The sequence below is a fragment of the Achromobacter sp. RW408 genome (assembly GCF_003184165.1).
GTDB classification, from domain to species: Bacteria; Pseudomonadota; Gammaproteobacteria; order Burkholderiales; family Burkholderiaceae_B; genus Achromobacter; species Achromobacter xylosoxidans.
Genome location: NZ_QHHO01000046.1, coordinates 745,488 through 786,291, shown reverse-complemented (window position 1 = coordinate 786,291; position 40,804 = coordinate 745,488). Strand labels below are relative to the sequence as shown.

39 protein-coding genes are annotated in these 40,804 nt (G+C 69.1%); 18 read left to right on the top strand and 21 right to left on the bottom strand.

The features are described from left to right. Positions 1-208 precede the first annotated feature (208 nt). From asd to DK459_RS13730, 6 genes are all read right to left on the bottom strand, one after another. A complete protein-coding gene (gene asd, locus DK459_RS13755; protein WP_047990735.1) occupies positions 209-1,075 on the bottom strand; it encodes an archaetidylserine decarboxylase in 867 nt (288 codons plus the stop codon). 150 nt (positions 1,076-1,225) lie between these two features. Beyond that, complete coding sequence (locus DK459_RS13750; RefSeq protein WP_054447601.1) at positions 1,226-2,860, bottom strand: ATP-binding cassette domain-containing protein; 1,635 nt, start codon at positions 2,858-2,860, stop codon at positions 1,226-1,228. Positions 2,861-3,064: 204 nt separating this feature from the next. Next, the gene (locus DK459_RS13745) at positions 3,065-3,946 is read right to left on the bottom strand and encodes a CoA ester lyase (RefSeq protein WP_006386073.1); all 882 of its coding nucleotides are present in this window, start codon (positions 3,944-3,946) and stop codon (positions 3,065-3,067) included. Positions 3,947-3,958: 12 nt separating this feature from the next. After that, the gene (locus tag DK459_RS13740) at positions 3,959-4,678 is read right to left on the bottom strand and encodes a response regulator transcription factor (protein WP_026383486.1); all 720 of its coding nucleotides are present in this window, start codon (positions 4,676-4,678) and stop codon (positions 3,959-3,961) included. A gap of 377 nt (positions 4,679-5,055) precedes the next feature. Then, the gene (locus tag DK459_RS13735; RefSeq protein ID WP_006386071.1) at positions 5,056-5,562 is read right to left on the bottom strand and encodes a hypothetical protein; all 507 of its coding nucleotides are present in this window, start codon (positions 5,560-5,562) and stop codon (positions 5,056-5,058) included. Between the two features lie 122 nt (positions 5,563-5,684). Continuing rightward, positions 5,685-6,287: a GNAT family N-acetyltransferase gene (locus DK459_RS13730; protein WP_024068785.1), complete on the bottom strand. Its 603-nt coding sequence runs from the start codon at positions 6,285-6,287 to the stop codon at positions 5,685-5,687. Positions 6,288-6,415: 128 nt separating this feature from the next. Here DK459_RS13730 and DK459_RS13725 point away from each other — a divergent pair, with 128 nt between their 5' ends. After that, positions 6,416-7,651 carry an FAD-binding oxidoreductase gene (locus DK459_RS13725; protein WP_110134887.1) on the top strand — a complete coding sequence of 412 codons (1,236 nt, stop codon included), beginning with the start codon at positions 6,416-6,418 and terminating at the stop codon, positions 7,649-7,651. 12 nt (positions 7,652-7,663) lie between these two features. On the opposite strand, the gene DK459_RS13720 is transcribed toward DK459_RS13725, so the two are convergent. Then, positions 7,664-8,785 (bottom strand): 3-deoxy-7-phosphoheptulonate synthase, encoded by a 1,122-nt coding sequence (locus DK459_RS13720; protein WP_006386068.1) that lies wholly within the window; start codon positions 8,783-8,785, stop codon positions 7,664-7,666. A 201-nt stretch (positions 8,786-8,986) separates the two neighbouring features. Here DK459_RS13720 and DK459_RS13715 point away from each other — a divergent pair, with 201 nt between their 5' ends. Next, positions 8,987-10,213 (top strand): EAL domain-containing protein, encoded by a 1,227-nt coding sequence (locus DK459_RS13715; RefSeq protein ID WP_006386067.1) that lies wholly within the window; start codon positions 8,987-8,989, stop codon positions 10,211-10,213. Positions 10,214-10,247: 34 nt separating this feature from the next. Here the strand turns inward: DK459_RS13715 and DK459_RS13710 are convergent, their stop codons facing one another. Both DK459_RS13710 and DK459_RS13705 read right to left on the bottom strand, forming a co-directional pair. Beyond that, positions 10,248-11,894: a mucoidy inhibitor MuiA family protein gene (locus DK459_RS13710; RefSeq protein WP_058207309.1), complete on the bottom strand. Its 1,647-nt coding sequence runs from the start codon at positions 11,892-11,894 to the stop codon at positions 10,248-10,250. A gap of 138 nt (positions 11,895-12,032) precedes the next feature. Next, entirely contained in the window at positions 12,033-12,941 is a 909-nt protein-coding gene (locus DK459_RS13705; RefSeq protein WP_006386065.1) for a LysR family transcriptional regulator, read from the bottom strand. 104 nt (positions 12,942-13,045) lie between these two features. Here DK459_RS13705 and DK459_RS13700 point away from each other — a divergent pair, with 104 nt between their 5' ends. Then, complete coding sequence (locus tag DK459_RS13700; RefSeq protein ID WP_080981605.1) at positions 13,046-14,335, top strand: MFS transporter; 1,290 nt, start codon at positions 13,046-13,048, stop codon at positions 14,333-14,335. Here DK459_RS13700 and DK459_RS13695 read toward each other — a convergent pair. Beyond that, positions 14,271-14,570 carry a flagellar transcriptional regulator FlhD gene (locus tag DK459_RS13695; protein WP_006384637.1) on the bottom strand — a complete coding sequence of 100 codons (300 nt, stop codon included), beginning with the start codon at positions 14,568-14,570 and terminating at the stop codon, positions 14,271-14,273. The genes DK459_RS13700 and DK459_RS13695 overlap by 65 nt on opposite strands. A gap of 301 nt (positions 14,571-14,871) precedes the next feature. On the opposite strand from DK459_RS13695, the gene DK459_RS13690 reads away from it, so the two are divergent. The 3 genes from DK459_RS13690 (at position 14,872) to DK459_RS13680 (ending at position 19,197) form a co-directional block, all read left to right on the top strand. After that, entirely contained in the window at positions 14,872-15,585 is a 714-nt protein-coding gene (locus DK459_RS13690) for a DUF2325 domain-containing protein (RefSeq protein ID WP_052102865.1), read from the top strand. A 104-nt stretch (positions 15,586-15,689) separates the two neighbouring features. Further along, a complete protein-coding gene (locus tag DK459_RS13685) occupies positions 15,690-18,704 on the top strand; it encodes a PAS domain S-box protein (RefSeq protein WP_110134815.1) in 3,015 nt (1,004 codons plus the stop codon). Positions 18,705-18,843: 139 nt separating this feature from the next. Further along, positions 18,844-19,197 carry a hypothetical protein gene (locus DK459_RS13680; RefSeq protein ID WP_006386061.1) on the top strand — a complete coding sequence of 118 codons (354 nt, stop codon included), beginning with the start codon at positions 18,844-18,846 and terminating at the stop codon, positions 19,195-19,197. A 113-nt stretch (positions 19,198-19,310) separates the two neighbouring features. On the opposite strand, the gene DK459_RS13675 is transcribed toward DK459_RS13680, so the two are convergent. Together DK459_RS13675 and DK459_RS13670 are read right to left on the bottom strand one after the other, a co-directional pair. Then, the gene (locus DK459_RS13675) at positions 19,311-20,750 is read right to left on the bottom strand and encodes an RNA polymerase factor sigma-54 (protein ID WP_052102866.1); all 1,440 of its coding nucleotides are present in this window, start codon (positions 20,748-20,750) and stop codon (positions 19,311-19,313) included. 211 nt (positions 20,751-20,961) lie between these two features. Next, positions 20,962-21,900, bottom strand: coding sequence for a sigma-54-dependent Fis family transcriptional regulator (locus DK459_RS13670; protein ID WP_102949931.1), 939 nt, complete (start codon positions 21,898-21,900; stop codon positions 20,962-20,964). A 177-nt stretch (positions 21,901-22,077) separates the two neighbouring features. Here DK459_RS13670 and DK459_RS13665 point away from each other — a divergent pair, with 177 nt between their 5' ends. Next, positions 22,078-23,448: a sigma-54 dependent transcriptional regulator gene (locus DK459_RS13665; protein WP_110134814.1), complete on the top strand. Its 1,371-nt coding sequence runs from the start codon at positions 22,078-22,080 to the stop codon at positions 23,446-23,448. A 34-nt stretch (positions 23,449-23,482) separates the two neighbouring features. Here DK459_RS13665 and DK459_RS13660 read toward each other — a convergent pair whose 3' ends face one another. Next, the gene (locus DK459_RS13660; RefSeq protein ID WP_020927585.1) at positions 23,483-23,881 is read right to left on the bottom strand and encodes a hypothetical protein; all 399 of its coding nucleotides are present in this window, start codon (positions 23,879-23,881) and stop codon (positions 23,483-23,485) included. 156 nt (positions 23,882-24,037) lie between these two features. On the opposite strand from DK459_RS13660, the gene DK459_RS13655 reads away from it, so the two are divergent. Further along, positions 24,038-24,316, top strand: coding sequence for a hypothetical protein (locus DK459_RS13655; protein WP_110134813.1), 279 nt, complete (start codon positions 24,038-24,040; stop codon positions 24,314-24,316). Positions 24,317-24,343: 27 nt separating this feature from the next. Here DK459_RS13655 and DK459_RS13650 read toward each other — a convergent pair whose 3' ends face one another. Beyond that, positions 24,344-24,628, bottom strand: a complete 285-nt coding sequence (locus tag DK459_RS13650; RefSeq protein ID WP_026383478.1) for a DUF378 domain-containing protein — start codon at positions 24,626-24,628, stop codon at positions 24,344-24,346. A 216-nt stretch (positions 24,629-24,844) separates the two neighbouring features. Between DK459_RS13650 and DK459_RS13645 the strand changes: the two genes are divergently transcribed. Then, a complete protein-coding gene (locus tag DK459_RS13645; protein WP_024068795.1) occupies positions 24,845-25,438 on the top strand; it encodes a hypothetical protein in 594 nt (197 codons plus the stop codon). 27 nt (positions 25,439-25,465) lie between these two features. Next, a complete protein-coding gene (locus DK459_RS13640) occupies positions 25,466-26,104 on the top strand; it encodes a DUF4142 domain-containing protein (protein ID WP_110134812.1) in 639 nt (212 codons plus the stop codon). A gap of 31 nt (positions 26,105-26,135) precedes the next feature. Here the strand turns inward: DK459_RS13640 and DK459_RS13635 are convergent, their stop codons facing one another. Continuing rightward, positions 26,136-27,023, bottom strand: coding sequence for an SDR family oxidoreductase (locus DK459_RS13635; RefSeq protein ID WP_110134811.1), 888 nt, complete (start codon positions 27,021-27,023; stop codon positions 26,136-26,138). Between the two features lie 101 nt (positions 27,024-27,124). Beyond that, positions 27,125-27,463, bottom strand: a complete 339-nt coding sequence (locus tag DK459_RS13630) for a YqjD family protein (protein ID WP_020927590.1) — start codon at positions 27,461-27,463, stop codon at positions 27,125-27,127. A 260-nt stretch (positions 27,464-27,723) separates the two neighbouring features. Between DK459_RS13630 and DK459_RS13625 the strand changes: the two genes are divergently transcribed. Next, positions 27,724-28,002 (top strand): hypothetical protein, encoded by a 279-nt coding sequence (locus tag DK459_RS13625; protein WP_024068798.1) that lies wholly within the window; start codon positions 27,724-27,726, stop codon positions 28,000-28,002. A gap of 21 nt (positions 28,003-28,023) precedes the next feature. Here DK459_RS13625 and DK459_RS13620 read toward each other — a convergent pair whose 3' ends face one another. Beyond that, positions 28,024-29,055 (bottom strand): DNA topoisomerase IB, encoded by a 1,032-nt coding sequence (locus tag DK459_RS13620; protein ID WP_026383477.1) that lies wholly within the window; start codon positions 29,053-29,055, stop codon positions 28,024-28,026. A gap of 130 nt (positions 29,056-29,185) precedes the next feature. Between DK459_RS13620 and DK459_RS13615 the strand changes: the two genes are divergently transcribed. From DK459_RS13615 to DK459_RS13610, 3 genes are all read left to right on the top strand, one after another. Further along, positions 29,186-29,740: a type 1 glutamine amidotransferase domain-containing protein gene (locus DK459_RS13615; protein ID WP_110134810.1), complete on the top strand. Its 555-nt coding sequence runs from the start codon at positions 29,186-29,188 to the stop codon at positions 29,738-29,740. Between the two features lie 77 nt (positions 29,741-29,817). Further along, entirely contained in the window at positions 29,818-29,982 is a 165-nt protein-coding gene (locus tag DK459_RS30790) for a hypothetical protein (RefSeq protein WP_165601220.1), read from the top strand. 41 nt (positions 29,983-30,023) lie between these two features. Continuing rightward, complete coding sequence (locus DK459_RS13610) at positions 30,024-30,176, top strand: DUF3309 family protein (protein WP_006386347.1); 153 nt, start codon at positions 30,024-30,026, stop codon at positions 30,174-30,176. Positions 30,177-30,278: 102 nt separating this feature from the next. Here DK459_RS13610 and DK459_RS13605 read toward each other — a convergent pair whose 3' ends face one another. Continuing rightward, positions 30,279-31,457: a PepSY domain-containing protein gene (locus tag DK459_RS13605; protein WP_053499782.1), complete on the bottom strand. Its 1,179-nt coding sequence runs from the start codon at positions 31,455-31,457 to the stop codon at positions 30,279-30,281. 110 nt (positions 31,458-31,567) lie between these two features. Between DK459_RS13605 and DK459_RS13600 the strand changes: the two genes are divergently transcribed. Next, positions 31,568-32,515: a 2-hydroxyacid dehydrogenase gene (locus DK459_RS13600; RefSeq protein ID WP_020927595.1), complete on the top strand. Its 948-nt coding sequence runs from the start codon at positions 31,568-31,570 to the stop codon at positions 32,513-32,515. Positions 32,516-32,540: 25 nt separating this feature from the next. Here DK459_RS13600 and DK459_RS13595 read toward each other — a convergent pair whose 3' ends face one another. Next, a complete protein-coding gene (locus DK459_RS13595; protein ID WP_006386350.1) occupies positions 32,541-33,377 on the bottom strand; it encodes a universal stress protein in 837 nt (278 codons plus the stop codon). 127 nt (positions 33,378-33,504) lie between these two features. Further along, complete coding sequence (locus tag DK459_RS13590; RefSeq protein WP_045953143.1) at positions 33,505-35,616, bottom strand: FUSC family protein; 2,112 nt, start codon at positions 35,614-35,616, stop codon at positions 33,505-33,507. A gap of 355 nt (positions 35,617-35,971) precedes the next feature. Between DK459_RS13590 and DK459_RS13585 the strand changes: the two genes are divergently transcribed. The 3 genes from DK459_RS13585 (at position 35,972) to DK459_RS13575 (ending at position 38,616) form a co-directional block, all read left to right on the top strand. After that, the gene (locus DK459_RS13585; RefSeq protein ID WP_020927598.1) at positions 35,972-36,877 is read left to right on the top strand and encodes an EAL domain-containing protein; all 906 of its coding nucleotides are present in this window, start codon (positions 35,972-35,974) and stop codon (positions 36,875-36,877) included. Positions 36,878-37,053: 176 nt separating this feature from the next. Beyond that, the gene (locus DK459_RS13580) at positions 37,054-37,236 is read left to right on the top strand and encodes a hypothetical protein (protein WP_026384924.1); all 183 of its coding nucleotides are present in this window, start codon (positions 37,054-37,056) and stop codon (positions 37,234-37,236) included. A 282-nt stretch (positions 37,237-37,518) separates the two neighbouring features. Next, a complete protein-coding gene (locus DK459_RS13575) occupies positions 37,519-38,616 on the top strand; it encodes a DUF748 domain-containing protein (RefSeq protein WP_110134809.1) in 1,098 nt (365 codons plus the stop codon). A gap of 1 nt (position 38,617) precedes the next feature. Here DK459_RS13575 and DK459_RS13570 read toward each other — a convergent pair whose 3' ends face one another. Next, complete coding sequence (locus DK459_RS13570) at positions 38,618-40,795, bottom strand: TonB-dependent siderophore receptor (RefSeq protein ID WP_199234287.1); 2,178 nt, start codon at positions 40,793-40,795, stop codon at positions 38,618-38,620. Positions 40,796-40,804 lie beyond the last annotated feature (9 nt).

Here is a 40,804-nt window from a genome sequence, read left to right as displayed (position 1 = left end):
GGCGCGGGTCGCGGACGCGGGGGCGGGCAGGACGCTCGTAGTCATTGGAGGAGGCGAAAAACCTCCAATCTACCCAGCCCGCCTGATCGTATAAAGCGAATAAAACCGCTGTTGCCTGTTCGCTTTTTTTGGACAACACGGCGCCGCTGTGCGAACCGCCGCGTTCATCGGTTTGCGCAGTCGCGCGAACCGCCCCATGCCGTCGGTTTCAGTCCCGCGGCAGCGCCAGCAATTCACCCATGCGCACCGGGCCACGCACCGAGGGCGTGTCGGCCCAGCGGATCCTGTCCGGCCCGAACAGCACGATCGCGGTCGAACCCAGCTTGAAGCGGCCCATCTCGGCGCCCTTGGCCAGATGGATCGGCGCGCGCGCGGCGTCGTCGTAGCGCACCGCCTTGACGCGGCGCTTGTACGGCGTGACCAGCCCGGCCCACACGGTTTCGATCGACGCCACGATCATGGCGCCGACCAGCACCACGGCCATCGGCCCGTGTTCGGTGTCGAACAGGCAGACCACGCGCTCGTTGCGCGCGAACAGGCGCGGCACGTTGCGCGCGGTCAGCGGGTTGACCGAGAACAGCCGGCCCGGCACATGGATCATCTCGCGCAGCGTGCCGGCCACCGGCATGTGGACGCGGTGGTAGTCCTTGGGCGACAGGTAGATGGTGGCGAATTCCCCGCCCTGGAAGGGCGCGGCGCGTTCGGCGTCGCCGCCGAGCAGTTCGGTCAGGCCGTAGCTGTGGCCCTTGGCCTGGAAGATGCGGCCATGTTCGATGGCGCCCATCTGGCTGATGGCGCCATCGGCGGGGCACAGCACGCCGCCGGGCTCGTCATCGAGCGGACGGGCGTCCGGCTTGAGGGCGCGGGTGAAGAAATCGTTGAAGCAATCGAAGGCCAGCGCGTCTTCCTGCTCGGCTTCGCGCATGTCCACGCCGTACTTGCGTACGAAGCGCGAGATCATCCAGTTCTTGATCGCGGGTTCCCGGCAGTCCGAGGCGTAGCCGAAGAGGCGCGACACCAGGTGATGCGGCGCGAGGTATTGGCTGGCGAGGAAGAGTTGGTCTTTGATCGGCATCTAGGGCGCTAAAAAACGCGTCCCGCGGACAGCGGGACGTGGTTGGGGTTGACGCGGATAGGCCTGCGCCCGGCGTGCAAACGACGCGATTGTAACGCGTTCGTCCCGCCAGTGGACCTCCTGTCGGAAGGTGTTTGCGGCGGCGCCCGATCAGGCGGCGGCCTTGGCCGACAGCTTGGTCTTGTAGAGCCAGTCCTTGTAGTCGTCCAGGTCGCCGTCGAACGGGCTGAAGCGGCCGTCGGCGACGATGATGAACTGGTCGGTGGTGGCGCGCAGCAGGTGGCGGTCGTGAGAGACCAGCACCAGCGTGCCTTCGAACTGCGCCAGCGCGGTGGTCAGCGCTTCGCGGGTTTCCAGGTCCAGGTGGTTGGTGGGTTCATCGAGCAGCAGCAGATTGGGGCGCTGCCAGACGATCAGCGCCAGCGCCAGGCGCGCCTTCTCGCCGCCGGAGAAGGGCGCGATCGAGCTGGTGGCCATGGCGCCGTTGAAATTGAAGCTGCCCAGGAAGTTGCGCAGTTCCTGTTCGCGCACCGTGGGCGCGATCTTGGTCATGTGCCACAGCGGCGATTCGTCGTGGCGCAGCATCTCGACCTGGTGCTGGGCGAAGTAGCCGATCGACAGGCCCTTGTTGAACTGCGTCTCGCCGGCCAGCGACTGCAACTCGCCGGCGATGGTCTTGATGAAGGTCGACTTGCCGGCGCCGTTGATGCCCAGCAGGCCCAGGCGCTGGCCCGCCTGCAATGAAAAGTCGATGCCCGACACGATGATGCTGTCGGAGGTGACGCCGCTGTCCTCGTCGGTGTTGCGGTAGCCGGCGCTGACCTTGTCCATCGTCAACAGCGGATTGGGCGCGCGCAGCGGCTCGCGGAACTCGAACGAGAACTCGGCCGCGGCGCGCAGCGGCGCCACTTCTTCCATGCGGGCCAGCGCCTTGATGCGGCTCTGCGCCTGGCGCGCCTTGCTGGCCTGGGCCTTGAAGCGGTCGATGAAGGATTGCAGGTGCGCGCGCTGGCGCATCTGCTTTTCGATCATGCCCTGCGCCAGTTCCAGTTGAGCCGCGCGCTGGCGCTCGAACGACGAGTAGTTGCCCGAGTAGCGCTTGAGCTTGCGTTCGTCGATGTGGACGATGACGTTGACCACGCCGTCCAGGAAGTCGCGGTCGTGCGAGATGACGATGAGCGTGCCCGGATAGCGCTTGAGCCAATCCTCCAGCCAGATGATGGCGTCCAGGTCCAGGTGGTTGGTGGGCTCGTCCAGCAGCAGCAGGTCGGACGGGCACATCAACGCCTGCGCCAGGTTCAGCCGCATGCGCCAGCCGCCAGAGAAGCTGGTGAGCGGCAGCTGCATCTGCGCCTGCGTGAAGCCCAGGCCGGTCAGCAATTGCTCGGCGCGCGAGTGCACCGTGTAGGCATCGGCGTCGGCCAGCGCGGCGTAGATATCGGCCATGCGCAGGCCGTTCTCGGCGCTCTCGGGCTCCGCTTCCAGCACGGCCAGCTCGGCTTCGAGCCTGCGCAGCGTGACGTCGCCGTCGATGGCGTATTCGATGGCGGGACGGTCCAGCGCGGGCGTTTCCTGCGCCACGTAGGCCATGCGCCAGCTGGCGGGATAATCGAGGTCGCCCTGGTCGGCGTGCAGCGTGCCGCGCAGCAGGCCGAACAGGCTCGACTTGCCGGCGCCGTTGGCGCCGATCAGGCCGATCTTGTCGCCGGGGTTGAGCAGCAGGTCGACCTTGTCGAACAAGGGCTTGACGCCGCGCATCAGTGAAACTTGTTGGAAGCGGATCATGAATCGTGTGGCTGGAGGGCGCGCAGGGCGCGCGGCAAGGCTCCCGCCACAAGCTGCGGCGCAAAAAGGGGAACCGTGGAGGAATCGCGCCGGCGGCGTGGCAGGGTGGGCCGCGCCAGGCGCGACAGGCGGATGGGGCAGGGCGCCCATCCGATCGCGGCCGCTATTGTAGCTGGCCGCGCGGACCGTCGCCCCGCGTGGTGTTCAGTCCGGATCCGGTTGGCCGGCGATCGCGGCGGCCAGGGCCAGCAGGCGTTCGGCTTCGCGCGCATGCAGGTTCTCGACCAGGGCGCCGTCGACCACCGCCACGCCCCGGCCCGCCGCCCGCGCCGCGTGCCAGGCTTCCAATCGCCTGCGCGCGCTGGCCAGCTCGGCGTCGGTGGGCGCGAAGGCGGCATTGGCCGCTGCGATCTGCCTGGGGTGGATCAGTGTCTTGCCATCGAACCCCTGGTCGCGCCCCTGCTTGCAGGCGGCGGCCAGGCCGGCGTCGTCGTCCAGGTCCAGGTGCACGCCATCGAGGACCGCCAGGCCATGGGCCCGCGCCGCCAGCACCGCCAGCGAGCGCGCCAGCAGGGTTTCGTGGCGTTCCGGGGTATGACGCGCATGCAGGTCCTTGACCAGGTCGGAGGTGCCGACCACGATCGCGGCGAGGCGGGGATGGCCGCCGGCGATGGCGTCGAGCCGCAGGAATCCCAGCGGCGTTTCCGCCATGGCCCACAGCGGCAAGGTGGCCGGCGCGCCAGCAGCATCCAGGGCGCGCGCCAGCGCATCGAGTTCGGCCGCAGATTGCACCTTGGGCAGCAACACCGCGTCGGCGCCGGCGCGCGCGATGGCGCGCGCATCGTCCAGGCCCCATGGCGTATCGAGGGCGTTGATGCGGACCACGCATTCGCGCCGCCCGTAGCCGCCGGCGCGCAGGGCGGCCACCACCTGTTGCCGCGCAAGCGCCTTGGCGTCCGGCGCGACCGCGTCCTCGAGGTCGAGGATCAGCGCATCGGCGTCGAGGTCGCGGGCCTTGTCCAGGGCGCGCGCATTGGCGCCAGGCATGTAGAGGACGGAACGGCGAGGGCGTGCGGTCAGTGGCATGGCGGCGATTGTTCAGGACTGGAGGTTGCCAACGATCTGCACGGGCATGGTGCAGACGTAGCCGACGCCATAGACCGTGCGGATGCCCATGTCGGCGCCCGCCTGCGCCCGCAGTTTGCGGCGCAGGCGGTGCATGTGGGCATCGAGCCGATGCGTGTCGTAGGCTTCGGCGCTGGCGCCAAGGGCCTCGACCAGCCGGCCGCGCGAAAGCGGCAGCGGCGCGGCCTGGATCAAGGCGCCGATGAGGCGGCTTTCGGTATCGGTGATGTCGACGTGGACGCGCTTGGGCGACACCAGCATGCGGCGCGCCGGGTCGAAGCGCCAGATCTCGGCGGAGGGGGCTTCGGGGTCGGCGGCCGGCACCACCCGCAGGCGTCGCGACAGCGACACCAGCGTCGCGCCCAGTTCGGCCAGGTTGACGGGCTTGGTGAGGTAATGGTCGGCGCCCAGGCTCAATCCCGACACCTTGTCTTCGCTCAGCAGGCGGCCGGTCAGCATGATGATGCCCATTGACGGATAGGTGGTGCGCAAGTGCGACACCCGCGCCAGGCCATCGCCGTCCGGCAGCATGGCGTCCAGCACCAGGATGCCTGGCGTGACGCTCAGCAGCAACTGGTCCAGCTCGGCCAGCGATCCGGCGGTGAGGATGGCTTCGCCCAGGCCGAGGTCGTGGATGAATTCGGCGATGGTGTCGCGCCAGTCCCCGTGATCGTCGACGATGATGATGGTCACGGCGCCGGACAAGCTAGCGGTTGTGCTCGAGGCGCTCCAAGGGCAAACACGCTTTCCGCTCCTTTCATGCTACGGCTTCTTATTGGTGTGGGTGAGTCCGCCGGGCGCGGGCGCCGGACCGGAAGGCACGCCAACCGGTGTGGTCCCCTCGAGGCGCTTCGCGGAGAATATCATTATCGCCGTTGCGGCGGCGCCGCATATTGCGATGCAACGCGCCCGACGCGGCCGGCCCGGCCGAGGAAATGGGGCTGATCAAAAAATGCGCAGCCCCTGCCGCGTGGCGGGAACGGCCAGCAGCCGTGCGCGGGCGACTTTTTTATCCACAGAAACTGTGGATAAAAAACAGCGGCTGGAAGTTGTTCACCGCCATGGCGCCATCACTCGGCGCCCGTTCGCGGGTCCGCCAGGTATTCGACCGGCACGCCCTGCGGCACGCGGCGCACGCGGTCGCGTTCGATGCGGGGCGGAGCGAATCGCGTCTTGCGCGCGGCCGCATTCTGCAGCAGGACCGACAGCACCGCGCCCTTGTCCTGGATCCATTGGGTCTTGCCGCGCAGCAGCTTCATCGCATTTTCCGCGGTTCCCAGTTTGTAGGACATGGAGTTGATCTGCACCGCGTTCTTGCCATCGAAAGCAGACTCGTCCTGCTCAGTAATGGCCGCCGCGTCGAGGTTGTTGCTTTCGTGGTCGACGCGGTAGATGAATTTGATGCCGCTGAACGGGTCGCGCACGACGACGAGCTTGTCCGAACCCGAGACGTCCGACAGCATGCCGATGACCGGCGACTCGACCAACTGGTTGCCCCGTTGCTCTTCGGTGTAGATGAAGATGCTGCGGCGATTGTGCCCGAGCGACGCGGGCGGGGCGAGGGGAGAACGATCCATACCTGACTTGAGAAGGGCGGGGAGGGGCAGAACCCGTCCCGCGGTACTGCGTTAACGGCCTCGAGTCGCGGGAACTTGAGTGCCGGCCATGATGAAACCACAAAGAGCGAGCGCCGCGACGTTCAGGGCGCGCGCCGCAGGCGCGCCAGCAGGCGCGCTTTGGCGGCCGGCCAATCGTCGTCGAGGATGGCGAAATAGACCATGTCGCGGGTGCGTCCGGACTGCGCGATCAGGTGCTTGCGAAACACGCCTTCCTCGACGCCGCCGATGCGCAGGATGGCTTGCCGCGATTGCACATTGGCCGCCTCCGTCTTGAATACGACGCGTATGATACCAATTGTTTCAAAGGCGTGCTGCAATAAAAGATATTTCGCTTCGGTGTTGGCGCCGCTGCGCTGGCTGGCGGGTGTCAGCCAGGTGGCGCCGATCTCCAGGCGCCTGTGCGGTAGCGCGATATCCATGTACCGGGTCGTGCCGATGACCTGGCCGTCGGCGCGGCGGACGATGGCGAACGGCAGGCAGGCGCCCGCCGCCTGGCCCGCCAGGGCGCGTTCGACATAGCGGCGCATGTCCGCGGCCGACGCCACCGGTTCGGGCTGCAGCCGCCACAGTTCCGGATCGAGGCCGACTTGCGCGAGCGGACCCGCGTGGTCCAGCGTCAGGGGTTCCAGACGCACGATCTGGCCATCGAGCGTGACCGGTTGAAGGGAAGCGGGGGCGGGCATGGCGTGGCTCCGTGAGCGCGTCGGGGTCGGGCGCGGACCGTCGTGGCAGGCCTCCCCGGGGCGACGGATGATTCTACGCCCGCGGCCGTGGCTTGCCGAACCCCTCGCGGCGGCGCAGAATGCCGCGCATGAAAACAGACGTGGTAGTCCTGGGCGCGGGTATCGTCGGCGTGAGCGCGGCGCTGCATCTGCAGGCGCGCGGCCGCGCGGTGACCCTGCTGGACCGGCGCGGTCCGGGCGAGGAAACCAGCTACGGCAATGCCGGGCTGATCGAACGCGCCAGCGTCATTCCCTATGCCTTTCCGCGCGACTGGCGCAGCCTGTTGCGCTATGCCGGCAACCGCCGGCCCGACGTCCGCTACCATGCGCGCTTCCTGCCGCGCATCGCGCCCTGGCTGCTGCGCTACTGGTGGCATTCCGCGCCGCCCCGGCTGGCGCGGGCGGCCGCCGCCATGCTGCCGCTGATCGAGCGCAGCGTGGCCGAGCACGACGCGCTCAAGGACGCGGCCGGCATCGGCCGGCTGTTCCGCCGCAATGGCTGGATCGACGGCATGCGGACCCAGGCCAGCCTCGATGGCGCGGTCGCCGAGGCCGCCGCGCTGGCGGCCTACGGATTGGATTACGCGGTGCTGGACCGCCAGGGCCTGGCGGCGCTGGAACCGTCATTGTCGTCGCGCCTGGTGGGCGCGATCCATTGGCGCGATCCGGTCAATGTATCGGACCCGGGAGCGGTGGCGCGCGGCTACGCGGCCTTGTTCCAGCAACGCGGCGGCATACTGGCGCGGGGGGATGCGCGCACGCTGGAGTCGGTGTCCGGCGGTTGGCGGGTGCTTGGGGCGACGGGGCCGCTGGAGGCGCGCGACGTGGTGGTTGCGCTGGGCCCCTGGTCGCCCGATGTATTGCGGCCGCTGGGATATCGCATACCGATGGCGGTCAAGCGCGGCTATCACCAGCATTTCGCGCTGGAGGGCGGCGCCGCGCTGTCGCGGCCGGTGGCCGATATCGACAGTGGTTTCGTGGTATCGCCCATGACGCTGGGCCTGCGCCTGACCACCGGGGCCGAGTTCGCGCCGCGCGACGCGGCGCCGACGCCGGTACAGGTGACGCGTACCCGGGCGCTGGCGGCGCAACTGCTGCCGCTGGGCGCCGCGGTGGAGAAGACGCCCTGGATGGGATGCCGGCCGTGCATGCCGGACATGCGGCCGGTGATCGGCCCGGCGCCGCGCCATCCGGGATTGTGGCTGGCGTTCGGCCATGCGCACCACGGCTTCACGCTGGGGCCGGTGACCGGCAAGCTGCTGGCCTGCCTGGTGACGGGGCAGGCGCCGGACATGGACCCGGCGCCTTACGCCTTGAACCGCTGAGGCGGCGCCGGTTCAGGCGTGGGCGCGGCGCTCGCGCACCGCTTGCGCCAGCAGGTCCAGCACCGGCAGCGTCTGGGCCCAGCCCAGGCAGGCGTCGGTGATCGACACGCCATGGCGCAACGGCTGGCCCGGCTTGAGATCCTGGCGGCCTTCCTCGAGGTGGCTTTCGATCATCACGCCGGTGATGCGGCGATCGCCGCGGCTGAGCTGGGCGGCGATGTCGCGCGCCACGTCGACCTGGCGCAGGTGCGACTTGTTGGAATTGGCGTGCGAGCAATCGATCATGACCTGTTCGCGCTGGCCGGCGGCGCGCAGCACGGCGCAACAGGCGTCGACGCTGGCCGCATCGTAGTTCGGGCCTTGCTTGCCGCCGCGCAGGATCACGTGGGTGTCCACGTTGCCGCGGGTTTCGAAGATGGCGGCCATGCCCATCTTGGTCATGCCCATGAAGGCATGCTTGGCGCTGGCGGCGACGATGGCGTCGGCCGCGATCTGCACGCCGCCGTCGGTGCCGTTCTTGAACCCCAGCGGGCAGCTCAGGCCGGAGCTGAGCTGGCGATGGCTGGGACTTTCGGTGGTGCGCGCGCCGATGGCGCCCCAGGCGATCAGGTCGGCGATGTATTGCGGGCTGAGCAGGTCGAGGAATTCGGTGGCGATCGGCAGGCCCAGGCCGCTGATGTCCAGCAGCAGCTCGCGGGCACGGCGCAGGCCTTCGTTGATGCGGAAGCTGCCATCCAGGCGCGGGTCGTTGATGTAGCCCTTCCAGCCGACGGTGGTGCGCGGCTTTTCGAAGTACACGCGCATGACGACCAGCAGGTCATCGCGATACTGGTCGGCGGCGGCGCGCAGCTGGCGCGCGTATTCCATGGCCTGGGCGTGGTCGTGGATGGAGCAGGGGCCGACCACCAGCACCAGGCGGTCGTCGCGGCCGTGAAGCACGTCGGCGATGCGGGCGCGGCTGTCTTCGACCAGCGTCTGGATCTCGGCCGAAACCGGCAGTTCGTCCTGCAGCAGGGCGGGCGAAATCAACGGCCGCACGGCGCTGATGCGGGTGTCGTCCGTGCGGGTGTTGTCCTGGGTGGCGTCGGCCGTGCCGACCTCGCGGTCGTGCAGGGGATCGTCAATGCGGGTCAAGGGAAGCTCCGTGCCATAGATGCGGAAAAGAGCGTCATTATCGCACCGGCGGGCTTCGTCCGTCCGGGCTATGTCCCCCACGGTCTAGGCCGATCGGCGGCCGCGGGGGCGCAATAGGACCTAGCCCGTCGTCGCCGGCGCTACAGTCGCGGAAGATGCCGTAGCATGGAGGGACATGCCGACATCCCGAGGACGTGCGCGATGCCCAAGACCGACGCCGGTGCCAACCGACGGATCCTTCTGGTGGAAGACCACCCCGTGGAGCGGGCCTATCTGCAGAATATGCTGCTGGCGCTGGGCTATCGCCGGGTCGCGGGCGTGGGCAGCAGCACCGAAGCCGTCAGCGCGCTGGCGCGCCAGGCCTACGACGTGGTGATCAGCGACATCGTCATGGGCGAAGGTGACGGCACGCGCCTGCCGACCGAGTTGCGCCAGCTGGTCGACGGAGGCCGGCTCAAGAGCATGCCGCCCATCATCTGGATCAGCAGCCTGTCGGACGAACTGCTGCAGTCGCACGTGCGGCTGGCGCTGCAGGGCGGCTGCCCGTCGTCGCTGGCGCTGTCCAAGCCGGTCTCGCGCAACGCCATGCAGCATGCCGTCAAAATGGCCCTGCACAGCATCGAACACGGCACGACGGCTTCGCCGCGCCAGACGGCCGTGCGGCGCGATGAAATCGAGGCCGAACTGGGCCATGCGCTGAGTTCGGGCGAGGGCATGAGCGTGGTGCTGCAGCCGCAGGTCGACCTGGACAGCGGTCGCGCCGTCGCGGCCGAAGCGCTGTCGCGCTGGACCCATCCATCGTTGGGCGCCATTCCCGCCGTTGACTTCGTGCCGGCCGCGCACCGGCTGGGGCTGGACCAGACCCTGTTCAACCGCGTTGCCGATTGCGTGGTCGAGGTGCAGGTGGCGATGCACGCGGAGGGAATCGCGGTGCCGATCGCGATCAACGCATCGGCCTCGACGCTGTGCGCGCCCGGCCTGCCGGACGCGTTGGAAACGCGCGTGACGCAGGCCGGCCTGCCGACCCGCCTGGTCAAGGTGGAGCTTACCGAAGACGAGCCGGTCACCGACTGGTTGACGCTGTCGTCGGCGCTGAACCTGCTGCGGGTGCGCGGCTTCGAGCTGGCGATGGACGACTTTGGCGCCGGCATTGCGTCGATGCGGCTGTTTTCGGCCATGCCGTTCACGGAACTGAAGATCGACCGCGATTTCATCGTCCACATGCACCGCGAGCCGGCGTCGCGCGCGGTGGTGGCGGCCGCCATCGAAATGGGGCGCGTCCTGGGGCGCCGGGTGGTGGCCGAAGGGGTCGAGCAGGAGCGCGACATTCAGTTGCTGCGCGAACTCGGTTGCAAGGTGGCGCAGGGCTATGGGATTTCGGTGCCGCTGCCGCCGGACGATTTCATCGCGTTCTGCCGCCGGCGATGAGCGCCCCGGCGGCAGCCGCGAAGACGGTCGGTCCTCAGAGTCCGGCCACGTCGATGTCGCCCGGGTGATCGACCGAGAACTTGAACACCACGTCGCGCGACTTGCCCGGTTCCATTTCCCAGTTCCAGACCAGCACGCCGTCGTCCTCGCGCTTGATGTCGCGTTCGGCGGGCGACAGCAGCTTGACTTCGATCTTCTCGTTGCGCGAGATCGGCAGGCGATCCTTGAAGGTGACCTGTTCCTTGGTGGCCTTGTTGTTCTTGACGGTGATCTTGTACTCGTAGGTCACGCGCTTGCCGTTGCCGGAAAAACCGGTGCTTTCGGTGAAGCGATTGACCAGCTGGCGCTTGATCGAGATGCCGTCGTCGGCGCCCAGCGCCAGTTCGAGTTTCTCGCCCGGCATCACCGTCTTCATGGAAGAGGCGGCGACGAAGGCGTCATCCAGGAAGGTGTTGAGCGTGCCCGCCAGGAACGGGTAGTCGGTGCCGTTGCTGGCCAGGGCGGTCAGGAAGGCCGCCTCACGCAGCGCCGGCGTGGATTGGTATTGCAGCGTGGCGGGCAGCTTGGCGGTGGTGATGGCGACGCGCTGCACGCTGTTGTCCGACGGCAGCGTGGCCGGGGCGCGGATCTGGAACGACGCGCTGGTGGCCTCCGACTGGACCGCGGCGGTCGAGTCCTTGACGTCTTCCAGCGCATACGCCGCCTCGTCGGCCGCCATCTCGGCACTGGCCTTGGGGCTCATGCGCGCGCGAGATTCGTTGCGCATGACCGGCGCGGGGGCCGTCGCCGGCATCGGCCTGACAGGTTGCGGCGGCGCCGCCACGTCGATGATCCACGGATTCAGCTTGGGCGCGCCGCCGCCCAGGGCTGGTTGCGCGGTCGACAGCGTCAGCTTGACGTTGTTCCAGTCCTCGCCGGTGTTCTGCCGGATGACGCCGAAATAACCCAGGTCGACGCTGCGGTCGGCCGGGCGCAGGCGCGCGTCGTAGGCGGGTGTCCAGCGGGCCCCGGCGACTGCGTAGGAGACGTTCAGGTCGAGCTTGCCGGCGCGCGCCAGGTTGACGCGCAGCGTGACGGTCTTGGTGCGGCGGTTGATCTGGCCCTGCAGCTGGCCCAATTCGCCTTGCGCGGCGGACAACTGGCGCTCCAGGTCCTCGCGTTGCTCGGCGACACGACGCAGGCCGGCCAGCACGCGGTTGAGCGTGTCGGCGCTGAGCGACTGGATCGCCTTCAGTTCATCCAGGGTCGGACGCGGACCCTCCTTGGCCGGTTCGGTGGCGCCCCGTTGCATCATCGCCACCAGTTCGCGCTGGTTCTCCAGCACCGCCGCCTCGTCGTCGAGCGCGGCCTGCTGGCCCTCGATCTTGCGGATCTGATCTTCCAGCTGCTTGACGCGGTCGTTGGGCGTATCGGCCTGGAAGGCGTCGCGCACCCGCACGTCCAGCAGGGTGGCCTGGCCGGTGCTCTTGGCGGACACCTGCAGCGAGTTTTCCTGCAGGCTGGCCGGCAGCTTTTCCAGCACCAGCTCGTGCTCGCCGGCCGGCAGGTCGCTGCTGGCGGCGCGGGTGACCACGGCGCGGTCCTGGTAGACCGTGACGGCGCCGATGGAGGAGGCCAGTCCGGCCGCCGCGGCCAGACCGGGAAGCGTGGCAAGGGCCACAGCCAGGAGAGTACGTTGCACGTGTGCACCTATGGGCGGGTTGCGCCGGCCGGGCCCCGCCAGGGGGCCTCTGCGGCGATAGCGCGACAATTTACAGGGCGCCGCGCCGCCGGGGTTTACAGGAGGTGACAAAGGCGACAAGGCGATACCGGGCGGGTTTCACGCTGGCGCCGCGTGTTCCGGGTGGGCCAGCCCCCGCAGCATCTGGACCGCGTTGCGCGCGGCGATGGAGCGGTCGTGGCGGCGGTAGGCCATGTCCAGCAAGGCATGAGGCGCATCGCCCTTGATCGGCCGGTACTCGATGCCTTGCGCGCCCATGTGGCGCATGGCCGCCGGCACGATCGAGATGCCCACGCCCGCCGCCACCAGGCTGACGATGGACGCCATCTGCGGCGCCTCCTGGATCACGCGGGGCGTGAAGCCGGCGCGCAGGCAGGCGCCCTGGATGGCATCGTACAGGCCGGCGCCGATCGGGCGCGGATAGAGCACGAAATCCTGGTCCGCGAGGGCGGCGATGGGCACGCTGCGCTTGCGGCTGAGCGGATGGCCGGGAGGCAGGGCGATCAACATCGGTTCGTCCAGCACGCGCTCGGATTCGAACTCCGGGTCAAGCACGTAGGGCGGCCGCACGAATGCCACGTCCACGGCATTCTCGCGCAGGCCGCGCAGCAGGCTGATGGTGTTGCTTTCCGTGAGGCTGATGCGCACGTCGGGATAGCGGTCGCGGAACGCCCGGATGGCGCGCGGCAGATAGGGATGGAACACGGCCGAGGCCGTGAATCCGACGGTGATGGCGCCATGCTCGCCCCGTCCGAGGCGGCGCGCCGTGTCGATGGCGCGGTCGGCGCTGGCCAGGATGGCGCGCGCGTCTTCCAGGAATTGGGCGCCGGCCTCGGTCAGTTCGACGCCGCGCGGCAGGCGCAGGAACAGCGGCGTGCCGATCTCGCGCTCCAGTTGCTGGATCTGCTGGCTCAGCGGCGGCTGGCCGATACCCAGCCGCGCGGCGGCGCGGGTGAAGTGCAGCTCGTCGGCGACCACGGTGAAATAGCGCAGGTGTCTCAGTTCCATCGTTATTAAATATAGCGAGTGCCGGTTTCATATATTGGACATATGCAGGGGAAAAGTCTACTTTGATCACACGGGTCGTTGCCCGGTGTTTTTCGAGAATCCCGATGTCCACTGCTTCCGCCGCTTCCGCCTCCACCCCTGGCGCCGCGTCCCCCGCGCCGCAGCCCGATTACTTGGCGCGCGGCACGCCGGCCCTGCGGCGCGCCCAATGGGCGCTGTTCGCGGCCGGTTTTTCGACCTTTTCGCTGCTGTATTGCGTGCAGCCGCTGATGCCGCTGTTCACGCAGGCCTTTGGTGTGTCCCCGGCCGAGAGCAGCCTGGTGCTGTCGCTCTGTACCGGCCTGCTAGCCATCGCCATCTTCCTGGTCGGCCTGTTTTCCCAGGCGTTGCCGCGCAAGCGGATCATGGCGCTGTCGCTGCTGGCCTCGGCCATCCTGGGCACGGCGGCGGCGATCGCGCCCGACTGGCACAGCCTGCTGGCGTTGCGCGCCCTGCAAGGCGTGGCGATGGGCGGGGTGCCGGCGGTGGCCATGGCCTACCTGGCCGAGGAAGTCGAACCCGACACGCTGGGTTTCGCGATGGGGCTGTACATCAGCGGCAGCGCCTTCGGCGGGCTCTCCGGCCGCGTCATCACCGGCCTGGTGTCGGATCATTTCGGATGGCGCGCGGCCTTGGGCACGCTGGGGCTGCTGGGCGTGGTGGCGGCCGTGCTGTTCATCTGGCTGCTGCCGGCCTCGCGGCGCTTCACGCCGCGGCGCCCGCGCGGCTGGGCCGGCGTGGCCGGCGACGTGCGCGCCGGCATCGGCGCGCATCTGCGCAACGGCCCGCTATGCGGCCTGTTCGCCATGGGCGGCCTGTTGATGGGCGCGTTCGTCACGGTCTACAACTATGTCGGCTTCCGCCTGCTGGCGCCGCCGTTTTCGCTGAGCCAGACGTTCATCGGCTTCATTTTCGTGGTGTACCTGGTCGGCATTTTCGCTTCCACCTATTTCGGCCGCCTGGCCGATCGCCATGGACGCGGCGCCATGCTGGCGGCCGCGACCGGCCTGGCGCTGGCGGGCCTGCTGCTGACCCTGTCGGATGCCTTGCCGCTGCTGATCGCGGGCATCGTGGTGTTCACCTTCGGATTCTTCGCCGCGCATGCGGTGGCCAGCGGTTGGGTCGGCCAGATGTCGCGCGGCTACAAGGCCTTGGCGGCTTCGCTGTACCTGCTGGTGTATTACGTCGGCTCCAGTGTGCTGGGTTCGCTGGGCGGACATTTCTGGACCGATGGCCGTTGGCCGGGCGTGGCCGCCATGGCGGGCGGCCTGCTGGCGTTGGCATTGGTCATCAGCGCGGCGCTGTACTGGCGCACGGCGCCTCGGCCGCCAGCGTCGCGTCCATGCCCTGACTGAGGGCCGCCAGCAACAGGTGCGGTTCGAGGCTCAACTGGGCGAGCACCACGCTGCATCGGGACAGGCGGGCCAGGTCTTGCGGCCCCAGGGCGGCCAGCCACTGGCAGGCCTGGACCGACATCTGCATGCCCGCCAGCGCCGGCAGGTTGCCGGTGCGCGCCATCCGCTGCAACAGCAGCAGATACATGAGATTGGTTTCGTGGATGTCGCGCAGAAGTTCGGCGGATCTCGGCATCGGGTGCCCCTCACTTCATTGAGTCCGCGGCCAGGCGGCCGCGGCCGGGAACAGACAAGGCGCGAGCGTCCTGGAGGGGCGTCTGATCAAGCCGGCGGGCTTGCGTGCCGCGGGCTTGTGTGCCGGTATGGTCCGTTGATCATATTTAAGCGGTCCGGGGCCGTCAGTAATGGATTTCCCGCAGCAGGGCGGGGGATATCGTTATATCGGTAAACAGACTCATTCTCATTTATAATGCCTCGCATGTCGACGGCGCCGCCCACGCGGATGCCATGTTGCCCGCCATTCCGAGAGGCCTCCGATGACCCTAGCTTTCCAGGCGCCCAATTCGCTGCACCGCGAACACGCGGCCTTGCTCGTCGCCTACGGCCAGGCCCAGGCGCGCTGCAGCCGCCTGCTGAGCGCCCAGGCGCAGCGCATCCAATGCCTGGAAGCCGAGGTCTTCAAGCTGCGCGCGGCGGTGATCCAGCGCGATACGGCGCTGGCCTGGGCGCGGGAAGATCGCGCCGCGCTCGAGGGCGCGATCCCCGGGCTGCCCCGGCGCGTGGCGCTGGCGCGGCGCGTGGCGCAATTGATGGAGCGGGTGCAGAACCTGATGCGCGAGCGCCTGGCCTGGCAGGACCGTGCCGCCCAGGCGCGCGCCCGCCCGCTCGATTCCGCCGCGGAGCCGCCGGTGCCTGCCGCGGTCATCGCCGCGGCCACGCTGCGCGAAAAATCCGTGCTGTGCGTGGGCGAGGATGCCATGGCCCTGATGTTGACGCGAAAGGTGGTGGAAATGGCTGGGGGGCGCTACCTGGGCCATTGCGGCGGTGAAAGCACCGATGGCGACACCCTCGAAGCCAGCCTGGTGGCGGCGGACCTGGTCATCTGCCAGACAGGTTGCGTCAGCCACGGCGCCTATTGGCGCGTGAAGGACCACTGCACCCGCACCGGCAAGCAATGCGTGCTGGTCGACAAGCCCGAGGCGCTGACGGCGCTGGGGCTGGCGCGCGAAAGCGCCGAATCGCCGCGCTGAGTCCCCCCCTGGGTCCTGCTATATCGCCGTAATGCCGCGTTACCTAGGGTTGCGGCTGTTGCGGCGTGCTCGCAATACAGTCTGGAAACCCTGCAGGAGATTCCATGCTGACCCAGCGAGACCGCGTATCCCATCCCTGGACCGACACGCTCGCGCGGCTCGAGGACGAGCGCGTCATGCTGCAACGCATTGCCGCCGGCGTGCCGCTGGCCGAGGTGCTGGGGCACATGCTGCACGCCATCGAGGCCCAATCCAGCGTTGAACTGCGCGCCTCGATCGCGCTGGTCGACGAAACCGGCGCATTCCTGCGCCATGGCGCCGCGCCCAGCCTGCCGGCGGCGTTCAATGCCGCGATCGATCCGGCGCCGATCGGGCCGCAGATGGCCTCGTGGGGCGCGGCCGCGCATTGCGGCTGTCCGGTGTACGTCGAGGACATCGCCACCCACCCGGCCTGGGCGCGGTGGCGCTCGCTGGCGCTGGCGCACGGGCTGAGGGCGTGCTGGTCCACGCCCATCAAGGCGGCGGATGGGCATCTGCTCGGCGTGTTTTCGAACTACTACATGGCGCCGCGCTCTCCCACGGCCGATGATATCGACGCCATCGCCGTGGTCACGCGCAGCGCCGCGCTGGCGATCGAGCGGCACTTGACCGAGACCGCGCTGCGCCGCAGCGGCGAACGCTGGCGCGCCATGTTCGAGGGCATGCAGGAGGCGTTCTTCCTGAGCGAGGCGCTGCGCGACGCGCAAGGCCGTATCGTCGATTTCCGTTTTATCGAGGTCAACCCGGCATTCGAGCGTCAAAGCGGCATGAAGGAAGGCGATACGCTCGGCCATACGCTGCGCGAGATGATTCCCGGCGTGCCGGACCAGATCCTGGACACGTTTGCGCAGGTGGTCGAAAGTGGCGTGCCCGCGCAGTTCGAGTTCGCCGTGCCGGCGCCGCGCCAGGCCTGGTACGAGGCGCGCGCGCGGCGCCAGGGCGATAACCAGATGATGGCGCTGTTCCTGGATGTCACCGCGCGCAAGGCAGCCGAGGCGGAGTTGTGGGAAGGCCAGCACCGCAAGAATTTCATGCTGGGGCTGGGCGACCGCATGCGCGAACTGCAGCAGCAGTCGGCGATCGAGCAGCTTGCCTGCGAAAGCCTGGGCCAGCACCTTGCGCTTGGCCTGGTGGCGGTGGTGGACTGGCCGGGGGAGGGGGCCGAACCGGTGCTCTCGACCGAATGGCGGCCGCCGGCGGCCCGCGACGCGATGCAGGCGGGGGCGGACGCCATGCTCCTGGACGAGCGCTTGTGCGAGGCGCTGCGCGGCGGGCGCACCGCGTTCATGGAACCGCTGCTGGCCCAGCCCGATGGAGATATCGTGCCGTCCGCCATCGTGGTGCCGATGGGCCGCTGGGGGCGCCAGGGCGGCGCGCTGGTGGCCCGGCCGGCGCCCGGCGCCCATCTGCGGCGCGGCGATATCACCTGCATCGAGGAGGTGGCCGAGCGCCTCTGCGGCGCGGTCGAGCGGTCGCAGTACGCCCGCATGCTGGAGCAGCGCGTCGAGCATGCCATCGCCGAGCGCGATCGCATCTGGCGCCTGTCGCCGGAATTGCTCGCGGTGATCGACAGCCAGGGGCGCTATGCCAGCGTGAATCCCGCGGTGCGATCGATCCTGGGGTGGACCCCGGAACAATTCCTGGCGATGGGATTGCGCCAGCAGATCCATCCGGACGATTACGAGGCCACGCGCGCGGCGCTGGCGCAGGCCCGGCACGCGCCGGCATCGCAGGGGGTGCGGCACCTGGAGAATCGCATCCTCAAGCGCGACGGCAGCTACGCCTGGATCACCTGGAGCATGTCCTGGGCGCAGGACAGCCTGTACATGGCGGGCCGTGACGACACCGACCTGAAATCGCAGGCCGAGACGCTGCTGGAAACCGAGAATGCGTTGCGCCAGGCGCAGAAGATGGAGGCGGTGGGCCGGCTCACCGGCGGCATCGCGCACGATTTCAATAACATGCTGCAGGGGATCACCGGCGCGCTGTATCTGATCCAGCGCAAGCTGGCGGCGGGCACGCCGGAGCAGGCGACGCGGTTTGTCGGCGTGGCGATGGACTCGGCCAACCGCGCGGCCCATCTGACCCAGCGCCTGCTGGCGTTTTCGCGGCGCCAGCCGATCGACCCCCAGCCATTCGCGGTGGCCGCCACGCTGCAGTCGATGGTGGACCTGTTCCATCGCTATACCGGCGAGGCCGTGTCACTGGTCTTCGACCTGGAACCCGGCCTGTGGCCGGTGCGCTGCGATCGCAACCAGTTCGAGAGCGCGGTGCTGAACCTGGTGATCAACGCCTGCGACGCGATGCCTGACGGCGGCACATTGACGGTGTCGGGCTCGAACACACAGCTGGACGCAAGCTTCCTGCTGCCCTATCCGGGCATACCGCCCGGGGCGTTCGTCGAGCTGCGGGTGACCGACGTGGGCTGTGGCATGACGCCGGACGTGCTGGCGCATGCCTTCGATCCCTTCTTCACCACCAAGCCGCTGGGGCAGGGCACGGGCCTGGGCCTGTCGATGATCTACGGCTTCGCCAAGCAGGCGGGGGGCATCGTGACCCTGGAAAGCCAGGTGGGCGCCGGCACCTCGGTCAGCATTTTCCTGCCGCGCTTCGAAGGCGTCACGATCGCGCCGGCCGCGTTGGCGCCCACGGCCGGGCCCGTGGCCGGCGGAGCGCGCCAGGCGGTGGTCATGGTGGTGGAGGACGAGGCCAATGTGCGCGAAATGGTCTGCGAATGCCTGGCCGAGCTCGGCATGCGGGTATTGGCGGCGGAAGACGGCGACACGGGCCTGGAACGGCTGCGCGCCCATGCCGATATCGATCTGCTGATCTCCGATGTGGGGCTGCCCGGCCTGAATGGCCGCCAACTGGCCGACGCCGCGCGCGCCACGCATCCCGGCCTGAAAGTGCTGTTGATGACCGGCTATGCGGAAAGCGCCGCGCGGGGCTCGGGCTTCCTTGACGCGGGCATGGAGCTGATCGTCAAGCCGTTCGCGCTGGATGCGCTGGCGCAGCGGGTGCAACGCATGCTGGAATCCTCCGGCGCGCATACCGATGGCGCACGCCTGCCGACGCGATGACCGGATTGCATGTGAGGGGGCATGACGGGGTTTCAAGCGGCGGTAAAAATTGCCGCTGGCGCGACGCCGTCCGCGGGCGCCGGGCCACGGGAATGGGGATTGCTACAGGAACAGGGCAACCTGACCAAGGAGTGAACCCATGAAAATCCGTGCGTTGACCTATGCCGTCGTCGTGGCCGCCAGTCTGGGCGGCTCCTCCGCCTGGGCGCAATCCGCCAGCCCCACGGCGCCATCCACCACCCCGAATGACGGCACCGCCGTGCAACCGAACCGGCCGGTGCCGCCGGGCCAGGCCGCCCCGGCGCCGAATGCCACGCCGAGCACGCAGAGCATGCCGCCCAATGTGGACAAGCGGGGTACCACGCCGTCCTCGGACAAGCGCAGCGGCGAAATGCCGAACCGCAATAGCGAGGCCAATGACAATGTGCCGCGCACCCCAGCGGCCGGCGCCACGCCGCCTCCGGGCTATCCCAACACCGGCGGCAGCAAGTAGATGTGGCGGCGGCCCGCGCGTCCCCCGGGGCGCGCGGGCCGTGTCGGCCCTGGACGCCACGCGGGGAGCGATCGTGATCGCTCCCCGCGTGGCGTTTCAACACGACAAGACCGTCAATGGGCGCGTCGCAATTCAGCGGGAGGAAGGCGCAATTGGCCACGATACTTCGACACGGTGCGGCGTGCCAGGACGATGCCGTTGGCGGCCAGTTGCTGGGCCAGGGCGACGTCGGACAAGGGCATGGCGGGGTCTTCGGCCTCGATCAGTTCCTTGATCAGCGCGCGCACCGCGGCGGCCGAGCAGGTCCCGCCCGAGTCGGTGGCCAGCTCACGCGAGAAGAAATGGCGGAACTCGAAGACGCCGCGGGGCGTCACCATGTACTTGCTGACCGTGGCGCGTGACACCGTGGATTCATGCATGTCGAGGTCATCCGCCACTTCCTTCAGCATCAACGGCCGCAGCGCCACTTCTCCGTATTCGAAGAAGGTCTGCTGACGCTTGACGATGGCCTCGGCGACACGCTGTATGGTGGTGTAGCGCTGCTCCACATTGCGCACCAGCCAGCGGGCCTCCTGCAGTTCCTGCGCCATGGGGCTGCGGTCGTCCAGCCGGGCCCGCCGGAACAGGTCGGCATAGACCTGGTGCAGGCGGGCCTGCGGCATCGCGCTGCGATTGGGCACGACGCGCCAGCGCGAGCGCCATTTGTCGACGAACACGTCCGGCACCACATAGACCGGCGCCTGCCCGTCATAGCGGCGACCCGGCTTGGGGTCCAGATTGCGGATGAGCGCGCAGGCCTCGCGCAACGCGTCGTCGGAGCAGTTCAGCGCCCGCCGCAAGCCGGCGACGTCGTTCTTGGCGAGCCGGTCGATCTGCCCGCGCACGATATCCAGCGCCAGTCTGCGCAGCGACGCGTCGATGCCGGGCGCGGCCTCCAGTTGCAGCGCCAGGCACTCCGGCAGATCGCGCGCGGCCAGGCCCGGCACATCCAGTTGCTGCACCAGGCGCAGCGCCGCCAGCCATTCGCTGTCATCCGGCGGGGGGGTGAAATCGGCGCTCAGGGCATTGCACAGGTTCGCGGTCGGCGTGCGCAGATAGCCATCCTCGTCGAGCGCATCGATGATGAATTCGGCCAGCAACCGGTCGCGCGGCCCGAGCCGGTAGTTGCCCAGCTCCAGCGACAGCTTTTCGCGCATCGACACGGGCGCGCTGGCCCACTGGCTGAGGTCGTGGTCTTCGCCGTCGCCACGGGAAGGAACGGGATAGTCGCCCGAGTATTCGGGCGTGGTGGCGGGAGGTTCCAGGGTGACCTGCGTGGTCTCGCCCGCTGGTGTTTCGGGTTCGGACGGATCGCCGACGGGTGGCGCGGTGGGTTCAGTGGCGTCCTGCGCCGGGTCCGGCACTTGCTCCTCGACTTCCTCGAGAAACGGATTGCTCGCCAGTGCCAACTCGACGGCGGTGGTGAATTCGAGCGCCGACATCTGCAGCAGCTTGACGGACTGCTGCAACCGGGGAGCCAGCGTCATCTGCTGGCGCAGGCGCAATTCTTGCATCGGGTGTCCCAAGAAACTCTCCTGCAACGCGGGCCGCCGGAAGGGCGGCGCATTCCTGGAACGATGCAATAATCATGCCAAGCCGCCCAGCGGGCGGGAGCGCGGCTTGCGGCGCCTGCGGCGCCGGCCGGGTTTACAACAAGACGGTAAATATTGCGCCCGGGCGGGGGACGGAGCGATCCCGTCGCCGCCGCGCGCGCCGGTCCGCCGCTCAGGCGCCGCCCACATCCTTTTCGTAGACGTCCAAGCGGTTGTACAGCGTCTTCAGGCTGACACCCAGGGTTTCGGCCGTCAGGCGTTTGTCGCCGCCGTGATGGGCCAGGGTGGCGAGAATGAAGTCGCGCTGCGCGTTGCCCAGGGCGGTGCCCACCGGGAAGCTCAGGGCGCCGTCCTTGAACTCGGCGTGGGGCGCGGCGCGCGCGCGCGGCAATTCCGCGTCCAGTTCCTCGTCGCACAGGATGTAGGCGCGCTGCACGGCGTTGCGCAGCTCGCGCACATTGCCCGGCCATTCGTGCCGGCCGATGGCCTGCAGCATCCGTGGCGAAAATGTCTTGCCGGTGCCATGGCGGGCGTTCAGTTCATCCAGGAAGTGTCGTGCCAGCGTCACCGCATCGCCCTCGCGCTCGCGCAGCGGGGGCACGCGCAAGGGGATCACCAGCAGCCGGTGCAGGAAGTCCTGCCGCAGGCGGCCGTCAGCCACCGAGGCCGCCGGATCGCGATTGCTCGCGCACAGGATGCGCGCATTGGCCCGCAGCAGGTCGGTGCCGCCCACGCGCTGGTAAGTGCCGGTTTCCAGGACGCGCAGGAAATGCACCTGCATGTCGGGCGGCATTTCGGTCACTTCATCCAGGAACAGGGTGCCGCCGCTGGCCGATTCGAAGTAGCCGGCGTTCTGCGCCACGGCGCCGGTGAAACTGCCTTTTTCGTGGCCGAACAATTCGGCATGCGCCAGCGAACCGCTGATGGCGCCGCAGTTGACGGCGATGAAGGGATGGTCGCGGCGCTCGCTGGCTTCGTGGATGGCGCGCGCCACCACTTCCTTGCCGGCGCCGCTTTCACCGACGATGAAGACGCTGGCGTCAGTTTCGGCCGCCAGGCGTACCTGGGTGGCCAGCTTCTGCATCACGGGGGACAGGCCGGAAACGTTCATGATGCCATCCATGGTAGTGGGCGCTACGCGCCAGCGATGCGACCAGTTGCAAGTAATCGAAAACTTTAGTGGATCGTATCGAATATTTACGTCACGCCGCCGCAGCTTCGCTATGCTCGAACGTGGCCGCAGCGGCGCCAGGCGCCATTGCCCGGGCCCCAGGTTACAGGAGACGCCATGCCACACCTGCTGATCGTCGATGACGACGATGCCATTCGTGAAACCCTGGCCGAACTCGGTCGCGACAGCGGGTTCACGGTGGCGCTGGCCGCCAGTGTCAAGGACGCGCTGATCCAGCTCGAGCGCCAGGCGCCCGATCTGGTGCTGACCGACGTGCGCCTGCCTGGCGGCAGCGGCATGGACATCTTCAAGAATGTGGCGGTGGCCAGCGCCGAGGTCGTGGTGATGACGGGGCACGGCACCGTCGACAATGCCGTCCAGGCCCTGCGGCTCGGCGCCACCGACTATCTCGTCAAGCCGATCTGCATGGAGCGGCTGAACGGCATCCTGGCGCGCATCATGTCCAATACCGGCCGCGAACTGCCGGGCACGCCGTTCGAGGCGCCCGGCCGTTTCGGCAAGATGTACGGCAGCTCGGTCCCGATGCGCGAGCTGTATCGCCAGATCGGCCGGGTCGCGCCCACCGGCGTCACGGTGTTGCTGGTCGGCGAGAGCGGCACGGGCAAGGAACTGGCCGCCCATGCCATCCACGAATTGAGCACGCGGCGCCAGCGGCCGTTCATCGCGGTCAACTGCGGCGCGATTTCGCCGCACCTGATCGAAAGCGAGATGTTCGGCCACGAGCGCGGCAGCTTCACCGGCGCGGACCGCCAGCACAAGGGGTATTTCGAGCGCGCCGATGGCGGCACGCTGTTTCTGGACGAAGTCACGGAGATGCCGCTCGACCTGCAGGTCAAGCTGTTGCGGGTGCTTGAAACCGGCCAGTTCATGCGGGTCGGCACCAACCGCGAAATCGGTTGCGATATCCGCATCGTCGCCGCCACCAATCGCAACCCCGAACAGGCGGTACAGGAAGGCAAGCTGCGCGAGGACCTGTATTACCGCCTGAACGTATTCCCCCTGGAACTGCCGCCGCTGCGCGAGCGCGGCGAGGACATCCTGTTGCTGGCCGATCGCTTCCTGCAGACGCAGAACGAGGAGACCGGCCGCTCCAAGGCGTTTTCGGCGCGTGCCGCGGCGGCGCTGTCGCAATACGAATGGCCCGGCAATGTGCGCGAATTGAAGAACTTCGTGCGCCGCGCCTTCATCATGGCGGAAGGCGACGAACTCGATGCCGACCTGCTGGCGCCGCAGGTGTCGCCCAGCGGTGACGTGGCAGGCGGGCAGGTCAGCGTGCCGGTCGGGAAGACGTTGGCGGAAGCGGACCGCCGCCTGATCCTGGCCACGCTCGAGCGCTGCAAGGGCGTCAAGAAGCAGGCGGCGGCCGTGCTGGGCATCAGCCCGAAGACGCTCTACAACCGGCTCGAGGAGTATGCGGCGGCAGGCTACACGCTGCCCGGCGAGGCGCCGGCGGAAGGCGCGCGCTGAGGCCGCCTTCCGCCTCGTATCCCGCCGCTTCCCGTCACTTGCCGTGGCGGGTCTTCAGGTCGGCCAGGCAGGTGTCCTTGGCATTGCCGGACATTGCATCGCATTTTTCCTTGCCGACCTTGTAGTCGGCCTCGTTGCGCGCCTTGGCCGCGTCATGATTGGCTTCAGCCTTTTCCTTGCCGGCCTTGGCGTCGGCCCTGGCCTTGTCGCGAGTGGCCTGCGCCTGCTGCTCGCAGACGTCCTTCTGGTTGCCCTTCATCGCGTCGCACTGTTTCTTGTCCATCTTGTATTGATTGTCGATCTGTTCGTTGCTGCGCACGGCGGAGGAGGCGCCCGAGGCGGTCTGCGCGGCCGCGGGCAGGGCCAGCGCGGACAGGCCCAGCGCCGCGGCCGGGATGAGCGTCAGGGACAGGCGGATCTTGGACAGATTCATGGATGGCTCCTTCGGATGGGAATAGGGCGGGCCGGAAAATGGGCCGCCGTGCGCGGGTGAGCAAGCGGCGTGCCCGCCGCCGCCCAGGCACGCCACTTGCAGCGCAACTGCCCGACAGGGTGCCGTCCGCGGCATCCGCGACATCGGGAGATAGCCATGAGCAAAACCACCACCGCCCAGCCGCCCAGCCGCCGCGACCAGGATGACGCGACGGGCGCCGCGCGCCATTCCGGGGACATCGACGCCGGCAAAGCCAACACGCCGCAGGACGACACGGCGGCGGCTCACCGCAGCGGCCAGTTCGGGGCGGACCAACCCGGGCGCGATACGCCGGCGGCTCCTCGCCGCGCGGACAAGCATCCCCATCCGAAGGGGGCCGAGTATGAAGAAGGCGGCCAGTATCCCGGCACCCGCAAGCCCGGCGCGGGGCGGTGAGCGCGGCGCGGGTACGGCCGACGACCTTCAAGCCTCGTCGGCGGCGAGCCGGAACAGCAACACCACGCAATGCAGCGCGGCCAGGCCGACCAGGCCGTAGGCCACGCGGCCGGCCAGCGGCCAGGGCAGCATGCGCGCGAACACATCCAGGTTGACGGCCGCGATCAGGCCGCAGTTCAGGCCGCCGGCCACCAGCGTGACCAGGGCGGTCCAATCCAGCGGCCGCAGGCCGTGGCGGTCGCGGGCGCTGCCGGCAACGTTGTCGCCGTTCGTGGCAAAAGCGAGATCGTCGTCGTCGCCATAGGTTTGCATGTCGCACTCCGATGCCAGCGGCATGCGGGTCATGCGCCGCCGGCGGTGGTGCCGCTTCGCGGCGCGGGATGGCTTGCGCGCCGCAACCGCGGCCGGCAACCACCACGCTTTCCCCGGTGGCGATGCAGCAAGCGGCGTGCCGCGCACCCGGCCGGGCATGCCAATTGCTGCCGGCAGGCATGGCCGATGGCGGGCCGGAGCTGATAGGAGATTGCCATGTCCCTGATTGTTGCCGCGCGCTTCCAGACGTTCGACGAGGCGACCGAGGCGGCGCAGCGCCTGCGTCTCGAAGGATTCTCCGAGGACGAGCTGCACACGTTCTACATCAACACGGCGGGCGAGCATGCGCGCTTTCCGCTGGGCGGGGATCGCGTCGCGGATCCGGATGCCCGCGGCGCGCACCTGGGCGCGCTGGCGGGCGCCGCGGTGCTGGGGTTGCTGCTGGCGTTGGCCGGCGGCCTGGTGGCCCTGTGGTCGGGCGCCGCGACGCTGGTGGTGATCGTGGCGGCCGGCGCGGGAGCCTATATCGGCGCCCTGGCCGGCGCGTTGCGGGTGGCGGGCAAGAACCGCCGGCGCCCGGCAAGGACGGCGCCCGAACCCGCCGAGGCGCATCCGGCCCTGCGACAGGCTGGGGTGATGCTGGCGTTGCCCGTGTCGCCGGAGCGCGAAGCCCTGGCGCGGCGGGTACTGCGCGAGGCGGGAGGGCACGATATCGAACGCGCCCAGGGCCGCTGGCAGGACGGCAAGTGGCAGGACTTCGATCCCCTGAAGCCGCCGCGCCACGTCGAGGCGCCGTCGGTGGCGCCATGAGCCGCCGATGGCGGCAAGGAGACGCAGATGAATCACAGAACCCTGCTGCAAGCGCTGCTTGCCGCTTGCCTGTTCATGCTGCTGGTCGCGCCCCTGGCTGCCCGCGCCGCGCAGTTGTCGCCGGCGGACAGCCACTTCCTGCAGGCGGCCGCGGCCGCCGATGCCTTTCAGCTGCAGGCGGCGCGCCTGGCCAGCGAACGCGCGGCCAGCACCGAAGTGCGGGCCTTCGCCGAGAAGATGCGCTCGAGCTACCAGGAACGGGATGCCGGCCTGCGGCAACTGGCGCGATCGAAGCGGATCACGCTGCCGGCCAAGGCGGAGCCCGGCGATCAGCGCGCGCTGGAAGCGATGGCCGGCAAGACCGGAGAAGCGTTCGACAGCCTTTATATCGAGCAGGTAGCGCTGCTGGCCCATGAGAAGTGCGAGCGTCTGTATCGCACCGCGGCCGAGCAAAGCGCCGATGCCCAGGTGCGTGATTTCGCCCTGCGCCATCAGCCGGTGCTGGCCGACCAGCTTGCGCTGGCGCGCGCGCTCAAGCGGGATCCGGCGGCGCGTCCGGACGCGGCGGCGCCGCCTGCCCGACAGGGCGAACCCCCGCCGGTGTCGCCTGCCGAGCGCAGCGCGCCCGCCTCGGTGGCCCCGGAGACGGTGGCGCCACAGAAATAGGCCAGTCCGCAGGCGCAGGCTGGCCGCGGCCTCAGTCGCCCGCGCTGCCCGTGATGGGAAGCACGATGCCGGTGATGTAGCTGGAGCAGGCCGGCGCCGCCAGGAACACATAGGCGGGCGAGATTTCCTCGGGCTGGGCCGGCCGGCCCAGTTCCGTGTCCTGGCCGAAAGACGGGATTTCGTCGGCGTCGCGGTCGGCGGGATTCAACGGCGTCCAGACCGGTCCCGGCGCCACCGCATTGACGCGGATGCCCTGGCTGGCCAGGTTCGACGCCAGCGAGCGGGTGAATGCATGAATGGCGCCCTTGCTGGTGGAGTAGTCCAGCAGGCCGCCGCTGCCGCGCAGGCCGGTGACCGAGCCGGTGTTGATGATGGCGGCGCCCGCGCGCAGATGGGGCAGGATCGCGCGCGCCATGTAGAAATAGCCGTAGATGTTGGTGCGCAGGGTCTTGTCCCACTTTTCGTCGCTGATGGCCGACAGCCCTTCGTCGTGCTGTTGGTACGCGGCGTTGTTCACCAGCACGTCGAGCCGGCCAAAGGCTTGCGCCGCCTGTTCCACGGCCCGGTCGCAGAAAGCCGATTCGCGCACGTCGCCCGCGATCAGCAGGCAGCGCCGGCCTTCGGCCTGCACCGCGCGCTCGGTTTCGCGGGCGTCCTCGTGTTCGTTGAGATAGATGATGGCGACGTCCGCGCCTTCGCGCGCGAACAGCACGCTGACCGCGCGGCCGATGCCCGAATCGCCGCCGGTGACGATGGCCGCCATGCCGGCCAGTTTGCCGCTGCCCTGGTAGCCGGGCGCCAGATACTGAGGCCGCAGCGCCATGCGCGCTTCTTCGCCAGGCTTGGGCAGGTGCTGGGCCGGCATGGGCGGCGTCGGATGGGGTCGCGAGCCAGGCGCGGCGTCGTCGGATTGCGTCATGCGGATCTCCCTGGATGGCGGGCGCCGGTGCGCCCTCGGGCCATCCCGAGCAACTGCCATGCCCGCGCGCGCCGCCGGCGCGCGCGGGCGACCCGCCTGCCTTACTGGCGGCCCACCACCACGCCGAACAGGAATGCCGCGCCGGCCACCAGGCCGATCGCCTGCCAGGGACGCGCATGGATGTACTGCTCGGTGCAGTCGATGGTCTCGCGCACCATGTCCTGGGCGCTGTCGGAGGCGTTGCGCAGGCTGTGGCGGGTATCGCGCAACTGCTCGGCCAGCCGCGCCTTCAGGGCCTCCAGGTCGGTGGCCGAGGCGTCGCTGAGGGTGGCCTCGAGATCGTCGATCCAGCTTTCGGGGTGACGGCGGCGGCGCGCGCCGCGGTCGTCGGGGCCGTTCTCGGGAAAGTCCGAGGGCGCGGGGGTATGGTTGTTGGCCATGGGAAGCTCCTGGAGTCTGCGTTGGCGAAAACATGGCCGCGTTCCGTCGCGGGCGCGGCGCATGGAGAAAAGGCTGGCATGTATCGGCCCCGTAGGGATCTTGCATTGCATCTCGTTGTGAATGTTCGTTTTACCGTGAACCGGCGCTCCTGCGGGTCCTGCCACATCCGCTTGCAATTTGAGCCGTGCGCGCATGCTGTCCAGGTGGCGCATGCCGTAGCATGGATCGGACCATAGCGGATTTATCGGGAGCGTTTCGCATGACTTCATCCAAGACCTCCACGCCATCATCATCCCCTGGCAAGCCCCGCGCCGAACGGCAGGCGCGCAGCGGCGCCGCGGCTGCGGCTTCAGGCAAGGTATTGCCGCCGCAGTCGCCGGTCGACGTGCCGCGCCAGCCCCCCAGGCCTGACGCGGCCACCCCGGACGAAGCCGCCCGCGACGGCCGCCGGGTGGCCGACGACCAGACCGAATCCAACTGGGCCGACAACGCCCAGCCGCAACCGCGCGCCAAGAACGCCCGCTCGTCGATTCTCTGAGCGACCCCGGCCAGGGGCCGCTCAGGCGTCCCGCAGGAAGGCCAGCAGCCGCCGCTCGTCGGCATTCAGGCCGCGCGGCCGCGCGGGCGCGGCGGCGCGCGGCGGCAGTCGCCCCGCCAGATATTCTTCGATGATCGATGGATGCACGTAGCAGGCGCGACAGACCGCCGGCGTATTGGCCAGCCGTCGCGATACTTGCTTGATGACGTCCACCACTGCCTGCCGCGCCTGCCGTTCATCGACCCAGGGGCGCGCCTGCAGCGCCGCGAAGGCCAGCACGGAACCCGCCCAGGTCCGGTAGTGCTTGGCGCTGAAATCGGCGGCGCCGGCTTCCCTCAGATAGGCATTGACCGCTTCCGAATCGATGCCATGGGCCTCGCCGGTTTCGTCCAGGTACTGGAACAATTGCTGGCCGGGGATCTCCAGGCAGCGCTTGGCCACCCGGGCGATGCGCCGGTCTCTTACCGTCACGTCATGCGCCACGCCGCTCTTGCCACGGAATCGGAAGCGCAGGCGGTCGCCACTGACGCTGGCGTGGCGTCGCGTCAGGGTGGTCAGGCCGTAGGAGCGATTGGCGCGCGCATATTCACGCGTGCCGATGCGGATCAGGGTGTCGTCCAGCAGGCGCACCACCGCGGCGATCACTTTGGCCCGAGGCAGGCCCGGCATCAGCAAGTCGTGCTGCACCCGGCGCCGGATGCGGGGCAGCTGCAGGCCGAACGCGCCCAGGCTCTGGTATTTGTCGGCGTCGCGCAACCGTGCCCAGGCGGGGTGGTAGCGATATTGCTTGCGGCCACGCGCATCGCGTCCGGTCGCCTGCAGATGGCCATGCGGCAATGGGCAGATCCAGACATCTTCGTACGCCGGCGGGATCGCCAGGGCGCGGATGCGCGCCAACTCCGCCGCGCGGGTGATGCGCCTGCCATGCGTATCCAGGTAATGGAAGGTCGCGCCGTTGACCCGCACCCGGGAATAGCCGGGCCCGGTGTCGTCCATATAGACCAGCGCGTCATCGGCGCCGCGCTCGGGCGGCGCGGGGCTGCGGTTTGCCATGGGCCCTCCTGCAGGTGGCGCCGGCCTGGAGCAAGCCGCGTGCCCGGCCCGCCGCGGGGCCGCGGCAAGTCACTGGCGAACGGGCACGCCGCTTGCTGAGGGATGTCTTGCCGCAAACCGGGAGTATTGAATGACACAGACACTACAGGACTTCAACGTCGCCATTCTGGTGATGGACGGATTTGAAGAGGTGGAGCTGACCGACCCGCGCGACGCCTTGCGCGCGCAGGGAGCGCGCACCGTCATCGTGTCGGCGCGGCACGGCGACGTGCAGGGCATGCGCCACCACGACAAGGGCGAGCGCGTCCAGGTGGACCTGACGTTCGCGCAAGCGCGCGCGGAAGCGGATCGGTTCGATGCCGTGCTGCTGCCGGGCGGCGTGGTCAACGCCGACGAAATCCGCCTGCATCCCGACGCGCGCGAGCTGGTGCGCGCCCTGCACGAGGCCGGCAAGCCCGTGGCGGTGATCTGCCATGGCGCCTGGCTGCTGATTTCGGCGGGCCTGGTCAAGGACCGCAAGATGACCAGCTGGCCGTCGCTGGCCGACGACCTGCGCAATGCCGGTGCGCAATGGGTGGATGAGGAAGTGGTGGTGGATGGCCGCTGGATCAGCAGCTGCAAGCCGGACGACATCCCCGCATTCAATCGGGAACTGCTGCGCGTTTTTGCGCTGGCGCGCCCCTGAGCGCCAGCGTGTCCAGAGGGGAGCGGACCGGGAACCGCCCGGCCGCGCGACCCGCAGCGTATTTACAGGAGAGCGCCATGCCAGACCATCTGTATTTGCACGTTCCGCCGAAGCCGGAGCCGATTCCGCCAGGCTCGCCGCCGGGCGACCTGCCGGTCGATCCGGACACCGATGAGCCCGAGGTCGACCTGCCGCCGCTTGAACCGCCGCCCGCCCGGGGCAAGACCGCCACGGTCCACTGAGCGCGCGGGCCGCGCTTGAACCAAGAACAAACGGAGCCATCATGTCTACCATTCTGCTGATCGTCCTGATCCTCCTTCTCATCGGTGCCGTGCCCGCGTGGCCGTACAGCCGGGGCTGGGGCTATTACCCCAGCGGCCTGCTGGGGATCGTGCTCATTGTGTTGATCGTGCTGCTGCTGACAGGACGCCTGTAGCGCGGCGTCCCGGGCGCGTCCGCCCCTGCGGGAGCAGGGGCGGGCCGCCGCCAACCCGCCCCTGGACGGGCCGTGCGGCGTGCGCGCGGCGCGACGGCCGGCTCAGGCTTGCCGCGCCGCGCGTGCGCGCGCCTGCGCCGCCTGCCGGCCGCGATGCTGCAGCCGCCGGCGGCTGATCCAGATGATCACCCCGGTCGCGAAGAACAGCAGCGGCAGCAGGCCGAGCACCGCCGTCAGGATGCGGGTCGGCAAGCCGTAGAGGCTGCCTGAGTGCAGCGGGAACATCATCGCCAGGAAGCGTTGCGCGGCCGTGCCTGAAATGGGGTCGGCCGCCGATACCAGGGCGCCGTTGCGCATGTCGATGAACATGCGCAGGGTGCCGACCGGCTGCCAGTCATCGGCGCGGCGCACGCGCGCCTGGTAGACGCCGCGCGCCGGATCGCGCCGCAGCATCACCAGGGTGGCGTCGGCCGGCGCCAGGCCGCGCGCCCGGGTCGCGGCGCCGTCCCAGCCGATCTCCGGTTCGGCCGGACCCAGCGCCGGCAGAACGGCGGCGCGCGCATCCACCGGCACCGTGGCCACGCTGGCGACCAGTTGCCGGCCCAGTTGCGGCAGGCCCAGGAAAAACCCGGTGCCCGCCACCACCAGCAGGAATAGCGCGGCTATCAGCCCGGCGGCGCGATGCAGTTCGTAGCTGGTGCGAAAGGCGCCGACGCCGCGCGTCACGGTCACCGAGCGACGCCAGTGCCCGGGCCGGGGCCACGCCAGATAGATGCCGGCCGCCAACAGCGCCAGCCATGCCAGCGCCAGCCAACCCAGGATTTCGCGGCCGGTCTTGCCTTGCAACAGCGTCATGTGCCAGCGCAGCAGCAATGGCATCACATGGGCCCGGTCCAGCGCGACCGCATCGCGGTTGCGGCTGGCCAGCAACTGGCCGGAGCAGGCGTCCACGCCCGCCTCGTTGTCCGCGGTCGCGTCGTGCCTGAATTGCACTCGATAGCTGTCGCCCGCAGCCTGGGGCAGGGTGATGGCGCCGATCTCGGCGCCGGGCCAGGCTCGCTGGACCGCGCCGGCGGCGGCCGAAGGGGGCTGCGCGGTGTTGCAGGCGCCGGCCGTGTTGCGCAGCATGCGGGCATTCAACCATCCATCCAGTTCATGATCGAAGGCCAGCAGGCTGCCGCTCAGGCCCGCCAGGACCAGCACCACGCCCAGGACCAGGCCCGTCCACCGGTGCAGGAATGACACGGCGGTGCGCAGGGATTTTCGGAGCTTGGCTTTCATGGCGCGGTCGATGGCGGGGGAGGCGGGTGGCGCGCAATTGTACCGAGGCGTAAGATCTGCTGGCGCTTTTTGGCGCCATCGAGTTTTCACTGCCTCCCACCTGTAGCGACATGAAGATCCCCTTGTTGATATTGATAGACAGCGTGCACGATTTTCTGCCCGCGATCGAAGACCGTGGCTTTCGCTGCATCCTCGCCACCACGCCAGAGGAACGCGCCCGCGCCATTCGTGACCATGCGGACGAGATCCGGGTCGTGCTGACCCGCGGGGCCACCGGCTTTCGCGCCGACGAGATGGCGGCGCTGCCCCGGCTGTCGTTGATCTGTTCGCTGGGCGTCGGTTTCGAGAACATCGACCTGGCCGCCGCTCGCGCGCGCGGGGTGCAGGTCACGCATGGTCCCGGCGCCAACGCCACCTCGGTGGCCGACCATGCCATGGCCCTGCTGCTGGGCGTGGCGCGGCACCTTCCGCAGGCCGACGCCTGGGTGCGCCAGGGACACTGGAGCGGGTTCATGGGACCGCAGGTATCGGGCAAGCGCCTGGGCATCCTGGGCCTGGGCAGCATCGGCCTGGAAATCGCCCGGCGCGGCGCCAATGGCTTCGGCATGACGGTGGGGTATTACAGCCGGCGGGCGCGGCCCGATTGCGGTTATGCGTACTACGACAGCCCGAGGGCGCTGGCCGAGGCCAGCGATTTTCTGGTGGTCGCCACGCCCGGCGGCGCCGAAACGCGCCACCTGGTGGACGCCGCGGTGCTCGACGCGCTCGGGCCGCAAGGCTATCTGGTGAACATCGCCCGCGGTAGCGTGGTCGATACCGATGCGCTGATCGCCGCGCTGGCCGGCCGCCGTATCGCCGGCGCCGGATTGGACGTGGTGGAAGGCGAGCCGGTGGTGCCGCCGGCGCTGCTGGCGCTGGACAACGTGGTGTTGACGCCGCACAGCGCCGGACGTTCGCCCGAGGCGGTGTCGGCGACGGTGGCCCTGTTCCTGGAAAATGCCGGCGCGCATTTCGCCGGCCAGGCCGTGCTGACGCCGGTGCCCCCGCCTCGCGGCTGACGCGGCGCGGGCGCGCGGCCCGGGATCAATGCGAGAACATGATCGGCACGGTCATGCTCTTGAGGATCGACGCGGTGGCGCCGCCCATCGCCCATTCGCGGAATTTGCTGTGGCCGTAGGCGCCCATGACGACCAGGTCGGCGCTGTAGTCGGCCGCCGCGTTCAGGATGGTGCCGCCCACGCCCACGCCCTTGATGTCGCGGCGCGCGTGATCCGGAGCCGGCATGCCCTGGGCGATGCAATAGGTGGCCAGGTCCTCGAACGGCACCGCTTCCTCCTTGCGGGTGGCGGCGCCTTCGTCCATGGTCAGCACCACCAGATGCGCGGCCAGGCGCAGCAGCGGCGCGGCATCGGCCAGCGCCCGCGCGGCCTCGCGGCTGCCGTCCCAGCAATACAGGACGCGATCGCCGATCACGGGGAAGTCGCCGCTGGACGGCACCACCAGCACCGGCCGGCCGGCGGCCAGCAGCGTTTGCTCGACGAATTCGTTTTCGTGCGCGGCCTCGATGTCCTCGCGGTTCTGCTGGCTGACGACCAGCAGATCGCTGGTGCGGCCAAGCAGCGCCACGCTGGCGCTGGGCGAACTGGCGCCGGCGCGCACCACGGCCGGCACGTCGGCCGCGGCGGCGGCTTCGAGGAAGGCGTTCTGCACCGCGCCGCGATTCTGCGCCTGCAGGTCACGCATCACATCGAGGGTCCGCGACATCATCACGGATTCACCGTAGTAATACTGCAGGGGCGCGGAACTGGCGTAGATGCCGACCAATTCGGCCTTGTGGCGCCTGGCCAGGGCCAGGGCCACCGCGGTGCGGCGGGGGCAATCGAATCCGTGGTCCAGGTGGACGGAAATGCGGCGGTACATGGCGGCCTCCTTTTGAGTGCGGTAGGCCTCCATCGTTGCGCGTTCCCGCGCCAACGCCCTTGATGGGCGTCAACCGGTCCGCAGTTTGCAAGCGTTGCCGCAACCCGCGGGCGCGGCGGCGCCGGGATCAGGCCTGCTGCACCCGGTCGCGCAGTTGCCGCACCTGGCGCGCCTGCTGCGCGATGCGTTCGAGCGGCCCGGCCAATGTGGGCGCGGCCGCGGCCACCGCGGCGGGCAAGGCCAGCTGGCGGATGGCGACGGCCGGTTCGGGTTCCTGCGGATGCAGCGCATGCGCCAGCGCCAGGCCGTAGTCGCGCAGGGCCGGCGCGGCAGGGCTGTCCGGGGGCAGCGGCGGCTGGATCTCCAGCACCGTGCCGGCCGCGGTCACCCGGCGCATCGCGTTCAACAGATTGACGGCGGTATCCACCTTGCGGTCGCGATGCACGGGATTCTGTTGCAGCCGCTGCAAGGACGCCTCGGCGTTGTCCGCCGACAGGCAGGCCTGGCGGCGCAGGCCCACAATGTCGCCGGCCGCCCCGGCGCCGCTCTTGGCGCGGATCAGCGCCAGCGCGTAGGCGGCATGGTGTTCCAGCGCGCGGCTGAGCGCGCCCGCCAGTTGGCGGGGTTCCTTTTCGGGCCATACCAGGAAACCGACCAGCAGCGCCAGCACCCCGCCCAGGACACTGTTGAAGGCCCGCAGCGCCGCCAGCATCGGTTCGTAGATGTCCGGTTGCTGGATGTGGCTGACCAGCACGAACTGCGAGGTCAGGAAGAACGTGAACAAGGCATAGTGGACAGTGCGCGCGGCGAAGGTGCCGAGCGCGATCGGCAGCACCGCCAATGCCACCGACAGCGGCGTGCTTAGCAGCAGTCCCAGCAGCGACGCGCCGATGGCGCCGGCCACGCTGCCGATCACCCGTTCGAGCGTGCGGCGCCAGGTGCCGGCGAAATAGGGTTGCAGGATGAACACCAGCGTCAGCGACATCCAATAGCCGTGATTGACCTCGAAGGTCCTGGACAGCGCCACCGCGATGGTGGCGCCGATGCCCACGCGCAAGGCATGACGAAACGCGTCGGACTCGAAACGCAGGTTCTGCCGCAGGCTGCGCCACGCCAGCCGGGCCGGCGTGGCCGCGCGCGCCGCCGGCGCGGGCGCGACCGGGGCCCCGTCCCGCTCGAACAGCGCCTGCGCGATCGACTGGGCGGTCTGTTGCAGGCGGTCCAGGACCGGCACCATGGTCGCCAGGTCGGGGGCATGGGCCATGGCGGCTCCACGCAGCTCGTGCAGGCCGGCGCCGAAGTGGGCCAGCCGTTCGCGCAGGCATTCGGCCTGGCGCGCGTCGCCGACGTCCGAGGTGCTGGCGATGGCGTTGGCGACGCTGGCGTAGCGATGGAAGGCGTGCGACAGGTGGGCGCCGGCGGCGCGGCCGAGCCAGCGCGGCGCGTTCGACTCCAGCAGGTCGGCGGCGGCCACCAGGGCGATGAAGCTGTCTTCGGCGCTGTCGAGCAGATAGAACAATTGCTGGGCGCGGGTGCGCCGCGACGGGCGCGCATCCTGCACCTCGCGGATGCGCACGCGCGCCGCTTCCAGCGCGGCCCGCAGTGCGCTGCGCTGGGGCCGGGTGACCGCGCTCCAGGCTTGCGGACCGGCGGCCGGCGCCAGGCCCGAATACATGCGGGCCAGCGCGTCGGCGAAATCGGCCAGGCCGCGATAACAGTGCGCGACCGCGTGGGTCGCGTCCTTCCAGGGACGGCGGCGCCACACCAGCGCGGTCATCAGGATTGCCCACAGCGCGCCGGCCACGAAGAACAAGGTGTACGACAGGCTGGCGGCAAGCGTGGGCGCGGGCAATTCAGCCGCCACCACGAAGCCGGCCGACAGCAGGGTGCCGACAATGGCGGCCGCCGGCCCAAGCACGCGCAGCAGGCCGCCGAAGGTGCAGCAGGCGAAGGTCAAGGGCAACAACAGCCACAGGTGACCGGCGCTGGCGCTGGCCAGGAAGCAGAACAACGCCCCGATCAGGCCCAGCGCCAGCATCGAGCCGGCGCGCTGGCGCAAGGGCCCGCCAGGATCGCCGAAGCAGGCCCAGAACGCGGCGATGGCGGTCCAGCCCAGCCGCGGCTCGTGCGCGAGCACGGCCAGGATCACGGGCGCGGCGCTGATGGCGGCGGCTTGCAGGGCATCCAGCCAGAGGACGTGGCGCAGCGAAAGGCGCCAACGGGATAGCAGGGTAGTCACGCGGGAAACCACGAATGGACGATAGTCCGCAATGGCGGAAAAGGCGCAACGCTACCATGTCGACAAGGCGAAATCGCAAAGAAATATTCGAGCGTCCGAATAATGCGATTTTCATGAATCCTTCGCCTTGAATACTACTGGTTACATATATGTGACTTTGGCGCCGCACAGGCGCAGAATTGCCTGGAGTAAATGCGCAAAATCGCATAAAAAAACATTGGCGATCGAATACGCTGGGTAGTACACGAGCCGGAAAGCATATTCCTGCAGGCCGAATGTGAATACTCATGTCCAATGCGCCCCGTTATGCGCCCGGACAGCGCAGGTCATATTCCGGGGTGCTTCAGGAGCGAACATGACGCCAACCGACGAGGCTTCCACAAGCTCGGTGGTGAGCGACCAGGAAGTCGCCGCCATGATTACAGGCAAAGACGGCCTGCGGGTGTTGCTGCAACCGCAGGTCGACCTGCTGACCGGCCGCATCGTGTCGGCCGAGGCGCTGGCGCGCTGGCAGCATCCCAAGCTGGGCATCGTGATGCCCGCCGAGTTCGTGCCCGCCGTCAACCGGCTCGGGCTCGACAGGACGCTGTTCGAGCGGGTCGCGCAGCGCGTCATCGACATGTTGCAGACCATGCGGCGCGCCGGCATGGCGATTCCCATTGCAATCAATGCCCCGGCGTCGACGCTGTCGGACGAGCGCGCGGTCGAATTCCTGCTGGGCCGCATCCATGCCGCCGAACTGCCGGCTTCGCTGCTGCGGGTCGAGTTGACCGAAGACCAGCCCATCAAAGAACTGGAGGCGTTGCGCGCGACCCTGGAAAAGCTGGAACAGGCCGGTTGCGAGGTCAGCCTGGACGATTTCGGCACCGGCCATGCCTCCCTGAAACTGCTGTCGGCCATTCCGTTGTCCGAGGTCAAGATCGACCAGTATTTCGTCACCCGGATGCGGCGCAGCGCGGTGGCGTTCGAGGTGCTGCGCACGGCCGCGGAACTGGCCACGCGGATGGGCTGGCGGGTGGTGGCCGAGGGCGTCGAGAACGTTGCCGACATTCCCGCCCTGCGGGCTGCCGGCTGCCGCTACGGGCAGGGCTACGCCCTGGGCCGGCCGATGCCGCTGGATGACCTGATGACGCGGTTGCGTGTCCAGCGCGACCGAGGCGAACCGCTGGCCGCGCCCGCCACCTATGCCTCGGCCTGGCTGGACGCCTTCGATCCGCAGGACGCCGAGGCCGGCCTGCCGGCGCACGTCACCACGCAATAAGGCCGCGGCAGTCGCGCCGCGTCCGGTCTTTCCCGCGCCTGCGCGCCGTGCCGCCTTTTCTGCCCACTGCCGCCAAAATTCCCCACAGCCGCTGACGGCGCAAGGGGCGGGGGGCCGGGCACGCCAGTTGCTGGCAAGTCCCTGGCGGAATGGTTCCGCCTCTCAGGAGACTTGCGATGGCAAACCCCAATCAGCCCGACCAGCAAAAGCAGCAGCAAAAGCAGCAATCCCAGGAAAATCCGCAGCACCGCGACCGTTCTCAGGAGCAGCAGCCTGGCGGACAGCAGGTGGACAAGGACCGTGGCCAGGGCCAACAGCCGGGCCAGCAGGGCGGCCAGCGTTCGCAGACGCAGCGTTGACACCCTGAACCGGGTATACCGGCTTTTGCGGAACAAGCCTGGCACAGGCCGGTGCGCCCACCGGCGCACTTGAGTCGTGACGATGCCCGCGCAACCCGTACTGCGCGGGCATCGTCTTGTCCGCGAGCACCGTGCCGCCCTGGATGGTCCACGCATACCGGTGATGCCATCCGCCTTGCGCCATGCGCGGCCCGTCGTTAAGGTGCCAGGGCAGGGCCGCTCCAAGGCCCGCCGCCGCGCGATCGCGCAGCGGCCATCGACAGAACGAGACACTCCATCGCCATGAATGCCGCCACGCCGCGCCGCCGCTCGCTCCTGGGCAAGGTCCTCGTCATCCTCCTGGCGGCCGCCGTGCTGCTGGCCGTGCTGGCCTGGGTCGGCACCCGGGTGGCGGAGCGGCGCATCGCCGGCCTGCTGGGGCCGCGCGCGCAGGTTGGCGAGGTGCGGCTGGGCTTCAACGAGGTGGTGTTGACGGACGTGAGGATTGCCGGCGCCGCGGGCATGGCGCCAGCCAGCGCGCGGCGGGTGGTGGCGGAACCCGAATGGCGCTCGCTGCTGGGGCAGGTCGCCGTCTTTCGCCGCATCACCGTGCAAGGTTTCGATTTTGCGGTGCTGCGCGGCGCCGACGGCGACATGCAGATTTCGCCGGCGTTGCAGGCCGCCCTGCGTGAAGGTCACGGCGGCGACGCTGCGGCGCGGGGCCGGCGGCCGCTGCGGGCCGATGCCGTCATCCTGGAGGAAGGCCGGCTGGATTTCATCGACGCCGCCGTTGCCACGCCGCCGCATCGCATTGCCTTCGACCACGTCTCGGCGCGCCTGCAACCGCTGGTGTTGCCCGCCAACGACCAGCGCAGCGACATCACGTTCCAGGGCGCGGTGCGCGACAACCGCGGCGGCGCGTCCACGGTGCAGGCCAAGGGCACATTGACGCTCGGCGGCAGCGATGCCGACATCACGGTGGCGGTGCGCAACATGGACGTCCGTCACGCCGCGCCATACCTGGCTGGCAACGGCGCGGGATCGCTGTCCGGCGGCGCGATGGACCTGGACATGCGCACCACCATCGCCCGGCGCCAACTGGAGGCGTCGGGCGTGGTGGCGTTGCGCGACCTGGCATTCAGCGGCGACGGTTCGCTGTTTTCGTTGCCGCGCAAAGCCGTGCTGGCGGCGCTGGAAAATCGCAAGGGGGTCCTGCGCATGGAATTCAAGCTTTCCGGCAGCCTGGACAACCCCAAGTTTTCGGCCTCGCGCGGGTTCGCCGCGCAGATCGCGCGCGGCTTCGGCCGCGCCATCGGCGTGGGGGCCGAAGGTGCGGCCGGGGGCGTTGCCGGCGCGGTGAAAGACCTGGGCGACGCGATTTCCGACCTGTTCACCCAATGAGTCAGAAGCGGTAGTTCGCGCTCAATTCCACCCGGCGGCCTTCGCCCAGCAGCCACTGCGTCTGGTTGTAGTAGGCCGTCTCGGCGTACTGTCGATCGAACACGTTGAATGCCCGCAACGCCAGGCTCAGGTCGCGGCGCGGCTCCCATTGCAGGGCCAGGTTGGTGGTGGTATAGCCGGCCATTTCCAGCCGGTTGGCGGCGTCGGCGTAGCGCTTGCCGACGTAGCGCAGGCCTGCGCTGGCGGTCCATTGCGGCGCGAATTTCCAGCTGAGCCAGGCGTTGGTGACGCGTTGCGGCACGTCGGTCGGCACATTGCCGGCGCGCGACACGGCGACGCCGTTGACCGATTCGCTGAAATCGTCATAGCGAGCCCGCAGCACGGCCGCGTTCAGGTCGACACGCCAAGCCGGCGTCAGTTCGACCCCCAGCGTGGCTTCCAGGCCGCGCGAGGACTGCTTGCCGACCTGGATGCGCAACGCGGGGTCATTGGGATCGCGGCTCACCAGGTGATCCTTGCGGATATGGTAGGCGGCCAGGGTCCACTGGCCCTTGTCGTCCCAGAACGTCTGCTTCAGGCCGACTTCCACCTGGCGTCCCTTGGACAACTCGAAGTCCTTGTTCGCCGGCGACAGCAACAACAGGCTGCCGACCGGGTCGGCGGCTTCGGCATACTGGCCGTAGACGGACAGGGTGGGCAGCAGGTCGTAGACCGTGCCGACGCGCCAGCCGACATTGTTGAACGTGGTGTCGAAGGCGGTCTGGCCGGCCACCAGGTCGCGCCGCTTCAGGTCGATGTGGTCATAGCGCAAGCCCGCCAGCACCGACCAGCCGGGTGTCAGCATCAGCCGGTCTTCGGCGAACAGGGCGTACTGGTCGGCGGTGTTGCGGTAGCGCGGCGTGGTGCCGGCGAGGTTGATGAAGCGGCCGTGGTCGACATCGTACGGATCCACCAGCGAGGTGCCCGAGTACGGCGAATTGTTGGTGTGCTTGAACGAGGCGTGGTTCAGCTCGAATCCGACCGCCACTTTGTTCGCAAGGCCGAAGAGATGGCCGTCGAAGGCGGCGTCGGTGACCGTGCCGACCTGCTGCTGGTCGTGGCGGATATCGGTGTACGCGCTGCGCTGGATCAGGCCGCTGGCGGGTTGCCAGGTGTAGTTCTCGGCGTCGCGATAGTCGCGGTCGCTGCCGATGTAGTAGACGCGGCTGCGCACGCGGGCTGCCGGGTTGGGCGACCATTCGGCCTTCAGCTCGGTGCGGTTGTCGCGGTAGATGATCTTGCTGTCGGCCACGTTGTAGTTCTGGCGCCGCAGGCCGTAGTCGATCCTGCCGTCGATCAGCGGGGTGCCGAAGTAACGTGTCGGCTCCTGCCAGGCGTAGGCCTGTGTCAGCGTGAAATTCAGGTCGGGCGAGACGTCCAGGCGCAACGCCGCGGTCACGGCGAAATCGCGCGAGTCGCCCAGGCTGAGGCCGGAATCGGTATGGTTGCCGCTGATGTCGAGCCGGTACGACCACTTGTCATCGAGCGCGCCGCCACTGCCCAAGCCCAGGCGCTGCGTGTCGTGGGTGCCGACGGTGGTCTGGATTTCGTTCTCGATCGGGCCGCGGGTCGGCTTCTTGGGAATCACGTTGACCACGCCGCCGATGGCGCCCTCGCCGTACAGCACCGAGGCCGGGCCGCGCAGGACTTCGATGCGGTCGACTGCCCAGGGATCGTAGAGGAAGGTCTGGCCGACGCCGCCGAACTGGCGCACGCCGTCGTACAACTGCGCAACGGAGTTCGAATCGGTGAAACCGCGCGACGACAGCGACGAGCCGCCGTTGCCGGGATGGCGCATGGCGCTGAGGCCGGCGGCCTGCGTGATGGCATCGGTGACGGTGACCGCGCCGCGCGCGCGCAGTTGTTCGTTGTCCAGGATTTCGATGCTGGCCGGGGTATCGAAAGGCCGCAGGCCCAGCAGCGTGCCCGTGCTGGCCGGCTCGAGCAGGGTGGGCGCGGGAGCATCGGCGGACACGGCGATGGCGGGCAGGGTGGCGACGTCGCGCGGCGTGGACGCAGCGGCGGGTGAAGAAGAGGGAGGCGTGGATTGCGCCTGCGCGACGGGGGCGCAGGCGAGCGTGGCCCAGACGGCCAGGCGCCGTGTCAGGACGCGCGGCGTCCTGGCGGGGGAATGGAACATGGAATTTCT

Excerpts from the sequence above, each read along its gene's own strand:
- DK459_RS13570 (WP_199234287.1), bottom strand. The coding sequence starts at position 40,795 with ATGTTCCATTCCCCCGCCAGGACGCCGCGCGTCCTGACACGGCGCCTG.
- DK459_RS13575 (WP_110134809.1), top strand. The coding sequence starts at position 37,519 with ATGAATGCCGCCACGCCGCGCCGCCGCTCGCTCCTGGGCAAGGTCCTC.
- DK459_RS13735 (WP_006386071.1), bottom strand. The coding sequence starts at position 5,562 with ATGGATCGTTCTCCCCTCGCCCCGCCCGCGTCGCTCGGGCACAATCGC.
- DK459_RS13645 (WP_024068795.1), top strand. The coding sequence starts at position 24,845 with ATGTCCCTGATTGTTGCCGCGCGCTTCCAGACGTTCGACGAGGCGACC.
- DK459_RS13665 (WP_110134814.1), top strand. The coding sequence starts at position 22,078 with ATGCCACACCTGCTGATCGTCGATGACGACGATGCCATTCGTGAAACC.
- DK459_RS13695 (WP_006384637.1), bottom strand. The coding sequence starts at position 14,570 with ATGCCGAGATCCGCCGAACTTCTGCGCGACATCCACGAAACCAATCTC.
- asd (WP_047990735.1), bottom strand. The coding sequence starts at position 1,075 with ATGCCGATCAAAGACCAACTCTTCCTCGCCAGCCAATACCTCGCGCCG.
- DK459_RS13630 (WP_020927590.1), bottom strand. The coding sequence starts at position 27,463 with ATGGCCAACAACCATACCCCCGCGCCCTCGGACTTTCCCGAGAACGGC.
- DK459_RS13705 (WP_006386065.1), bottom strand. The coding sequence starts at position 12,941 with ATGGAACTGAGACACCTGCGCTATTTCACCGTGGTCGCCGACGAGCTG.
- DK459_RS13690 (WP_052102865.1), top strand. The coding sequence starts at position 14,872 with ATGACCCTAGCTTTCCAGGCGCCCAATTCGCTGCACCGCGAACACGCG.
- DK459_RS13700 (WP_080981605.1), top strand. The coding sequence starts at position 13,046 with ATGTCCACTGCTTCCGCCGCTTCCGCCTCCACCCCTGGCGCCGCGTCC.
- DK459_RS13660 (WP_020927585.1), bottom strand. The coding sequence starts at position 23,881 with ATGAATCTGTCCAAGATCCGCCTGTCCCTGACGCTCATCCCGGCCGCG.
- DK459_RS13725 (WP_110134887.1), top strand. The coding sequence starts at position 6,416 with ATGAAAACAGACGTGGTAGTCCTGGGCGCGGGTATCGTCGGCGTGAGC.
- DK459_RS13615 (WP_110134810.1), top strand. The coding sequence starts at position 29,186 with ATGACACAGACACTACAGGACTTCAACGTCGCCATTCTGGTGATGGAC.
- DK459_RS13715 (WP_006386067.1), top strand. The coding sequence starts at position 8,987 with ATGCCCAAGACCGACGCCGGTGCCAACCGACGGATCCTTCTGGTGGAA.
- DK459_RS13750 (WP_054447601.1), bottom strand. The coding sequence starts at position 2,860 with ATGATCCGCTTCCAACAAGTTTCACTGATGCGCGGCGTCAAGCCCTTG.
- DK459_RS13650 (WP_026383478.1), bottom strand. The coding sequence starts at position 24,628 with ATGCAAACCTATGGCGACGACGACGATCTCGCTTTTGCCACGAACGGC.
- DK459_RS30790 (WP_165601220.1), top strand. The coding sequence starts at position 29,818 with ATGCCAGACCATCTGTATTTGCACGTTCCGCCGAAGCCGGAGCCGATT.
- DK459_RS13605 (WP_053499782.1), bottom strand. The coding sequence starts at position 31,457 with ATGAAAGCCAAGCTCCGAAAATCCCTGCGCACCGCCGTGTCATTCCTG.
- DK459_RS13595 (WP_006386350.1), bottom strand. The coding sequence starts at position 33,377 with ATGTACCGCCGCATTTCCGTCCACCTGGACCACGGATTCGATTGCCCC.
- DK459_RS13620 (WP_026383477.1), bottom strand. The coding sequence starts at position 29,055 with ATGGCAAACCGCAGCCCCGCGCCGCCCGAGCGCGGCGCCGATGACGCG.
- DK459_RS13745 (WP_006386073.1), bottom strand. The coding sequence starts at position 3,946 with ATGCCACTGACCGCACGCCCTCGCCGTTCCGTCCTCTACATGCCTGGC.
- DK459_RS13635 (WP_110134811.1), bottom strand. The coding sequence starts at position 27,023 with ATGACGCAATCCGACGACGCCGCGCCTGGCTCGCGACCCCATCCGACG.
- DK459_RS13610 (WP_006386347.1), top strand. The coding sequence starts at position 30,024 with ATGTCTACCATTCTGCTGATCGTCCTGATCCTCCTTCTCATCGGTGCC.
- DK459_RS13600 (WP_020927595.1), top strand. The coding sequence starts at position 31,568 with ATGAAGATCCCCTTGTTGATATTGATAGACAGCGTGCACGATTTTCTG.
- DK459_RS13675 (WP_052102866.1), bottom strand. The coding sequence starts at position 20,750 with ATGCAAGAATTGCGCCTGCGCCAGCAGATGACGCTGGCTCCCCGGTTG.
- DK459_RS13625 (WP_024068798.1), top strand. The coding sequence starts at position 27,724 with ATGACTTCATCCAAGACCTCCACGCCATCATCATCCCCTGGCAAGCCC.
- DK459_RS13580 (WP_026384924.1), top strand. The coding sequence starts at position 37,054 with ATGGCAAACCCCAATCAGCCCGACCAGCAAAAGCAGCAGCAAAAGCAG.
- DK459_RS13680 (WP_006386061.1), top strand. The coding sequence starts at position 18,844 with ATGAAAATCCGTGCGTTGACCTATGCCGTCGTCGTGGCCGCCAGTCTG.
- DK459_RS13585 (WP_020927598.1), top strand. The coding sequence starts at position 35,972 with ATGACGCCAACCGACGAGGCTTCCACAAGCTCGGTGGTGAGCGACCAG.
- DK459_RS13640 (WP_110134812.1), top strand. The coding sequence starts at position 25,466 with ATGAATCACAGAACCCTGCTGCAAGCGCTGCTTGCCGCTTGCCTGTTC.
- DK459_RS13655 (WP_110134813.1), top strand. The coding sequence starts at position 24,038 with ATGAGCAAAACCACCACCGCCCAGCCGCCCAGCCGCCGCGACCAGGAT.
- DK459_RS13730 (WP_024068785.1), bottom strand. The coding sequence starts at position 6,287 with ATGCCCGCCCCCGCTTCCCTTCAACCGGTCACGCTCGATGGCCAGATC.
- DK459_RS13670 (WP_102949931.1), bottom strand. The coding sequence starts at position 21,900 with ATGAACGTTTCCGGCCTGTCCCCCGTGATGCAGAAGCTGGCCACCCAG.
- DK459_RS13685 (WP_110134815.1), top strand. The coding sequence starts at position 15,690 with ATGCTGACCCAGCGAGACCGCGTATCCCATCCCTGGACCGACACGCTC.